The following is a 57,671-nucleotide window of genomic DNA, read 5'->3' on the forward strand; positions in this document are numbered from 1 at the left end:
CTTTATCTTAGAAGATCCAATCCCCTATCAAGAATAATATGGAAACTAAAGAAACGACTCTAGATAAAATAAGAAACCGCCCGAGATTTAAAATGTACACCCATCTCACGAAAGAATCTTATGCTGAAAATCTAAAAAAATATTTAATCGAACACAAAGACGAGTTCAATGGCAACGTAAACACTGAAGTCGCAACAATTTCGGTAAAAACTTCAGATGATAATTACTGGAAACCATGTTTAGCTTTACGAACTGAGCTTGATGAAGAAATTACGGTTGTAAGAGGAGTTTTCGGTCCGAGTTCGGCAGTTTGGACGTTTTTTATGTTTCTCTATTTTCTTTTCTCAATTTGTTGGATGACTTTTTTCACGATGTATTATGTTGAAAATCAAATCAACAGTCATGAATTTCCTTGGGCTTTGAATGCTTCTTTTCTAATGTTAATTTTTATTGCAGCAACGTATGCAGCAGCAAGATTTGGGCAAAGTAAAGCAAAGGATGAAATGCAAAAACTCCGCAAATTTGCGGAGGAATCTACTTTAAAATTCGAAAAAACTCTTTAATTTTCAGAAACTTCAGTTTCCTGAATTGCGGCTTGTGAAGCTTTTGCTGATTTAATAGAATCGGTAACTTTTTCACGATTGGTTTGTTCGAATATCATTTTTTCAACATTAGGCTGAATTAATTTCGTCATTTCTTCTACCGAAATATTGTTTGCATTGGGATCGTTCAAAAGATTTCTCCAAGGTTTTCTTTTCCCCCATCCATAATCTCCGAAAACCATTACGGGTGTTCCTTTTGCTTTGGTTGTTGCTCCACCTGGATTTAAAACCCAAGTATCGGCGTAATTATATAACCAGATTGCATCTTTCATCAATAATCTTAAACAAGAATGCGATGCAGGATAACCGGGAAGGTCATATTGATGCCATCCAATTCCGTGAGTGTTGTGAATATTGAAGTTATAAGGAAGTTTCCATTCGCTTTTTACTGTTGAAATTGCCAATTTCTTTTTCCAGTTGGCAAACATTAAACCTCGGTCTGTCTGAGCTGCTTTTTTACCCATACTTGTAGGTCCCCATTTTACCAAAGCTCCGTTTGAATACACCCCGTAAGCCTGAATCGGGTATGAAAATACAACAAATTTCTTTACATCGCTCAACACATCAAGCTGTAAAGGAAAAGGCGAATACGACATCAAAGTTGTGTCGATTTTTGCAGGAACAACCAATGTATCAGAATTCCATTTGCTTTTGGAATCTAACCGGTTTAATGCTAAAATCGCATAACGTTCTCTCTCATTGTATTTTTTACTAAAAATTGCATACAGCGAATCTCTCATTTTTTTGTCTTTCGGAATTGCAAAAGCATTATAGAAACCATTTTCCTGCATCATTGGGGGTGCAGACTCTTCCACAGGTTTTACTTTTATAGAATCCGGATCTGCAGTATTTTTTGCAATCTCACCGGCCGTTTGACTTTGTTGAGCTTCATCGTTTTTTGAGACCTCATCTTTTTTACATGAAGTTAGAATTAAAGCGAAAAATAAGGTGTAAAGAATTGATTTTTTCAAAGTTCGGTTTTTCATAAATAAATGGCTCATTTGAGTTTGATATAAACTTACAAATATCAGACCTAAATTTAAAATTTACAGGAATTTTAATTCTATAAGTCTTGATTAAATCTACACAAAATATCTTTTATCTTAAAAAGATAAATTAAATCTATTCATCAGCTTCCTTGGAACCAATCCAAACCAAATTTCCGTTTTTATATTGATAAGAATCTCTCCACCATCTTGCTCCGCCTCTGCATTCGCTGGAAATTATTTTTTTAGCTTTATCTAATTTTAAATCGCAAAAACATTCACACTTTGATTTGCTGAAATCGGGTTCTTTCAATTCTTTAAATTTTTTAGTTTTAGAATCAAAAAGAAAAACCGTAAACGTTCTGTAAACTCCCATTCCTGCATCAGGAATTGAGAACGAAATATCATCAAAACCATCAAAATTATAATCCCCAATAGTTGCTTGTCTTGAGAAATTTGGGCTGTCAACATCAGGCAATTCTACATTGGTAATTTGTTTTTCAGGATAAATGAATTTCAGATGATTATCATAGAAAATATTGTAATCAATCATCACATCATGAATTAAAAATTGAGAGATCCCATCAAATTTTTCAGATTTATCTTCTTCAAATTTAAAAGTGCGATTGTCTTTTTTACGAATATATTTTACCTCAAACAAATCTCTCAGACCTTCTGTAAGATAATACGTTCCGTTGATTTTTCCGTCAATAATTTCATCCCAAACATAAGAAGTAAAATCAGGTTGAACGTCTTCCTTCCCACTTTTATCGACACGGTAAGTTTTTATTTTTAAAGGAATAATGCTTTTCTTGTTTTTATACTGTACAAAAGCACCTTTTCCTTTGGTTACGTAATAGATTTTTAAGCTAAATGGTTTAGGTTCATCAATAGATTTTAAGGTAAATGGTTGAGCATTAATTTTTAAAGTGAAAAATAACGTGAGAAGAAATAATATTTTAAAAGCTTTCATTTCTGACTAATTTTTTATTGAATTGATAATAATAAAATCCCCAGATTGAAAACCAAGGTAAACAAGAAATCATTGAAATCAATATAGTCTCCTTATCAAAAATACCTTCTGAAACTGCCAGAAAAAAGGTAATGGAAAAGAGAAAAGGAAATAAAAACCAACACAAAAATATTAGATTTTGAAAAATTTTATTTAAACTCAACAAAGCGGAAAACGAAATCAAGCTTAAGAAAAGAATACACATAATGATTAATCCATAAGCTAAACCGCTCATATCACATTTTCGATATTCATCAGTGGGATTTTTTACTGATTGCATATATAAATGCAGAAATATAATCGAAATGAAGGTTGAAAACAGCCAGGTTTTAAAAATAGACAAGAAAATAAATCTTTTCATATTGTGTGATTTGAATGATTTAAAAATAATGATTTTCTGCAATATGAGCTTCTGATATTTGTTGATTGTAATTTTAATCACAAAGTTCGCTAAGTTTTTTTTAACTATTAACTGTTTTTTAAGCTACACAAAGCCGCTAAAGCTTATAGAAGTTCGCAGAGTTTTTAGCTAATTATTAGAGAGGATTTAAATATATAATTATAGACATAAAAACAAAAAACCTTCCGTTTCGGGAAGATTTCTTGAGATTTGAAAATATAAGTTTAAAATAGGTTTAAATTCTAAGGATTTTGGTCATAACCAGCAATCTGAATCTGAGATAAAGGAACTTGGTATAAATAATCGTTGGTTGTAATTGTAAAGTTATAGTTTAAAGCCGCTGCAGCCTGATTGATGACAGCAACTCCTGTATTCCAACGTACTAAATCATGCCAATAAATACCTTCTCCTGCAAACTCTACTCTTCTTTCTTTACGAAGTGCCGTCGTGAAATCTGCTGCAGAAATTGATGCAGGAACGGCAGAAAGACCTGCTCTCTGACGAATTCTATTCAAATAAGGAACAGCTGTACTTGTACTTCCCTGAGTATTTAAAACTTCAGCATACATCAAAAGAACATCTTCATAACGGATAATCGGGAAATTAATTGGCCAATCATAACGGTTGGTAATAACTTTTCCAGGCTCACGGAATTTAATAAAATAATTTGCATTATCTACCAATCCATTCTGAGCGATAAACTGAGTTTTAACAGTTACTGCTTTTCTTAAATCTCCAGGTTCGTACGCATTTACTAATGATTGAGAAACCCCCAATTCACCTGAACTGTACAAACTACTTTGCGCATTATATAAAGGATCTGTAGTTCCAAAATTCGGTGAAACATAACTTGGCAAATAAGAACCTTGTGACAAACCTCCGCTTATATGTTGGATTTCGAAGATGTGATACTTATTATCATTGGCACTTTTAAACAAATCTGCATAATTTGGTGACCAGGTAACAAACTGACCTTCCCCCTGAATGACAGCAAATAAATGATCTTTTGCTTTCGCTACATAAGAGCTGTTATTTAAAGGATAACCTGATCCTGTAAGATAAATTCTACCTAACATTGCATGAGCTGCAGACTTGGTAATTCTTCCTTTATTTGCTGCATCATGTATATTTTTCAATCCTGCTACGGAAGCCTCAAGTTCTGAAGTAACGAAATTATAAAGTGTTGCTAAATCTGTTCTTGGTATTGCAGCCGCTTCTGTAGGACTCACCGGTTTTTCGATTAAAGGAACTTTCCCGAAAGAACGCATTAATTCAAAATAAGCATAAGCTCTTAAGAAACGGGTTTCAGAACGGTATTGTTCTTTAGTTGCTTCGCTTGCAAAAGGAACATTATCAATTCTCGCTAAAATATTATTGGCATACGTGATCATTTGATAGGCATCTTCCCACAGAATTTCCATTTCTTCCGTTGTAGAATTATCCTGAAAACGGTTGATTGCGTAATAATCTCTGTTTCCGTTTTGTGAAAGTGCGGTATAATTATTAGAACGAACTTCCGATGCCAATAAGTAAAAATTTACATCATAACCCCCTCTCGAAGAAGAATTAATCATCGCTGAATACACTCCCGATAAAGCCTGCTGAATCTGTAATTCTGTAGTGTAAAAAGAAGTTTGCGTAATATTATTTTCAGGTTCAAGCATCAAATCTTCTCGGCTACAATTTATTGTTCCCAATGTTAATGCTCCAAAAATTAATACTTTCCCTAAATTTCTCATATTAAATTGTAATCTGTATTTATTTATTGTCGTTGTTTTCATTGTTAAAATTTTAGAAATTAAAGTTTAAGCCCATCATATAGACTTTTGCATTAGGATATGCTCCGTAATCGGTACCGTCTGATTGTACAGATTCTGGGTTGTAACCACCGTAATAATTATCTTTTCTCCAAACATTTTCTAAACTCACATAGAGTCTAAGGTTAGAAACTTTTAATTTGCTTACCAATTCTTGTGGGAAATTATATCCTAAAGTCACATTTTTAAGCTGAATATAACTGGCATCATATAACCATCTTGTATCTAAAAGACCGCCTGTAGTACCATCTAACCTTGGAGTTTTACCGTCTCCCGGATCTTCATCAGAACGCCAACGGTTTGCCCAATTCCCCATTACGTTGGTTGTGGTTCCCATTCCCGGACGATCGATTGCACGACCTAATAAAGCGTAGCTATAACCTCCTTTCTGACCTTGAAAAAATACAGAAAGATCAAATCCTTTATATGAAAATGTGTTGGTGAATCCCCAATAATAATCCGGAGTTGGACTTCCAATGATGTGACGGTCATTGTCATCAATTTTACCATCTCCGTTAGAATCTCTATACTTTACGTCTCCAGCAATTGCACCTGTTGTTTTTGCAACACCTGCATTGTTGATATCTGCTGTTGAAAGAATTCCTATCGCTTCATACAGATAAAAAGAGTTCAGCTCTTCACCTACCTGTATAATATTCGTTAAATTGCTGAAACCTGTATAAATAGGCTTGTTGTTATTCCCTAATTTCAATACCTTATTGTTATTGAATGCAATGTTAGCTGAGGTATTCCATTTGAATTGCCCTGTTAAGTTTTTGGTGCTTAATTCAAATTCTAAACCTTTATTTTCCACAGAACCAACATTTCTCCACGCTGTTGTATAACCTGTTGCTGAAGCGATAGGCTCCTGAAGAAGAAGGTCGTTTGTTTTTTTGATATAATAATCTGCTGAGAAATCAATTCTGTTGAATAGTCCCAATTCAAAACCAAAATCTGAAGACTGTGTTTTCTCCCATGTCAATTCATCACTTTTAATACTATTCGGTACTAAACCATTCGATAAAGCACCTCCGAAAGAGTAGTTTCCTCCTGCCAAAGTTCCAAAATGTCTGTATTCACCAATAGCATTATTTCCGTTTTCTCCCCAACTGTATCTCAGTTTTAGGTTACTCAACCAAGATCTATCCTTTAAAAAATTTTCTTTATCTATTTTCCATGCTCCACCAAATGCTGCGAAATCTCCATAAAGATTATTCCATGAAAATCTGGAAGAACCATCTCTACGAATACTTGCAAATAGCATATATTTCTTTTGATAGTCATAGTTTACACGACCAAATAATGAAGTCAGCATCCATTCTGAAGCAGTATATTCCGAATTTAATACAGAAGCCGATTGCGTAAAGTTGAAAGTTTTCAAATCATCATTCGCAAAACCTTTGTTACGGTTGTATTGCCCGGTCGTTCTGTAATTTTCAGCACTATATCCTGCAAGAGCGGTAATTGTGTGAGATCCGAAAGTCTTTTTATAATTTAATAAAGCTTCTCCTAAATATCTGTTGTAATTTACCGTTCTACGGCTTGCAATACTTACCTGTCCCGGAATATTTGAAACTAAATTAAAAGTTGGTGTATAACCGTTATTAATGTTAAAATTATTGGTCGCCGCTCCTGAGATTTTAAAGTTCAAATCTGGTAAAATGTCGTAAGACATATACATACTGGATAACATTCTAAACTCGTTGGTATTATTCGTAGTATTTTCTAAAGTACCAATCGGGCTTACTGTAGAACCTGCCCATCTGTATCGAATATTGTTCCAGAAGTTGGTGTAAAGTCCCGCTCCTAATTCTGCTACAGGAACCATAGAAAGCATTTTGTGTGCTTCATTGTCTTTTCCGTCAACTGCTGCACCGTAGCTTTGTGAGTAACTTGGTCTCAGTGCAATTCCAGCTTTCCATTTACTGGAGATATTAACGTCAACTACTGCACTTAAATTAAATCTGTTGAAACCGGTATTCAAAGCCATACCTTCCTGATCAAAATACGCTGCAGAAATCGCATATTTTACATTACTGCTTCCTCCTCTTACTGATAATTGGTAGTTTTGAATTGCAGCTGGACGATAAAATGCATCCTGCCAATCAATATATGCCACCTGATTGGTTCCCCATCTTGGGTCAAGCATAGTATTGATATTTGCCAGATTATAATCAGTCGTATTTGGTAAATTATAATAATTTGCTCTTACTGTATAACTATCAGAAGCAGAATTACCGGGAGCTAAAGCCACCCATCTTTTATTGATAGCTTCAGTCGCATAATCAATCCATTCAGAACTGCTCATAATGTCCAGTTTTTTCTCAATGGTCTGTACTCCATAATATTGAGAAAATGTAAATGAAGGTTTTCCTGTATTCCCTTTTTTTGTGGTAACAATCACAATCCCATTAGAACCTCTTGATCCGTACATCGCTGTAGATGCCGCATCTTTTAGTACTTCAATCGATTGCACATCATCAGGAGAAATGTTTGCCATGTCATCGGCAACTATTCCGTCTATGACATAAAGAGGTGAATTACTAGCAGAAATAGAAGCAGTACCACGAACTCTGATTTCTAAAGGTTCTCCCGGTTTTCCTGTTGTAGAACGTGTTTTAACCCCAGCAATTTGTCCCGTTAAAGCTTGATCTACTCTCGCAATAGGACGATCTTTGAAGCTTTCTGCACTTACTCTACCTACAGAACCGGTAACTTCACCTTTTTTTTGAGTACCATAGGCAATAATGACTACTTCCTCAATCTCTTTCGTTTTATTTTTAGATTGTACTGTATCTTTTACTGTACCCGTGTTTTGTTTTTCTTGTGCAAAGATAAAACTTGTGGTACTTAGCAAAATACCCAGAGTCACTATAGATTTCTTCATTCTCTGATTGGTGATTATTAATTATTTGACATTTACTTATATATACTTTCTCTTAAAATTAAAACACAAGAAAAGTTAAATCTGAACAGACATGATATTTCTCATATTTCTATTTCATAAAAGTATACTTATCGGAAATTTCTGCTATCCTGTGGTTACCTGCCAATGTTTCGTTATGAATAATTATTTATTAATTTAATCATAACACCAATGAATTTGAAGTAAGTTTTATGAAAATGTATCATCAAACACCTTGGAGTATTAACAAATTGAAATAAAAGGTGTTTTTATCGCATTTAAAATTTTTAATCAAAATTTTCCGTAATTGATTAAAAGCATGAAATGAGCAGGTTGATATTTGTATATTTGAAAAACTATTAACCTGAATTAACGCTGATTATGAAAATTCTCAAGCAATTCTTTTTTTTTATCTTTATTATCAGTTATGTCTTAAGTAGCGGACAAGAAAAAGCTTATCCAAAAATCGATACTGCCCTTTCCCGTATCTATTTCCAATCGATAAACACATTTGATTTTAATAACGGGATTAGAGAAAGTACAAAACTAATTAACGAGTCTAAAAAACTTAATTATAAAAAAGGAATTGCAAAAGGAAGTTTAAATATTGGTAATTTTCTGGTTAATTTAAACCGCTACAAAGAAGCGCTTATTTATCTTGAAATCGCCGAAAAAAATAATCTTGAAACCGAAGATTTTCTTACAAGATCTGAAATTTATACAGAGTATGGGAAAGTTTACGGAATGCTGAACCTTCATCAACGCGCAATCGATTACTTTAACAAAGCTATTAATGAAAATAAAAAAGTAAAAGATTCTCATTTTAAAGTACTCAATCTACAAATTGCATATGCGTGTAAAGCTGAAAGTTCAAGACTGATTTCACAATACGATTCCACGTATATCTATTTCAAAAAAGCGTATGCACTCGATCCTGATCCTATAACAGGAGCTAATATCGCTGACTATTTTATAAACTATAAAAAAGAGCACATAGATTCTGCTGAATATTATCTTAAAGCTGCTGAAGTAAATTATCAACAAAAAAAATACGATCCTTTTCAAAAACTCGCTTATTTATTGGTCTATGGAGATTATTATTTTCAAAAAGAAGAATATAATAAATCTTTAGAAAAATATCTGGAAACCGAAAAGATGTCTGCCCAATTAAAAAGACCAGATGTACGAGTTGAGGCTTATGCATCCATTTCCAAGATCTACTTAAAATTAAATAATCCACAAAAATCTGCTGTGTATTTGAAAATGCAAGCAGATCTTTCAGACAGTCTAAAAACCATAAACAATATTGCATTAGATTTATCGGTTGAGAAGCTTATTAAAGAAAAGGAGCACGAAAAGCTGAAAGAAACAGAGACACTCAGTAAGAAAAATAGTTATATACTTGGAGCTGTGATTCTCATAACCATACTTATTATCATATGGGGATACCTTTTTTATATAAGAAAAAAACGGGAAAAAGAAGTTTTAATCAATGATCAGAGAGAACTAATTCAAAAAAAGGAAACAGAGAATAAAAATCTTGAATTTAAAGTAAACGATGCTTTTGAAGAAGTAATGCAACTGGCGAAAAAAAACAGTCCACATTTTCTCGCAAGGTTCAAAGAAGTATATCCCGAGTTTTGTCAAAAAATCATTGCATTACAACCGGATCTTTTAAACTCTGAATTGACTTTTTGTGCTTATTTAAAGCTTAATTTCACCACAAAAGAAATAGCAACATATACTTTTGTAACCGAAAAGGCAGTGCAGGGAAGAAAAAGCAGGATTAGAAAAAAATTCAATATTTCTTCTGATGAAGACCTCTACATGTGGTTTAAAAAGATAGACTCGTAACTGATTTTTTAATAATTAAATTATTGGTTTTGAAAAGAATAGCATTTTTATTTTTCACCTTATTTGTTTTCAATTGTGCATATTCTCAACAAAAAAGTTCCGAGAATGCAAATAATTTGCTTAGACTTTCCGAGCTGAATAGATACCAAAACGGGATAAAATCTTTGGAATATGCCAAAAAAGCATACGATATTTCAAAAGAATTAAAGAATGATGAGCTTATCGCCAAAAGCAGCATCAGCATCGCATATCAGCTTTTTGTACTTGAAGATTATAAAAAAAGTTTATCCCAAATCTCTGATCTTGAGAAGACTATATCTGTAGATAATGAAATTCTTAAAAGTAAAATTGTAGAAATCAAATATGTTAATTATAACATATTGGGTCTGGAAGATTTAGCAATAAAATCGCTGGACGAATATATAGACATTTTGGAAAAAGTACCTTCAGATTCTGCAAAGCAGGAACTCGTAAAAGGATATTTTTATTACGCTTACAGACTTCAGGATAATGATTTAAAAAAAGCTAACAATTACATTAATAAAGCTTTGCAAATCGGCAAAACTCTGAAACTTAACGAGACATTAAATACTTATATGATAAAGGCTTCCATCTGTATGGGGCTCAATCAGATGGATTCTGCCCAGATTTATATTTCGAAAGCATTTGAAGAAACCAAACTTAAAGAACATATTACTTATAAGTATGCTGCGTATGAGCTTCAGGGAGATTATTATTTTAAGATGAAAGACTACGAAAAAGCCGTCGTTGCCTTTCAAAATACTTTAGCAGAAATCGATTCGATGAAAATTGATGACTTCTTTTGCCAGACAAATACTACAGCCAAACTTGCAGATATTTATGCAATATTGCGCGATAAGGCTAAGGAAAAAGAATTTAGGGAAAAATATCAGAAATACAATGATCATTTAAAGGAAAGAAAAAACGAAGGCCTTAAGCAAACCATCGACAATATTCTAAATGAACAGGAAGAGAAAAATGAAACTTTAAACACCAAAAACAAATGGATTGTTTTTCTGGTGCTATTATCAATTACTATAGCAATATACTTCTATTTTAAAATTAAAAAAACAAAAAGAAGAAAGAAAATCATCTTACAGCAAAATCAGGTTTTACTTACAGAAAAATCAGAGCTGGAAAAAGAAAAAGATCATCTGAATAAAAAAGCTGATGAAAATAAACTTGCAGAATTGATAGAGCTTGCCAAAAAAAACAGTCCCGAATTCACGGTTCTTTTTGAAGAAATCTATCCCAATTTTATAAAGAATATAAAAGCCATCAATCCCAAAATAAGTAATTCCGAGTTACACTTTGTTGGTTTAGCTTTTCTGAATTTCACTACAAAGGAAATTGCAGATTTTACTTTTGTTACTGTTTCTGCAGTGCAACTCAGAAAATATAGGATCCGAAAAAAATATATGATTCCGTCTGATGAAGATTTTAATGTATGGATGCGTAATTTGAATACATTGCAAGACAATTTTTGATACCTGTTATCATTGATAACAAATTCTTATTTCTATACTTTATCATAACTCTACCTCCTCTTTTATTGGTATAAATAGGTTATTATTTAGTAATTTCTTAATTATTAAAGTCAAATCTTCAAAACAGCAACAAAACACCTATATAAATTTTAAACACTAAAAATCAACTACTTACACACTATGTAGTATCTGTGTAGGGTCACTTTTTTTTGCATATAGTTTATTTATCGATTCATTTGTAGCAGAAAATTCAGAATAGAATATCAGACTCTTTACAGTCATATTCTGTTGATTCTAAAAGCATACACAATGAAAAAAAAAGTACTCATCAATTTCCTTCAGGTTGCTGTTGTTTTCGGTGGACTTTACTTCTATTTAAAGAACAAACAAAAGAAGTCCACTGACAACAGTCAACAAAAAGATGCTGAAAAACCAGAAATCCTTCATATTATCAATGATGATCTTGAAGAAGTTTTTCAGCTCGCAAAAATTAATGATCCCTTTTTTCTCGCAAAATTCAAAAAGATCTATCCGGAATTTTGCAACAAGATTATCTCTCTTTATCCGGACATCCTTAATTCTGAGCTTATTTTTTGTGCCTACATCAAGCTTAATTTTTCAACAAAAGAAATTGCCAATTATACATTCGTCACCAAAAAAGCTGTTCAGGTAAGGAAAAGCAGACTACGAAAAAAGTTTAATATTCCTTCGGGAGAAGACCTGTATATCTGGTTCAAAAAACTATAATATAAATTGTAAATCACGAATCAAACAAAGCACAAACATATAAAAATCAAACAATTAACAAAACATAGTATCTATATAGGGTCTGTTATTTTCTCCATCAATTCTATTATTTATTCATTTGCCAAAGATTTTCTAAAGTGACAATACCGCATCACATTTTTAAAATTCTCTATTTAAAATTATTTAAACCGATAAACATATCAACTTTTATTCTTCATCACATTTCATCTACTCAAGTAGAAATTTAAACCAAAACAATGAGCAGAAATTCAATAACAACAATCTTTCAAAATACCCAACTCTTTTGTAGGGTAAAGATTCTGTTTGCTTTGTTTTTTCTGCAGGGTTTTCATTCAATTTATGGTCAGATGAGTTTACAGGGAAGCGTTGTTGTTATTGATAAAGAATTACGAGATAAGACAATAAATTATCTGTCCATCACTTCAGGAACATATATTTATAATATTACTGAAAGCAAGAATAAAAAAGAAAGCAAAACTATTTTAACTACTTGTGAAAAACCTCAAAAAACCAAATCCTCTAAGGAAATAGCAGTCATAAAAAAAGAACATCCTAAAGCTACCCCGCTAAAACATTACATAGGTAACAACTCCGAAGTTTTTTTGAATCTTCCTATTTCAAAAAACTTTGTTTGCGCCGGAAACAATTATCATATAAAAAAAGATGCTACTTTAAAGAAACCAGAACTTTCTGAAATTTTTCACTTTTCTGAAGACATCAAATTAACACTCATATATCATTTAAAGACACAATACAATCATTCTAACCGAAGTAGAATAAGACCTCCTCCATCATTTATATAATTTTTTGAAAGCCTTATTTAAAGGCAAAACACATAATGAAAAATTAATTTTCAAAACACATTAAAATTGAAAACGATGAAACGTAAAAATATTGTATTTTTAAAAGTATTACCTATACTTTTATTGATCCTTACAACATGGATAAATACTGCAAAAGCACAGGGTGTAGATGCTGTATTCTTCTTAGATAACTCAAGCTCCATTGATGATACAGAATGGATCGCTATGAGTAATTCTACTAAAGCTCTAATTGATAAAGTTTTAGAATGCAATCCCAATAACCGAATTGCTGTAACGCATTTTGCGGGAATTTATACAACTCCAAATCCAATAACAGATGCCAGAATATTTATAGAAAATAATTTTACTGATGATTCTAATTTAGCTAAAAGTTTTGTGAGAAGAGGTGGGCTTGCCACTCAAGGAGCAACTCATTATGCCACATTAGGCAATAACACTTGGTTACCGGAAAATACCGCACTATTACAAAATTCTTTAGGAAGCTCAGCAGCTAGCTCACAAATTGTGAGTACACAAAAAAAGCTAAGCCTTGATCCTAACAATAAGCTTGTTATATTTATTTTTACAGATGGAACAGCCGGTGGAAATGGGTTAACATCTGCTCTACTTGGATTTAGCAACTATAATACAATGAAAAGTTCTTTGGGAGCAACATTTGTTGTAATCCATGCACCCACAGGAGTTAGTACCTCATTTGACACAGCTGCCCGAGCTGCTGCAGCTGCTATCGCTTCGGTTGGAGGTGATTATAATGGAACTGTACAAGCTAATGCAGGTGACCCGCAAGGAAGTGGTGTAAAACCTAGAAAAGCCGTGATGAGCGATACTTTTGATATATCGTCAATCAATATAGAAACATTAGCTGGTAATATTTGTAAGTCTTGTGCTCCAGTAGTTGCAATTTCTGCTATTACTCCACCAACACAGAATGTATGTCTTAATGGAGTTGCCCAACCTTTAGTTTCCACTGCAACAGGAACTGGTACACTTACTTATCAATGGTACAGCAATACAACAAACAGTACAACCGGAGGAACACTTATTTCGGGAGCTACTTCAGCTACTTATAATCCGCCAACTTCTGCAGCAGGGACACGATACTATTATGTTGTAGTGTCAGATTCTTATTGTGAAGGGAAAGCTACATCGGCGATTGTTTCAGTTACTGTAAGCAATATAGCAGCTGGTCCAGTACCATCATTTAATAACACATCAGCATATTCAAATACTTCTTCGTTTTACCAAATTCCTTGTGGAAGTACTTCTGCAAACTTATCTTCTTTAGCAGTCTCCAATCCACAAGTAGGAACTGTAATTACTTGGCATTCCAGTCCTGTAGCTACTTCTGCTAATATTATAACTCCTGCTAATGCATTGCCGGGAACGAATAAATATTATGCAGCATTTTACAATTCAACAGGTAACTGTTATTCACCAACAAAGATGGTAACAGTAGTTGCGCCAATCTGTGCGGTAAACGATGATTATACTTCTACACCTATTATTGCAGGTGTAGGAGGTACGCTGCCATCTATTTTCGGAAATGACACTTATAACGGCACCGTAATATCTACTATGCCTGCTAATTCTGTAGACTTTTTCTATGAAATGTGGACAACTGCAAATGCAACAGTAGACGGAAATGGAAATTTAGTTATTCCAGCCACAACCCCACCCGGAACATATACTTATTATTATAAAATTTGTGATAAAGATTCTGATGTGGCAACGGAAACAAATTGCACAATAGCGGAAGTAAAATTCAAAGTAGAAGCAGTTTTCGGATGTGATAATAAGGTATATCTGTCACAGAACAATATACTCTATACCATAAATACTTCAAGTAATCCATTTACTTACCCAACAGTGGGATCTGCAGCTGTTAATCACAATGCAATGGGTCTTAACCCTGTAGATGGTAAAATATATGCGATGCAGGTTTTAACCTCCAATGTGCTGCTACAAATCAATACCGATGGTTCTTCTACCAGTTTGGGAGCAGTTACCAATTTGCCTGTTGCCACATATAATGCAGGAGAAATAGATAATGCAGGAAATTATTATGTGAAGTCAAATGCAGGTAATAATCAGCTATATAAGATCAATCTTACAACAAAAACAGCTACGCTTATCACGCTTTCAACAAGTGTAAATGTTTCAGATCTGAGTTTCAGTATTGCAACAGGGCTTCTTTACGGAGTGAATAGTGCAAATGGACAACTTACTACTATTGATCCTTCTACAGGCGCAGTTACCGGAGTGGGTATTACTCCCGGAAGTTTACAGTTTGGTGCAATGTATACCTCAAGTACGGGCGAAGTTTTCGGAGTTAATAACGCCGGTGGTTTTTATCAATTTAACCTTACCACTGGTGCAAGAGTTAAAATTTCTGATGCTCCTGCAAGTACAAGTAATGACGGAGCACATTGCGTAACAATGCCTATTACATTCAGTGCAGACTTGCAGGTTACCAAGTCAGACAACACCACTACTTACATTCCGGGAGCAGCTACTGTTTATACCATAACAGTCCGCAATAATGGTCCCTTTGGAGTTTTAAACGCTTCAATTTCAGATCCTGTACCTGCAGGAATTCCTGCAGCTAATGTAAGTTATACTGCAGTAGCCTCTACAGGTTCTACGACTAATGTTTCAGGAACACAGACAGGTGCTATTAACGATCTTGTTGGTATTCCTATGGGAGGAACAGTTATCTACACTGTAACAGTAAACGTTCCGATGAGCTTTACAGGAAATCTTGTCAATACGGTAACGGTGACTCCACCTACCAATATTTCAGATTCAAACATGGCAAATAATACGGCTACCGATACAGATACACACGGTTCGTGCTTTAAACCGGGAATTACTACGGGTACAGCTTTAGACACCAAACATGGTATTAGTGCATTAAACAGAGCTGGAAGTGATGCAGCAGGCAACTGGCCGATGGTAAGAAAAGGAGCATGGACAGCGCTGGAAGCAAAGACCAAAGGTTTTGTTGTTAACAGACTTACTACAGCAGAGATTGCAAGCATTCCTACCTCAAACCTTATAGAAGGTATGATGGTTTATAATAAAGATCTTAACTGTCTGCAGGTAAATACCACAGGTACAGCGACAGGATGGTCTTGCCTTTCTACCCCAACCTGCCCTTCAAACTAAATAATTTTTAATCGATTTATTATGAAATATATATTCACAGTAATCTTGGCTATGGCATCCTCACTGGCATTCTCTCAGATTGCCATCGGAAAATCAAATGTTAGCAACACATCGGTCTCTCTGGAGTTTGGAGATAATGCCAATAAAGGGATTATTTTACCCTGGGTAACTTCACAGGGGGACGTAACAGGAGCTGTAAACGGAACCATTATTTATGACGTTGCAGATAAAAAAGTAAAATACCTGAAAGGAGGAACCTGGTTTGATCTTACCAGAGATAATACCGGTGCTGTAAACACAAGCATTCAGGACAACCTTCAGGAAAGTAATTCTGCCAAAGCTGCTATCGGCAGTGATGGTGCTGCCGATACTACGCCTGGAATATTGGTTCTTACAGATACAGACAAAGCAATGGTGCTTCCAAGAGTGGCAAGCCCCCATCTGAATATTATTAGCCCTGCAGCCGGAATGATGGTATATGATACTTTTAACCATTTGGTTGCAGTGTATAACGGAACAGTGTGGTCTTTTTGGAGATAATAACTTGTGATTTGTGTTTTTACAGAATGCGGAAGAAATTCTACTTCCGCTTCTGTATTTCAAAACCAGCGTTCAAAAAAAACATTTATACTTTATTCATATTAACAGTTGGTATGCAGAAAGCGGAAAACAATTTCCGCTCCTGTTACCGATAATTAAAAAAAACAAAAAATTAATTATGCCAATCAAGTACAATTTAATTGAAAGAGGCGAGCCCGGCGTAAGCGGAGGCGGAATAAAAAAATGGTATGCCGTAGCCGTCAATGACGGAGAACTGAGCGTAGACGATCTCTCTAAACAGATTGAAAAATTCTCAGCATTATCTGAAGCGGATATCAGAGGTGTAATCATCGCCCTCGAAAACGTAATTACAGACAGCATTGCCAACGGAAAAATCATCAGAATGGATAAACTGGGAAGCTTCTACCCCAGCCTGAGCAGTAGCGGTGCAGTTACTAAAGATGAGTTCAACACAAGCTTCATCAAAGGTGCCCATGTAAACTACCGCCCCGGAAAACGCATCGATGATACATTAAAAACTGTAACATTTAAAAAAGCAGATTGATAACAAAAATGATGCGCATGACTCCCTCAACTCTTGCGCATCATTTACCCAACTCTTGCGCATCTTTTCCCAAACTCATGCGCATGAGTAAAAAAAACGTCCTCAGGTCTTTTTATTATAAAAAGACAGATTCTAGAAACAACAAATGAAAATTAAGCCCCCGAAAGGGCAAATGATGAAAATCATCTTTACAGAAAGCGGGGTTTACACAAGGCCCCGCAACTGTAAATTTAAAATTCCCTCTTAATGGTTCTCCCCCTCTGAATACCATTATTACCAAATCACTTTATTACAGAAAAACATTTTATCAGACATCGTATCTGAGCAGTAATTTATCATAAATAATTTAATACAATATGTGATGAACTTCAAACAAATTCATATAGGAAGCTTAATACAACAAAGAGTTAGAGAATGTGAGCTAGACTTTTCTCGTATTTGTAATTTTTTAAAGTGTAATGAAAATGATATTCGTAAGATGTATAATAGTGAAAGCTTGGATACTAAAATACTTTTAAGCTGGAGTAAACTACTCGAATATGATTTTTTTAGGATTTACAGTCAGCATTTAATATTATTTTCAGCGCAACAAAAAAATACAATCAAGAAAACCAAAACTGTACAAACAAGCCTACCGTCATTCAGGAAAAACGTTTATACCAAAGAAATTATTGATTTTATTTTAAATAATCTAAACTCAGGTAAAATGACATCAGTAGAAATTATTGAAACCTATAACATCCCTAAAACTACCCTTTATAAATGGGTGAATAAATACAATTCTCAAACTTAACAAACAGATTTGGAAATTATGATTAATAAACCTAACTATAAAAAAATATTTGAAGATATTATTTTGGAAAAATGTCCGGAAAGACAATCAGAATTAAGTTGTTATTTAAATAAAGACAACTTTTCAATTCTGGAGATTATTGATCTTAACAAAAAGATTTTTGGATCGACTGACAAAGAGATACTAGATTTTAATCAGCGACATAAATCTTACGATAGCGAAACTATTTTAAAAATATTAGCTTATCAAGAAGATCAAAAGTTAAGTAACCTTCAGCTTGCCAATCATTTTAAACTAAGCAGAAATACAGTGAGCAAATGGAAAAGGCTGTACATGAAAAGCAATTAATACTATTCTATTACTTTTTTTAAAGAGTTGCCAATTATGGCAGCTCTTTTTATTTTAATGATTACCTATCTAAAATGAAAACAGAATCTTCAATGAAGATTCTGTTTTTCTATTAATATATGTAATGATGGTGTCTATCTTACTTTCATCTTTACTCTAAATTGTTTTCTAAAAATTGTAGAGAACAGGGTTCATTTCCCTAGATAATTTGAACCCTGATATTCTACAAGAAAACTGAATGATGAAAATTTATTTATATATGATTTGGTGTCTTGTTTAACTATGTCAAATATATAATCAGAAAATTTCATCAGCAAGCTTTTGTGGGAACCATTTATAAATAATGACGTAAAAATTCGCAAAAAGCATCTGCATAACAAAACCATACGCACCTTATTATCAGAATATTACAACTAATAAAACAAATCATTATTAATAAAACAGAAATAATTAAGTAAAGTCAATTTAAATCGTAAAACAAGCTCATTACAGATTAAAATCATCATATCACGTCTTAGAAATTGACAATTAAAGAAGAAAATAAAGGTCAATTTTACAAAAACATATCGAAATTTTGATTTTTAGCTGTCTTAAAGTATGTCAAATAAAAAATAAATTAAGTGTAATGAATGTTGAAATTCGAAAAACCTTTTTAGTATTAATACAGTCCGAAAAAAGGTAGAATAAACTAAAACCTAAATTATTCCAACAATTTGTACAGAAATAGAAGCTGAATGTAAAATATAAATGTAATACATATAAAAAAATCCTGTCTCGTGATGAAACAGGATTTGCGATCCGGACGGGACTCGAACCCGCGACCTCCGCCGTGACAGGGCGGCATTCTAACCAGCTGAACTACCGGATCAATTTTCTTTTAAAGTTAAAATTGTAAAAACTTTTTGCGATCCGGACGGGACTCGAACCCGCGACCTCCGCCGTGACAGGGCGGCATTCTAACCAGCTGAACTACCGGATCAATTTTCTTTTAAAGTTAAAATTGTAAAAACTTTTTGCGATCCGGACGGGACTCGAACCCGCGACCTCCGCCGTGACAGGGCGGCATTCTAACCAGCTGAACTACCGGATCAATTTTCTTTTAAAGTTAAAATTGTAAAAACTTTTTGCGATCCGGACGGGACTCGAACCCGCGACCTCCGCCGTGACAGGGCGGCATTCTAACCAGCTGAACTACCGGATCTTTTTCACAAGTTTCAGAAGAATCTTCCATTATTGTGGTTGCAAAAATACAACTTTTTTCATTACCTGCAAACTTTACGTATGAATTTTATTCAAATTAAATATAAATTACAGATTATCAATTGCATTAATTTAAATAAATCTCTTCAGTTTTGATAAACGTAGAACTAACAATTACATTAAAATATTATTTACAGGCTGTAATGCAGGCGGAAGATCGGTTTCACCAAGCATTTCCCTAAGATCAATCTCAATATTTCTGGTAATTTGTGTAATCGGAACATCATTCGGGTTTCCTTCAAAAGGATTTTCTGTACTTTCACCGATTTGCTCCAAAACAAGGAAAACCCAGCCCAATAAAACACTAAATGGAATAGCCAGCCAAATAATATTCTCCCCAAACTTTTCAATCATCTTTGAAAACTCTCCTAAAAAACCTAAAGGCAACAAGAAACACAACATATTGGTAAAATACAAATTGATGCTTGTAAACTGTCTCGGATAAGGAAAATTCTTTATTCTTTCACATTTTCCTTGTTGGTCGTACAAATCTTTGAGTTGATTTTCTAGAGTCACGTAATTGTAATCTGAAATTAAACCTTCTTCATTAAGTTTTCTTAAATGTTCAGATTGAGTCGCCAAAATCTGCGTTGCCCGGTTTTTAGTTGATAAAATATAATTAAACTCTTTTTCAGACAAAAAAGGTTTAAGCTCATCAGAGATGTTACTTTCCCACTCCGGAACTTTGTAATACTGCAAATATTCTCGATAATAGCTTCTGGTTTTAACGTTTTCCCAGCTTTTTATTTCTCTCAATTGAAACCTCATTGCAGTTAACCATGCAAAATGACGGTAAATAATTTCTTTGTGAAGCTTAGATTCTTCAGTTTTATCATTTGTTCTTATAAAATCTTTCACCATTATTCCAAAAGCGCGACTGCTGTTGATAATGGCTCCATAAATTTGCCTCGCTTCCCAGGTTCGATTGTAGGTTTGTGTATTTTTAAATCCGGAAATGAAAGCAGTTGCTGTTCCCAACAAAGCCACCGGAACCCACGGAATCGCAAGCCAGGTCCATCCTAAAAAATAAAAAAGAAGCGTAGGAATAATACTTAAAATCAACATTTTGTAGATTTTAGCACGTGTCCAGGGAATAAAATGTTTTAATTTATAATGGGAATTTGTATTCATAGTTTAGCTAAAATTAATGTCCTGCTCCGGTAATTTTTAATTCATTTAAATCTAATTGCAATTCAGCTTTACGAATTTCTTCATCGGAAAACAGTTTTTCTTTTCTCATTCTGAATAATTCTTTCCTTTGAATCGAATAAATATCCAATAAAACGTGATGGTATTTTTCAATTTCCTGATGCTCCGTTTCATCACATTCTAAAGATTCGAGACGTTTATTGCCCAAATTAATATCAGATTCCAAATTAGATTTATAGAAACTAATCAACTCATTATCATTTAAATCAGACGAATATTTTTCATTAACTAATTGTAATGCCGTATTATCTAAAATCAATTGAATTCCAGTCTGTTGCTCTTCTTCAGGAACCAAATCATCAATTTCTTTAAGTTTAATTAATTTAATGATGAAAGGTAAAGTCAATCCCTGGAAAACCAACGTAATGAAAATGACAACAAAAGTTATAAAAATAATGAGATTACGCTCCGGAAAAACGGTTCCCTTATCGTCTAAATAAAGCGGAATAGAAAGTGCCGTTGCCAAAGAAACAACTCCTCTCATTCCTGCCCAACTGATTACCAAAGGACCTTTCCAACCCGGAGAAGGATCTTGTCTGGCTTTTGCACTAAACCATCTCGGAATATGTGCAATAGGAAAAACCCACAAAAATCTCAGTACAATAACAATTAAACTTACAATTGCTCCATATTTTATGCCTTGCCAAACAGAATATTTCCCTAAAGCTGCAACAATCTCAGGAAGTTCCAATCCGATTAATACGAAAACAAGTGCATTCATCACGAAAATCAGGGTCGTCCAAACTCCAAGCATATTTAATCTTGTATTTCCCGTTTGGAAAATCTCATGAGAACGCCAGGAAATAAACAGTCCGCCCGTAACAACTGCCATTACGCCCGAAAAATGAAACTGCTCTGCCGCAAGAAATAAAATATAGGGAGTCATTACTGTGAGAGCCGCATCAATTGCCGGAGTTGTGGGTAAAAACCGATGAATAAAATATACAATATGCGCTCCTACAAGCCCGACTACAATTCCCATTCCTGCAACCAAGAAAAACTGTCCCGTTGCTTCCTGCATTGAAAAAGCTCCTGTGATTACGGCTAATAAAGCAAATTTAAATACAATTAATGAAGACGCATCGTTAACCAAACTCTCTCCTTCCAAAATGGTCATTAATCTTTTCGGAACACCCATTCCTTTCAAAACAGTCGCTGCTGCAACTGCATCAGGTGGAGAAACAATTCCGCCTAAAAGAAATCCTAAAGCAATAGTAAATCCCGGGATAAATGATGAGGTAAAATACGCAACAATGGTCGAGGTGAAAAACACCAAACCAAATGCTAGTAAAGCGATTGGACGTTTCCATTTCCAAAAATCTGTCCATGAAGTGTACCATGCTGCTTCATACAATAATGGTGGTAAAAATATTAGAAATATGATTTCCGGATCTAAGCTCATGTGAGGAACACCAGGAACAAAACTGATTCCCAATCCTGCAATAACGAGAAAAATGGGATAAGCAATTTTGATTCGCTGAGCCAACATAACCAACAAGAAAACGGAAAATAAAAGTCCTAAAATAAGGAGTAAAGAATGATGCATGTATTTTTTTTCTATTTGTGAAAACTTCGAACGAATATATTATTTAAAATATTAATTTTCAAATATGTTCATACTTTTTTTAACCATAATTTCTATTAATTAAAATTAAACTATGTGGTATCCTTTTAAAAATTTACAGACAAGGATGTAGTTCCTGTAAAACTATTTGCTTCCAAGTTTTTATTTCGATTGAGAAAAACAGCGTCTTTATTATTGAGATTTCTAATTTCCGTTCGCCAAAGCAGGTTGGGAAGAATCTGATAATCAAAATTCAGAGAGTAATCGAGCATCTGAAATCCATTTTCAGTTCCGGTTGTTATTTTTGCCTCATTTTTGTCGTGATAATACTCTCCCCGAGCAGCAATGCTGACTTTTTCATTCGGAGAATATTTTGCAATAAAAACCGGAGTGTACCAAATATTGTAAGCATCACTTCCTTTAAATTTTTGTTCTGCTCCCAAATCAAAACCTGCTCTCACCGCCCAATGATTATTAATTTTATAAATTCCGTATAAATTGTGAAAGTAGCGCATTTGTCGAATACTGTCAGGTTTATCATTTCCGATAAATGAGCTGCTGTTAATTGTCAGTTTTTCATTTGGAATATAGGTCAATTGATGTCCAAAAGACGGCGCACTATTACCATCAACTTGTTGGATTCGCTGCCATCCGTTAATAATCAAACCGCTCATTAACCATTTTCCATTGTCTGTGGTGTATGAAATTTTAGCTCCGGTTTCGAAATAGGGCGAATTTTCTGCGGCAATACTTCTTGTCAAATTCCAGTTGTCCTTTACGACAGCACTTTCAAAACCTATATGAGAAGGGAAAATTCCGGCATCAATCCAGATATTTTTATTTTTTGAAATTTTAAATCCGATGTTGGCTTCATAAATATTTTTCAAAACACCTTGCTCTTCAGAGTAATTGGCATTCATGTAAGTTCCTGTTGCTAAAGCGAGATTGGCACGCAGATTTTCGGTTTCATAATTGGCTTTAATGAAAGCTAAATTGATATTAACCTCGTTATTCCGGTGATGGCTATAAATAAAACCCGGACGTGAATTACTTTCCGGGTTGTTGGAATCATATTGATAATAAACTTCTGCAAATCCACTTATTTTAAGTGAATGTTCTTTAGATTCCTGTGCAGAAAATCTCATTAGACTAAGCAATATGGGTAATAATAAAACTTTTCGGATTATCATTTTAATCATCAATTTTATCATTGAATTATAGTGTAACTCTCAAAAATGGTCCGAAGTTTCGTTTTTCTCTTTTCGTTGCACCATAATAATCATAATTTACTGCCGCTCCGATCGTAAACTGTTTATATGAAACTCCTAATCTTCCAAAATATTGACTTCTGGAATGTACATCATTTTTAAAATCATAAATATAAAGTGCCTGAAATCTCGTGTATAATCTCCACTTATGATCTTTGGAAATTTCAGGGAAATATTCAGCGACCAAAACATTATTTGTATTGGTATTTTTATTAATACTGATTGCCGGATTAAAAATTACAGACCAAGAAGGTTTTCTCCACCCAAACTGAAATCCTACACTCGGAATCCATCCCAATCCGGCAACATTTGCGGCAGATGGCCCAACTCCAATATGTTTTCCTAATTTGTAACTGACAATATTTACTGACGTAAAGTCATTATCACGTGCATTTTCGTTCTTATATTCCGTAGCATAATTGGTTACAGAGATAAATCTAAGCTTTCCTTTAGTTTCCGGAATATCTCTTGAAATAATTGCCTGGAAATAAAATCTGTCAGAACCCGGTACAAATTCAATTGGTATTGCAGGTTGCGGAGCTGCCATTGACGTTGGTAAAGTTTTCACCTGTTCTATTTCTTTCTCTTTTTGCTCTTGTGCATGCAATACACCAAAAAGCATTGAAAAAATAAGTATAGTTTTTTTCATTTGTTGTTGATTTTTTTAATGAGGGTTTGAAAATTATTAAACCAAATATTTATACAATCTTTTGGTTAAAAATGGCATTACGACAAAACTCACAATGGCAACCAGTGTCGCTACATTTAGAAAAATAATTAACAATGGCGGTGTTCCGAGAAATTTACCCAAAGGCATTAAAACATATTGCGCAAGCGTACTGATTAAAGTAAAAATCACACATACAGCCAAAACATACACCTTCAGTCGGTTCGGATGCTTTTGTTCTGCTGGACTACTTTCCTGATAAACTCCGAATTCTTCGAAAAGTGGAGCGTTATTAATATCCGCTAAGTTATCAGTTGCCCATAACATTTGCTCTTTTCGGAAAGTATTGTTTTCCCAAACCGAAAGGTTTTCTTTGGTATCAAATTGAAGAATGGTTAAAAATTCCTTTTCGGCAACCCTGCGATTGGTTTCAACAATTTCGGTTTTAATATAACCCGGCATTTCGGAGGCTTTCATTGCCATTTTCTGCATCCAGTCAAGTGTTGCATCTTCTTTATCGCTGAAAGGTTTGATTCTTATTACGTTAGTTATCATAGTTTAATTTTAATTGAATTATTTAAGAGCTAAACAAGCTTAAAGATTTACCAATATCTTTCCCTGCATAAGGTGGAAAAACATCCAGTTCCAAATCAGGATTGCCGACCAACATTGCTTTTGTATTGCTTAATGCATCAAAACCTGCTTTACCATAATATTTTCCCATTCCTGCAAAACCAACCCCGCCAAACGGAAGACTATCTATCCAGCAATGCAGATTGGTTTGGTTAATACAACCGCCTCCAAATGAAACTGAGTTAAGGAAATAATCAATATTATCTTGATTTTTACTGAAAATATAGGCTGCCAAAGATTTTGGCTTTCTTTTGATAATATTGGCAACTTCTTTTAAATCCGAATAAACCATAACAGGCAACACTGGTCCAAAAATTTCCTGCTGTAAAGCCGGATCATCCCAAGTACTCGGATATAAAACGGTTGGTTCCACATATCTCGCTGAAACATCATACCTTCCTCCAATCACAACTTTTTCAGGAATGATGTAAGACGCAACCCTTTCTGCATCATGTTCACTAATCATTCTAGCCAAATCCGGACTTTCCTGAGGATTCTCGCCATACATTTTTCGGATGGATGCTTTTAATTTTTCAATAAATATTTCAGCAATACTTTCGTGTACGTACACATATCCCGGAGCAATGCACCATTGACCGGAAATTGCATTGTGTCCCCACGCAATTCTGTCAACAGCAATATCGAGATTGGCTGTTTCATCTACAATTGTTGGGTTTTGCCCGCCTAATTCAAGGATAATCGGAGTAAGATTTTCTGCCGCTGCACGCATCACAACTTTTCCTACATTTGAACTTCCGGTAAAGAAAATAAAATCAAAAGGAAGCTTCAGAAGCTCTGTAATCTCTTCTCTTCCACCTGTTACAATATTTACAGCTTCAGGTTCGAAATATTTTGGAATCAATTCCTGAAAAAGCTCTGCAACAGTCGGTGTTGTATTAGCTGGTTTCAGAATCACAGGATTTCCTGCTGCCAAAGCCGCAATTGCAGGATCAAGCAACAATAGAACGGGAGCATTGAAAGGTCCGATAACCAAAGTTGAACCAAACGGTTCTTTATAAATTACACCTCTGTTTCCGGTTTCTTCTAAGCCTTTAGGAATGTCAACCTGTTCAGGTTTCATCAATTGTTTCAGGTTTTCTTTGTAATATTTAATTACACCAAGCGGAACGGTAATTTCAAATAACTGTTCAAATGGAGGTTTACGAAAATCTTTGTAGAGAGCCTGACAAAATGCGTCTTGATTTTCTGTTAGGAACTTTTCCATGCGATTAAGCTGATCTATTCGCCACTCGTAAGTTTTGGTGGCATCGGTATAAAAAAACTCTTTCTGAGTGTCTAATAAAGTTTGAAGTTTATTCATAATCTGAAGTTTTTCAATTAGTGAATATGGGAGTAAATGGTTAATTGAACTGTTTTTAATTTTGTTTTCCTTTGAAAAATGCAAACGCATAATTGAGCTGAATGGCGATAATTACAGCTATCGCTAAATAAGAATTAACAAAACAAAGTAAAGCTCCAAAGAAATAAAGTGACTGCGAAACAATAATGCGCCTTTTGATAGCTCCAGAAACTTCTTGTTCAACTTCTTTGTCTACAAAACCGTGCTTTGTTGCGTAATTCCAGCTGATATAAAGCATTAATCCTAATAAAAATATATTAAGCCAATAGATTGCAATTCCAAAATTATGGTCAATATAATCTCCCAAAAAGGCAGTTGTAAACGGAAGGAGCGATACAAAAAGAAGAAACAGAAGATTAATCCAAATCAGATTCCTGTCGCTTTTCTTGATATGTTCAAACTGAGAAGACTGTCCCATCCAGAAAATTCCGGCTGTCATAAAACTGAGGAAATAAACTAAAAATTTGGGCATCAACTTTAAAAAAGTCATTGCTAATTCTTTATCATCACCTTCAATTTCCGGAAACTTTATTTCTAAAACCAAAAGCGTCATGGCAACTCCAAAAACGGCGTCACTAATGGCTATTATATGACCAATATCGTGACCGGCGATTTTATTGTAACTGTTTTTCATAATGCAAAATCATTAGAATGTATTCAATTGATTATCTGAATGAAAGCGTAGAATCTTTTCAAAATAGCAGATATTTATTTATGATTTTAAGGGTACACAAAGGCACTTCACTTTTTTATAAAAGCAAAATATCTTAAAAAGATTTGTAATTCAGAAAAAGAGAATTGAGTTAAGAAATAAAAAAATTAATGAGCCTGACCAATATCCAAACGGTCAAATTTACCGTCAGCATTTTGATGAAACTTGAAAAAAACTTTAAAAGTTCCCCATTTTCCTGCTTTGAAGTTTCCTGTAATATCATTTCCATTATTTTCAACAGAATCTATAGTAAGGAATTTTTCTTCACCACAAGCTTCTTTTACAAAAACATGAAAGCCCTTTGGATTGCCATCATCAGTCATTGTGGGATTATCTGTAAAGTATGATAAAAATGTTTTGCTGTCGCCATTTTGCCAAGCTGTCATTGCAGCATTTACTGTTGGGTTTGTAACTTTTGATAAATCCATAGTTTTTTGTGTTTTTTTAGTTGTTGAGTTTTTATTACCAGATATTTTATCTGTATTATTATTCTGAGCACAAGCTGTCACAGAACAAAAAAGTACTATTGTACATAAGTTTAGAAATAATATTTTCTTCATCATTTGTGTTTTTATTTTTAAGCACTTTTCAAAGGATGCTGAAGATAGATGATTAGCAGATTGAGCAACAGAAAAGGAATTTCGATGGCAACACCTTTTAAATCTTTATCTAAAAGATGAAAACATATAATTAGCAAAATGCCTGCTGCCATTAAGAAATTTCCCCAAACAAAAGTTTTAGGAAAAAGAATTAATATCGCAGCAAGAATAGTGACTGCTCCATTAATCATTAAACCTGTTTTGCCAAATCCCCACTTTCCGAACATTTCCATCATTTCAGGTTTTCCGGAAAACATTGCATATCCTTGTTTGAATCCCATAAAAACGGAAACCAAAATCAGAACAGTGTTTATTATTTTAAGTATCATAGTGTTTTTTTAAGTTTTAGTAATGAAAGCTGAATACATTGTTCCGCCAAAAACAGATTTTCTCTCACCTATCTTTTCAATTTTTGAATAGCCTAATTGCTTAAACAAAGATTTTAATTCATCAAAAGTGATCGGAAAAGGTTCCCATTGATTGGGAATTGAATTATCATATTCTATAATGATCCATTTTTCATTTCCTTTCTCAAAGTATTCTTCAAGTTTTCGAATCAACTTTGTTTTATCTTTTACAAAATGTAAAGCATTTGCTAAAAGAATTCCATCTAAAGGTGAAATATTTAAATCTTCATTTTCAAAATCAGTCTGAATATAATCAATCATTATTTCATGATGCTTTTCAGAAAGATTTTGTCTTTGCCTGTCTATTGCAAATATTTTACTTTTATTTTCTAATTTTTCAGCCAAAGCATAAGTAAAAGTTCCGTTTCCGCAACCTAAATCTGCCCATATTTCAGGTTTAATTAAGGATAATTTTGGTAATAATAATTTAGCTTCGTTGATTTCCATAAAATAAAAGTTGGGAATTGAAGCTTTTTCAATTCCCAACTTTGAAAGAGCTTATGAATACTCTATTACCTCGTCGTGTATCCGCCGTTAGCAAAGATAGTCTGACCTGTAATCCACCATCCTTCAGTTACTAAAAACTCTACCAATGGTGCAATATCTTTAATATCCGTAAGACCTCCCAATGCTGCTGCAGATTTGTGATAAGCTACTGCATCTTCAGCTTCCTGTCCGTAGAAAAATGGAGTATCCATTGGTCCAGGCGCAACTGCTGTTACAGAAATCCCTCTTGCTCCGAATTCTTTAGACGCAGCTCTTGTGAAATGCTCTACTGGAGCTTTCATACCTGCATAAGTAGAATAAAGACCTGTATAAGCTGCAAGAAGCGAAGTAACAATTGTACAGATTTTACCGTTATCAGCTACTTTTTTACCAGCTTCCTGTAAGAAGAAATAAGCAACTTTAGAGTTGATATCAGACATTGTATCATACTCTTTTTCTGTAGTTTCAGTAAATGGTTTTTTCAATACCATCCCAACTGTATTGATTGCAATATCAATAGTTCCGAATTTGCTGATTGTCTCATCAAAGAATTTCGTGATGTTTTCAACCTTCGTAAGGTCTGCCTGAAATAAGAAAGCTTCTGCTCCTAAAGCCTGAACATCTGCTAAAGTTTTTTCACTTTGTTCTCTTGAACTTTCGCTGTTATAATGGATGGCAAGCTTTGCTCCTTTCGCTGCGAAATCTTTACTTAAAAGTCCGCCTAAATTTTTACCTCCTCCGGCAATTAAAACTACCTTACCTTTCACATCGTGTTTTGACATAATAATTTTTTTTAATTAGTTAACAATACAAATATGAAAATTTGTAAGTGTTTAATTATGGTGAACTTTTCGGATGTTGGAAGAAATTCGGAATTTATTTTATAATTAAATCCATTATTATGGAATTTAAACAACAATAATTCAATTAGATAAAATTAAAATCCGTAAAAATAAAAGATAAATTCAGAATGATAAGAAAATTCAATAATTAAGAGTATTATGTTAAACCGGAATATTTTTTATAAATACAATAAAGAAAAAAGATGATTTTCTAAAATAAAAAAAGAGCGAGATTCAATAAACTTTGATGAATTTCTAATTTATGACTAAATAAGTCTTCAGGAGTTTAAGTTGTGATATTTAATGACAATCTAAATCTTCTCAATACTCTCATAAAAAAAATATAGATATATACTAAATACATAAAAAATCCTGTCTCAAATGAAACAGGATTTGCGATCCGGACGGGACTCGAACCCGCGACCTCCGCCGTGACAGGGCGGCATTCTAACCAGCTGAACTACCGGATCTTTTTCACAAGTTCCAGAAGAATCTTCCGTTATTGTGGTTGCAAAAATACAACTTTTTTCTAATTCTGCAAATCTTTAGAGACAAAAAATGCTTCCCAAAACGGAAAGCATTCATTATCAAAGTGATTTTTTTATAAGTGTGCGCTTAATTTCTCAGCGATTACCTCTTTTGGAGTTACACCAACCAATTTATCTACTACTTCACCGTTCTTGAAAATAAGAACTGTAGGGATATTTCTGATTCCGTATTGCATAGAAATCTCCTGATTGTTGTCTACATCTACTTTTCCTACTACAGCTTTTCCTTCAAAATCTGTTGCAACTTCTTCGATGATTGGTCCCAAAGTTCTACAAGGTCCGCACCATACTGCCCAAAAGTCAACCAATACTGGTTTGTCTGATTTTAAAACCGTTTCCTGAAACGAGCTATCTGTAATTTCTAAAGCCATTTTTTTATCTTTTAATTATTAATATTCTTCTTTGTTTTCGTAATTCAAAATTACCACTTTAAAATGAAAAGCCTATCTATGCTCAACATTTGTATTTTCTATAACGAAGTCTTTAGAAATTTCTTTTAAAGCATCAACAAAAGCATCAATCTCATTTTTATTCGTTTTGTGACTGAATGATACTCTTAAAGGTGTTCCGTTATCCATTTCATCTTCAGATAAAACCATCATCATTACCATTGAAGGTTTTGAAGCTCCTGATGAACACGCACTTCCTTGTGAAACTGCAATTCCTTTCATATCCAACTGCAACCCGATTAGAGGATTTTTGTATGGAAGCAAAAGACTTACCACCGTATATAAACTGTTTTCAGCTTCGGAACTTCTTCCGTTAAATTTCACTCCCGGAATTTCTGCAGCTACTCTATCAATCGTATATTGTTTGATGTCCTGCATATGTTGAGTATAAGCTTCCATATTATTTAATGATAGCTCTAAAGCTTTACCTAAACCTGCAATACCTGCAACATTTTCAGTTCCTGCCCTCAAACTTCTTTCTTGAGGACCTCCTGTAATGATACCTTTTAAACCACTTGATTTTCTGATAAATGCGAAACCAATTCCTTTCGGACCGTGAAATTTATGAGCACTGCAAGAAGCAAAATCTACAGGAATATCTGAAAAATCAAGATTCATGTGTGCCATTGTCTGAACAGTATCAGAATGGAAAAGCGCATTGTTTTCTTTGCAAATCTGTGCAATTTTTTTAATGTCAACTATATTTCCGATCTCGTTATTAGCATGCATTAAGCTTACTAAAGTTTTTTTATCGGAACCTTTAAGTAATTCTTCTAATTTATTTAAATTGATATCTCCTTTTTCGTTGGGACGAATGTAAGCAACTTCAACACCTTTTCTGTTTTTCATATCCAAAATACTCTCAGAAACACATTTATGTTCCATCGGTGAACTGATAATTCTCTCAACGCCAAGATGCTCAACGCTGGATTTAATGATCATGTTGTTGGATTCTGTGCCGCAAGATGTGAAAATAATCTCAGCCGGAGTTACATGTAGATAATCTGCAACCTGCCTTCTTACATTTTCTATCAAAATCTTAGCTTCCTGTCCGAAACTGTGAGTTGAAGAAGGGTTTCCGAAATTCATTTTCATCGTGTCTATCATAGCATCGATTACTTCTTCTGAAAGTGGTGTTGTAGCAGCGTTATCTAAATATATTTTATTCATTTTTTATTTTGTCGGATTTAATTGTATTGACGTAAATTTGTAACTGGAAGGAACTGAAAATATAAACCAAGGATTAGAAAGCACCTGAATCTCCATCCCACCCGACTCGTACATCGGAACTTCTACATACAATACATTATCTTTTACTGAAATGCTTTTAATTTCATTTACTTTATGATCTCCTGAATTGAATCTTCCTAAATTATATAAAACGACTTTTTTATCATTCGGAAAAACAGGAATATCCATTACAGGCTCCATACCGCTTGAAGCAAAGTTTTCTGTGATCTCCTTTTTCAGCTGCTCCTGATCTTTTATTATTTTAAAACCTTCTTTCTCGGTTCCGCCGTTTGACTCAGAAGCGAGAATTTCACTTTTATTCTGCATATTATCAGATTTTTTTGCAGTTGTGCTTGCGCAACTCATGATGACTGCAAAACACAAAATCAGCAGTTTATTCATATTATTTTTATTAATCCCTCAAAATTAATGAAAAAATTGGTAATGACCTTCATTTGCCCATTTAAGCATTGGTTTATCTCCTGAAGTATCTCCGAACGCTATGATTTTATCGTACTTATCGTTTGAAATTTCTTTTTTAATACGTTCTAATTTCTCTTTTCCATTGCAATTTTTGCCGATAAAGTTGCCTGTAAAAACCCCATTTTTGAACTCAGCTTTAGTAGAGACCAGATTCATTTGTAATTTTTCGGCAAAAGGTTTAGCCCAAATATCAAGTGAAGCTGTTACCATTAGACTCTGCGTATTTTCTCTGTCAATATTTTTAATGAAATCTAAAGCATTTTCTCTCACAATTTTAGGGTAATTTTCTTCAAAAAATTGTTTAGATTTTTCTTCAATTTTAGACTGAAGCTGACCTTTTAAAACAGATCCAATAAAGCTTTTCTTTACTTTTTCAGTTTCAGCTAATTTTAATTTTAAAAGAATAAAAAGAGGAATATGTTTCAAAAACTGCACCCGGAATTTTGAAGGATTGTAAAATTTAAGATACATAAACATCGTATCTTTATAGGTAATAGTTCCATCAAAATCAAAACAATACAATTTTTTCATTCTAATTTTTAATTTTTTTAACACAAAGTTCGCAAAGTTATTTTAAAATCATTATGATTTTAAGTTCGCCAAGGCGTTTCACTCAGTAATGAACACAACAGTTTTTAAAGCTTTAATTTTTTAAAGATAAACTCAGGAATATTTCTGATGATTAACATTATAACGCCCCAAATCGGTAAAACGTATGCAATATTCTTTTGTTTTTTGAATGCTTTATAAATACAGTCTGCTGCTTGTTTGGGAGTTGCTGTCAATTTTGGGTTTAACGGTAAACCTTCTGTCATTTTTGTTGCCATAAAACCAGGTTTTACGGTCAAAACATGAACTTTCTTTTCAAAAAGATAGTTTCTAAGTCCGCTTAAATAAGCAGTAAATGCAGCTTTTGCACTTCCGTAAATAAAATTACTTTGTCTTCCACGATCTCCTGCAACCGATGAAAGTCCAATAATTGTTCCTGATCTTTTACCTTCAAATTTCTGAGCAAAATAATTGATGACAGGAACTAATTTTGAGTAATTAATATCTATAATTCGTTCTGTATTTTTATTATCATACAAACCTTCTTCAGTACCATCTCCCAAATAACCTGTTGCACAGAACAACAAATTTGAATTGATGTGATCGAAACTAAAATAATTAATTTCTTTTGTCAAATCAAGTTCTATAATTTCAGATTGCTGAAGAAATTTCACGTCAATATGCTGTGCAAAACGTTCTGTTGCTTCTCTGTTTGATGTAAAAAGATAAATTCTTTCATATTTTTCGCCTTCCTGTAAAGCTTTTTCCACAAAAGCCTGCGCTACTTCAGATGTACTTCCGAGAACTATCATTTACTTATTATTTAAGATTCTTTTGTGCTGTAACGACACAAATTTTGAACTTTCTACATTTTTCAGGTAATCCGTCAACGAAGATTTGCTCATACTGTCTTTCGTAAGGTAAATTCTCCCTCCAAAATCTTGCACAATTTGGTCTAATTGTGAAACTAACTTTTTCAATTTTGAATTGACTTTAAAATCGAGCGCCAAAGTATAACCTTCAACAGGGAAAGAATTATAAGCTTCCGGATTATCTTTCCCGAAAAGTTTCAGAACAGCAAGGAAAGAACCGTTTCCACTGTTTGCAATGGCTTCAAGAATTTTTTTCATTCCTTCCTTACCGTTTTCTTTCGGAATCACCATTTGATATTGAATAAAACCAGATTTTCCATAGATTCTATTCCATTCATTAATAGCATCAAGCGGATAAAAATAGGTTTCGTAATCGATGATATTTTTAAGCTCTTTTTTAGCCTGTTTTTTATAGTATAAAAAGTTGAAAATCTTTACAGTCAAAGCATTTAAAACAAATCCCGGGAAGTAAAAAGGAACTGTAGGAGAAAATTTCTTTTTTAACCGTAAAGGATTTTTAGAAAATTTCTGTGGAAGCTCGTGTGAAAAAGCGTGTTCACCTCTCATCAAAATACTTCTTCCAATATCTTTTCCTTTTTGAAGACAATCAATCCATGCAACAGTGTAAGTCCAGCTTTCGCTTTCATCAAAAAGTCTGAATATTTCGTCTAAATTTTCAGCTTTAATACTTTCCTGACGAATATATGCAGTTTCAATATTTTTTAGCTTAAATCTTGCCGAAAGAATAATTCCAGTTAAACCCATTCCTCCAATTGTTGCAAAGAACTTTTCGGAATTTTCTTCTTTTGAGCAAGTTATGATTTCACCATTTTCCGTCATCAATTTAAAATCAATAACATACTCTGAAAAGCATCCTTCAGAATGATGGTTTTTCCCATGAACATCGGATGCAATTGCACCACCGACAGAAACAAATTTAGTTCCCGGAGTGACATATAAAAAATATCCTTGCGGGACTGAAATTTCTAAAACTTCCGACAGAAGAACTCCGGATTCACATTCAATAATTCCGTTTAACCGGTCGAAACTGATGAATTTATTTAATTTTTTAGTTGAAAAAATACTTTCACCTAAAGACGCGTCGCCATAACATCTTCCGTTTCCTCTTGCAATAACTTCGTTATGATTCTGTACAAATTCTTTTATTTTCCTGTAGCTGTCTTCCGACTTCATTTCTTTTTCCACAATAGGAAAATTGCCCCAGTTTGTAACTTTTTGCGTGAAATTTGGCTTCATGATTTACAGTAAATTAAATTGATGAATACTTTCTTTAAAGTAAATTAAGATTAAAAACGAAACGACCCACAAAAGCAATGTAATCTGAATATAACGATCTCTGTATAAGATCTTTGTGGGAGATTCTGTTCTATTGTACACCAATGTCTGTTGTAAATACCTTAAAAATGCAAAAACTACAAAAATTACCGTATAAAATATACTTGAATGCGATTTAAGCTGAACTTCCGGAGAAAGTGTAAACATTAAATAACAAAGAATTGCCAAAGTGATGGAAATTGAAAGTGCAATATCTGCAAACTGTACATTGTAACCGTCTAAAGATTTTCTTGTTTTTCCAGAAATTTGTGCGTTGATTAATTCTCCTCTACGTTTTCCGATGGCTAAAACCAATGCTAAAACGAAAGTCAGTAAAGTTGCCCATTGAGAAATAAAAATCCCTGTAATGTAACCTCCGGCTTGAACTCGAAGCACGAAACCTATTGCAATAATGAAAATATCAATGATTGGAACGTGCTTTAATTTAAATGTATAAGCCAAATTCATCAGAAAATAAATCACAATGATTGAGGCGAATTTCCAAATTGGAGTATTTAAATAAAATTGAGCAAAGAGAGTCAGTAAAATATTGACAATTACCAATCCGATTAAAATTCCGACCGCAGTCGGTTTTGAAATAGCGCCACTTGCTAATGGACGTCTTCTTTTTTCAGGGTGTTTTCTATCGGCTTCAATATCATTATAATCATTTAGAATATAAACAACGCCCGCTGCCAAAGAAAATATTATGAATGCGAAAATACTTTTAGTAAGTAAATCTAAATTTTTAATATTACCTGAGAAAAAAAGCGGAACGAAAACAAAAAGATTCTTAACCCATTGTTCTACACGAAGCAGTTTTAAATATTTCTTCATTTATGTGGTTTCGATTGCAAAAATAGTGATTTTCAGACAAAAAACTCAGGTATAAAAATACAAAAAAACCGCTAAAAGCGGTTTTATGAAATAATATTTATATGTTAAATGATTATTGACCCTGTTGAGCATCATTAATCATTTTCTCATTTGCTGTAATTGCAAACTCTACTCTTCTGTTTTTAGCTCTACCAGCGTCTGTATCATTTGTTGCAACCGGCATAGATTCTCCTTCTCCTAAAGCGAATAATCTGCTTGAAGCAATTCCTTTAGAAACTAAGTAAGATTTTACAGAATTTGCTCTTCTTTCAGATAACTTTTGGTTATAATCATCTGCTCCTTTGCTGTCTGTATGCCCATAAACATTAATGTTTGTATCTGGATTGTTAACCAAAACCTGAGTTAATTTATCAAGATTCGTTTTTGCTAAAGCAGTAAGATCTGATGAGTCAAATGCGAAAGTTACAATACTTTCATTCATTGTAATTTTAATACCGTCACCTACTCTTTCAACTTCTGCTCCTGGTAAAGTTTCTTTAATATCTTTAGCCTGTTTATCCATTTTATTACCGATCACGTTACCTGCAACACCACCGATAATTCCACCTAAAACAGCTCCTAAAGCAGCATTTTTACCTTTTCCAACATTGTTTCCTAATACACCACCAATTACAGCTCCTGAAGCTACTCCTACCGCAGTACCTCTCTGTTGGTGATTTGAATTCTGCACTGCTTCACAGCTTGTTAATAATAAAGCTGATGATAAAAAGAATGCACTTATATATGTTTTATTAAATTTCATCTTAAAATATTTATAGTTAATTATCTAGTATAGTCCATTCCTGTTCTTTCGAAGTTGTAAACTACTTTTACTGAACTTCCGTCGAATGGTACATTTTGTTCTAAAGAAAACTGATCTGTTGTTTCGTTGGTTACTGTTAAAGTATAACCTGCTGTATTTTGTTTAGCTTTTGTACCGTCTGCAATTTTTTTGAAAGTGAAAGTATCACCTTTGATATCAACTTTTATTGCCTGAATTAATTTTGGACAAGAACCGCCACCATTTAATGTATAAGATCCTGAATAATTATTTGGAATAAATCTCCAGTGACTTCCTATGAAACACTGTGCATCCGCACCTTCGTCAAAAGGTTTGATTTTGTATTGCTTATCATAGTTGATGCTTACGATTTGCCAATCACCTTTCATTTTCAGAAATTCTGATCTTACAGCTTGTGCATCTTTTGCTTTCTTAACTGTGGAACAAGACACTGCAAAAAGTGAGGTTCCCACTATACCTGCAAGTAGTAGCTTTTTCATATTGTAGTTTTATTATTTTAACATTAAAGATACCACAAAAAACCATGCCAAATTCTATTTATTTAAAAAAAATAAAGCCTGAAAATTCAGGCTTTATTGTATTAAGATTTCAATCTATCTGATTATTATTTCTTTACAGATTTCTTAGCCGGTCTTGATTTTTTTACAGTTTTTGTTTTTACTGTATTTGATTTTCCGTCATAGAAATTTGCATACGCATATTCTGCCGCTTTTTTCACATCAATTACACCTCCTGCCTGAGATTTTTCGCCAAATTCATTTGCAGAACTCAAATTACTTGTTTTCACTAATGATTCGATGATCTGAGCAGGTTTAAGATTCGGCATATAAGCTAATAAAACTGCCGCTGCTCCCGCTGCAACTGGTGATGCCATAGAAGTTCCCTGAAGATATTCATATTTACCTTTTGTAACGGTAGAATAAATTTGATCACCCGGAGCAAAAACATTCACCATTTTCTTGTTGTAATTTGAGAAATCAGCTCTTAATGCGTCATTTTTGTTGGTACTTGCCCCAACAACCATAACGTTATTTATAAAAGGTGCTTCGTCTGTAATATTTTTAAAGTTTGTGGGATAAGCTAAATGCTCTGCAACATCTTCATTTTCATTTCCTGCAGCTTTCACCAAAAGAACTCCTTTATCCTCGGCATATTTAAATGCATCCCAAACTACATTTTTCCCTGGAGAAACAGGTTTCCCGAAGCTCATATTTAAAACTTTCGCTCCGTTATCCACTGCGTATCTTATTGCGTTTGCAACGTCTTTGTCTCTTTCATCACCGTTTGGAACCGTTCTTACCGTCATGATTTTTGCCACTTTTGAAGCAACACCATATTGTATTTCGCCACCTTGAGGAGATCCTGCAATAATTCCCGAAACGTGAGTTCCGTGAGTTGCATCAGGACCTTCATAATGATTATTTCCGTAGATTTTTTCTGAATAATCATCATAATGATCACCTACAATTTCCGCTCTCGGATCATAATTAATATCATATTGTTTCGCCATTGGACCGAAATGATCTAAAGCTTCCTTCATTTCTTCTTTAAGCTTCAATTCTACTTCAGTCGCTGGTTTTCCTGAATATTCAGGATTATTTATGACAATTGATAAAATTTCAAGCGCTGCAGCTTCTTGCTGAGTAGAAGGTTTTTTATTCTTTACTGTTTCAGTTGTCAAAGGTTTTCCTCCCAAAATCTTTACCATCTCAGGAATCGATTCGTTAATCATTGAATAACGCTGGAAACTTTGTCTTGCATCAACACTTTTCTTTGTAAAAAGTTCTTTCGACTTCATATACATCTCAAATTCCTCCTTCATTTTCGCCTGATTGGCTTTGTTTTGAGTAGAATTAGAACCTTCAAAAATAGGTTTATATTTAGCGACTACTCGAGTTACTTCCATATTGTCGATGTCGATATCGCCATTTTTACCACCAATAAAATTCCAGCCATGAACATCGTCGATATATCCGTTTCCATCATCATCTTTTCCGTTGTTTGGAACTTCATTAGGATTTGACCACATATTTTTAACTAATCCGGGATGATCAACCTGAACACCGCTATCTAAAACTCCTACAACTACTGTTTTAGGTTTTAAACCTTTAGATTTTAAAAATTTATAAGCATTTTCTGTATTTACACCATACACTTTTGAAGTAGCAAAATCTTTATGATACCAAGTCATTAAATCTTTATCTTCTTTCGATTCAGTTTTTGGCGTCTCTTGAGCTGAAGAATAAGTAAAACCTGCTAAAAAAACTGCTGCTAACAATACCTTTTTCATATGTATAATTTATTTATAAATGCTTTTTATCAACCTGTTCGTAAACTATTTTTCAACGATGAGTTAATATTATTTACATTTAATATTTTTAATATAAGTAAGAGATTCCGGGCCTTTGTTACAGATAAGATCAATTATGGATAAATCTTCCAAAAAACCAAACTTGTCTGAGAAGGTTTGATAATATTCTTCAATCTCGTATTCTAAAGGCTTTTTTGGTGAAAATTTCTCTCTGAAATTTACCTCTTCCGGATTTTTAAAATATTCTTTATTCAAAGAGTATGCCTTTTCTGTTTTTAAAACATTTTGAACGATTTCTATACTTTTCAAATTGAAATCCAGCAGAAATTTTTCTTTCTTTTCAAAAATTTTCTCCAATTTATCTTCATAGTATTCAAAATATGGTGAACCTTGATATACTGTTTTAATAGACTTCCAGTGAATTTTTTGCCAGTCTTCACGATAAGACATTTCGGTATCTTTAAATTCACGATTTCCATTATGAACAATCGGAATAATTAATGAAAGTTTACCATTGGCTCCATAGATATTTGTACGATTTCTAAAGGTTTGCTTAGGGAAGCTTTCAAACTGTTCGAAAATCACTTCGTTTTCAGTATTCAAAAATTCTGAAAACCAAGAAATAGGTGGTAAATAAAATACCGGTAATAATATATTTTGCATAGCCCTTTATAGAAAAATGAAGTACTTTTTCAAATACTTCATTTTATTTATTTTTTTATTATTGATTAAATCTCGTCTTCTTTTTTCTTCTTTCCGAATAATTTCACAAAATATTCCCAGCCAAAGAAAAGAACAAGTATCATCGCTGCAACCCACCAATAAGAAGTTTTGTTCGCTTCTCCTGTGTTTGTAGCTTTAAACATTCTGTCCCAACGAATTTTGAACGGAGCCTGATAAGAAGAACCCGAGTCCTTAAACGCTCCTTGTAAACTCATCCAGGTGAACATTGGTCTTCCGACAATATTTTCTTCTGGAACAAAACCAAAGAATCTTGCATCCAGAGAAGCATCTCTGTTGTCTCCCACCATCATATAATAATCCTGCTGAATGGTATATTGATTTGCTTCTTTTCCGTTAACGAAAATTTTCCCGTTTTTATTTTCTAATTTATTATTTTCATATTTAGAAATAATCCACTGATATTCTGGTAAAGTTTTCTCATTAAGAGCAACAACATCTCCTTTTTTAGGAATTTTAAGCGGACCATATTGATCTTGATTCCATCCGCTGTTGATTGGGAAAATAGATTGTGTTGTATCAATTTTTGTTCTTGCTTCATCTCTGTAAGAAACTGCAGATTCTCCTTTAGGCTGAATATCTTCCTTCATATCAATCACTTGAGGAAGTTTTTTGATTTCTGCAGCCGTTTTATCGGTTAATCCCTGGAAAGCATAAACAAATCCGTTCCCATTGGGAATTTCTTGTACTGGTAAAAATCCAAAAGTATTATATAAACTTGGAATATCAAGCTGACTTCCAGTATTTACGATATATCTGTGCTGAACTTCCTGATCTCCTAAAACTGTTTCCGGTTTTCCGTTTACGAAAAGTCTTCCGTTTCTCATCTCAAAAGTGTCACCAGCAACAGCAACCAATCTCTTTACATAAGGATCTTTTCTGTCAATTGCAGTGTGTACAGAATCTTGTGGATAATTGAAAACAACAATTTCGTTTTTCTGAGGCTTGCTGAATTGGAAAATTCTTTCGTAAGGTAATTTTATTCCATCAACATAAGACTTAGGATCGTCTTTAGGATTTCCAGGTTTTCCTGTATCCATAATAGTTCCCTGTAAAAAAGGAATTGCAACAGGACGCATTGGTAATCTGTAACCGTAGCTCCATTTGTTTACAAAAAGGAAATCTCCAACCAATAAAGTTCTTTCCATTGATCCGGTAGGAATTCCGAAAGGCTGTGTTACAAAAACGTGAATGATTGTAGCAAAAACTACCGCAAAAGTAATCGATCCCATAAAGGTATCTTTCTTTTTCGCATTTTTTTCTTCTTCTGTAAGATACAAGTCGTTTTCGTCTTCAATCTCAGTATCTTTAGAATAATTGATTGTCGCCATATAAATAAACGGCAAAATCACAGTCAGTAACTGATCTTTGAAAAGCGTTTTTCCGAATTTTTTCACCAAATACAAATGAAAAACACTCATCATAATAGGACCTACAATCGGTAAATATGATAAAAGCGCCCACCATTTCGGGTGTTTCGTTTCTTTAAGTATAATGAAATAATTGTAGAAAGGTATAAATGCGAATAACGGACTATACCCCAATTTCTTGAACAGCTTCCAAGTGGAAATCCCCATCAATACTGATAAAATGAGAACATAAACTGTGTACGTTAAAAAATAATTCATAAATTTTTGTGCCTAATCTATACTATAAATGATTAATGATGAGCGATAAATGATAATAGATTCACTATTGACAATTCATCATTCACTCGTATTAGTTTGCAATGTAGGGATTTTGTTACAAATCTAGAGTCCTAAAACGTCTTTCATTGTAAAGTTCCCTTTTTTATCTTTAATCCATTCTGCCGCAACTACAGCTCCCAAAGCAAAGCCGTTTCTGTTGTATGCAGTGTGTTTTATCTCAATCTCGTCGACTTCACTTCTGTAATAAACAGAATGCGTTCCGGGAACTTCATCTTCACGAATAGCAAAAATACCCAGCTGTTTTTGCTGAGTTTCTTCTAACTTCCATGCATCGAATTTATCATTGTTTTTAATAATTCCTTCAGCGAGAGAGATTGCGGTTCCGCTTGGTGCATCAAGCTTATGAATGTGATGAATCTCTTCTAACTGGCAAGAATATTCGTTCACACTTTTCATTAAATCAGCTAACTTTTCGTTTAAAGCAAAAAATAAATTTACGCCTAAACTAAAGTTTGAGCCATATAAAAATGCAGTTTCATTCTGAACTGCAATATTTTCAATTTCGGGTTTTCTTTCAAGCCAGCCTGTTGTTCCGCTGATTACAGGAATTTTATTTTCTAGACATGCTTTAATATTATCAAAAGCTACTTCAGGAAGAGAAAATTCGATAACAACATCAGGATTATTAAGATTTTCAGCAGTCGGAGTTTCTTTTAAACGGGCAACCACTTCATGACCTCTTTTTAAGGCAATTTCATCAATAATCTTCCCCATTCTCCCATATCCAACTAATGCTATTTTCATATGTAGATTTTATTTTTTATTTATAATATGGAATCCTTTAATTTTCATCGATTTTTACGTTTACAAATCAAGAAGGATTTCATATATAAATAGTTATTTCTCTTAATTATAATTTTAAAATTTAAAACTTAAAGCCAATCCGGTTTTTGGTGGACTTACATTGTAATCATCATAAATTACAGCCGGAGCAAATGTCAAGTCTGGATCTTTACGACCTTCATATAAATGTGCATCTACAACTGCATCTACAATTCCTAAAATGTAAATTAAACCTGTAATAGCAATTGCATAATCACGCTGTCTTTTCATTCTGTCTTGTGCATTTCCCAAAGCTGTTGCATCCAAAGTAGGATTTCGTTTTAGAAAATCATTGGGTGCGCCGTTCAATTTTGCAATGTAATATTCACGGTATTTTTCATATTGGTTTTGATTCCAGACAGCAATACCTGCTCCGGTTCCTACTGCTCCTAAAACAATTGGCACTTTCCAATATTTCTTGTTGTAAACCTGTCCTAAACCCGGTAAAACAGCAGAATATAAACCTGCTTTTGTAGGATTGAGTTTTTTAACCCTTAATTTTGCAGGAGCATTTGCTTTTTCAATTTCCTTTATCACTTCCGCTGAAGCTTGTGGTTTTGCAGCAGGAATACTGTCTGTAGCGTAATGCTCAAGTCTTACAGTATCTCTCGGGTTAGTTTGTGAAAAAGCCAATCCCGATAATAAAAGGAAAAAAGTGAAAAGTAAGTTTTTCATTTATTTAATATGAGATAAAATATATTCCAGCTCATCTTCATTTTTAAAATCTAAAACAATTTTCCCTTTTTTGCCGGTTCCAGTTGTTTTAATTTCAACTTTTACATCAAGAATATCTGCAATCGTTTTCTGTGCTCTTTTATAATTATTTGAAAGCTCAGCTTTTGCTCTTTTTGCAGCAGGAGATTTTGGATTTTTCAAAGCATTTGCAGCTTGTTCAGACTGACGAACATTCAGTTTTTCTTTGATAATTAAGTCAAATAAAATTTGCTGATGCTCTTCATTTTCAAGACTGATGATTGCTCTACCGTGTCCTGCAGAAATCTCCCCGCTTCTGATTGCGTTTTGAATATCCGGACTCAACCTCAACAATCTGATTGAGTTGGTAATTGTACTTCTGTCTTTCCCGATTCTTTGGCTCAAATTTTCCTGAGTAAGACCGATTTCTTCTAAAAGTCTGTGATACGTTAATGCAATCTCGATGGCATCAAGATCTTCACGCTGAATATTTTCCACAAGAGCCATTTCAAGAAGCTCCTGATCATTTACTAAACGAATGTATGCCGGAATTGAAGACAAACCAGCAATTTTACTTGCCCTGAAACGTCTTTCCCCAGAAATAATTTCAAACTTTTCGCCGTCTTTTCTTAGTGTAATAGGTTGAATTACACCCAAATTCGTAATCGACTGCGCTAATTCGTTTAATGCTTTTTCGTCAAAATAAGTTCTTGGCTGTGTAGGATTCGGGTAAATATCTTCCATGGAAACCTCCATGATATTCCCAACAAATTTATCTGCTCCTTCATCAGTTGCTGTGTTGACTGTAGCTTTGGATTCTGCACTTAGAATTGCTCCCAAACCACGTCCCATTGCTCTTTTTCTGTCCTTCATTTCTGTGTAAATGATTATTGATTAATGATAATTGATTAATTATTAAATACAAAAATCATTTTAATTTTTAACTAAATTTTCGTTCTTCAATAAAACCTCTTCTGCAAGCTGAATGTACTGAATAGCTCCTTTACTTTCAGCATCATAATTTAAGATACTTTCACCGAAACTTGGCGCTTCACTTAATCTTACATTTCTGCTGATAATCGTTTCGAAAACCATTTCCGGGAAATGAGAATTTACTTCTTCCACCACCTGATTTGAAAGTCTTAAACGGCTGTCGTACATTGTTAACAACAAACCTTCGATATCTAAATCTTTATTGTGAATTTTCTGAACGTTTTTTACTGTATTTAAAAGTTTACCAAGACCTTCTAATGCAAAATACTCACACTGAATTGGGATAATTACAGAATCTGCTGCCGTTAAAGCATTAATTGTAATTAAACCTAAACTCGGTGCACAATCGATAATAATATAGTCGTAATCGTCTCTTACTTCTTTCAATGCTTCTTTCAGCATATATTCACGTCTTTCTTTGTCTACCAATTCAATTTCGGCAGCAACCAAATCGATATGAGAAGGTACGATATCTAAATTCGGAGTTGTTGTTTTCTGAATACAGTTTCTTGTGGCAACGCTATGTTCCAAAAGATTATAAGTAGAATACTGCACTTCTTCCACACCCAAACCCGATGTTGCATTTGCCTGTGGATCTGCATCAATGATTAGGATTTTCTTTTCTAAAACACCTAATGCTGCAGCTAAATTTACAGCAGTAGTAGTTTTTCCTACTCCACCTTTCTGATTAGCGATACCTATAATTTTTGCCATTGCTCAAACTTTAAGCTTCAAAAATACACTTTTTTCTCTGCTATTGGAGAATGACTAAAACGAAAATTGAGTTAAAATATTGTTAACAAGCATTTTAGATATAAAAAAAATTATCCACAAAAATAAATCTTTGTGGATAACTGTTGAGATTTGTGTTTAAGATATTTAATTATCAAATTTCATTGAAATTGGAAACTTGAAATAGCTTCTTACAGACTCTCCTTTTTTATTTTTACCCGGAACCCATTTTCCCTTTACAGCTTTAATGGTTCTTACAGCTTCAGCATTAAATGAAGCATCTTTTCCGTTGGTTCTGATATCTGAAATTGTCCCGTCTCTTTCTACAATAAAAGTAACCGTTGTACTTACAACTTCTTGGTTATCAAAAGCAGAAACATCAAATTTATTCATTACTTTATTTCTAAAAGCATCAATCCCGCCTTCGAATTTTGCACCTTCACTTAATTCAGTTCCTCCAACAACAGCATTTGGATCTATTGGAACTACAGGAACAATTCTCGGAGGAACCACTGTTCCAGGTCCTGAAATGATTGTCGTTGGAGCATTAATACTTGGAGCAGATGGTGATACGAAATCATTCTTTACTCCTGCGATTGCATCCTTTGGAATTTCAGTTACAATATTACTTTCATCCGCATCCTTTGTAGGAGTTACAACCTGTGAGTCAAATTGTTTTACGCTTGGAGGAGGAGGTGTGGCTTTTTCAGGAATCGTCACTTTTTCAGGTGGTTTTACAGCCGGCTCATCAATAATAATTGGAGGAGGTAGCTCATAAATCTCTTTAGGCTTCTCTACTGTTTTAAATGCAGAAACTACGGTTGGAATAATAGAAACCGCAGCTAATAAACCGACACCTATAAAAAATGCTTTGGTTAAAATTCTGTCAGATTCTGCTCTTAATACATAAGCACCATAAGCTTTGTTACGGTTTTCGAAAAGGATTTCGTTCAGTCGAAATTCTTGATTTTGTTCTAGGTGTTTCATCACTACAAAAATTAAAATTGTTAATATATTATAGATTATCAGTTTTCAATATGTTTTGAAATAATCTTTGAAACAATATCAAAATATTTGCCAAATTATTAACAAAACATAAAACCTACAGCAAAAACTATGTTAAAGTGTAAAATTTAACTATTTACCGAATAAAAGTTTTGAAGTTGGAATATAATAGAAGCTGTAAATTTAGTTTCAGATTTAATGGAAAAAGAAATTTCAACTTTAGATAATGATAATTCAGAACTACAAAGAAAAAATTGTTAACATTAATTTAAAAATTATATATTTGGATTTAATAATAAACAAAAACATCAATTAATGAAAAAACAAGGTGTATCAAATGCGTTTGTAGCAGCTTCATGGGTTGCGTTGGGCGCAGGAATGGTAGGATTTATTGTAGGTCTTGCAAGAGCTGAAATGCAGCTAAATGAGAAGGGATATTATTTTACTATTCTACTTTACGGACTTTTCGCAGTAGTTTCTTTGCAAAAAGCTGTACGTGACCGATTAGAAAACATTAAAGTTACCGATATCTACTACGGAATCTGCTGGTTTGCGACATTATCATCAATCGTTTTACTAGCAATCGGATTGTGGAATGCTACAATTTTACCGAGTGAGAAAGGTTTTTATGGCTTTGCTTTTTTACTTGCTTTGTTCGGCGCCATCGCAGTTCAGAAGAATACCCGAGACAATATGACTCAGGAATAGAATAACTTAAGCTCACCAAATTTGGTGAGTTTTTTATTTTTGTATATCTTTATTTCACAAAATATTGATATGATAAAACAGCTTTTACTTTTTATTTCAGTTATTTTTTTTCAAATAACAAATGCTCAAAATGAGTTCATTACAGTTTGGCAACCAGGAATCGTATCAACACCTGCTGTAAGTGTAAATGCGCCATTTCAAGCCACCTCTAATCAAATTTGGTTTCCCGGTACAGGACAAAATTATACTATTAAGTGGGAAGAAATTGGCTTTCCTCAACATACCGGTATCATAGAGAATGTAACTTCAACAGGTCAGATTTTGATTGACTTTGGCACTCCTTCCAGAGAAGATGGCGCTAATACTACTTATCGCGTGAAAGTCTCGAACGGAAACGGTGTTTTTCAGCAGATAAAATTTGCAAAATATCAGATTCTTGGAAATGGTGATGCACTTTTACCAATATTAGAGATAAAGGGCAGCGCAGACAAACTTCTTACGATTGAACAATGGGGAAATATTGAATGGATCTCTATGAATTCAGCATTTGCAAATTGTCAGAGAGTAGATATTACGGCTACTGATTCACCAAATCTTAGCCAAGTTACTGATGCTTCACTAATGTTTTACAGAGCTAATTCTTTTTCGGGAGGTAATGCTATGCAAAACTGGGATACATCGACCATTCAAAATTTCAGTTTTATGTTCGCTTTGCAGCATGTTGGACAGATTTATTCTCCTAATCTGATTAATTTCAATCCACCTAACCTTAATAATTGGGATGTTTCTTCAGCAACCAGCCTAAGTTTCATGTTCGCAGGAAGGGGTGCTTTTAATCAAAATATCAACTCCTGGAATGTGGCTAATGTTAAAAATGCGGCGTGGATGTTTACTGCATGCGGCGTCTATAATCAACCTCTCAACAATTGGAATACATCTAATTTCGAAAATATAAACAATATGTTCTCGGCTACATCAGCTTTTAATCAGCCGCTAGATCATTGGGATACCTCTAAAGTAAATAATATGGCTGCAACTTTTTCTGCTACTCAAGCCTTTAATCAGCCTTTGGATATGTGGGATGTAAGCAATGTAAAAAAAATGGGGTCTATGTTCACTCAAGCTGAGTCTTTTAATCAATCTCTTGAGAATTGGAATCTTTCATCACTGGAATTGGCAGGCGGAATTTTCGGTGGAACAGCAATTAGTTGTGAAAACTACAGTAAAACGCTTAAAGGATGGGCGGAAAACCCCAACACTCCGAATAATATATCCGTTTCTAATTTGTACCCTATGAAATATGCAGCCAATGTTACTTCTAAAAGAGATTTTCTAATCAGCAAAGGCTGGACATTTTCCGGAGACGTTTTGGGAAGCTGCACATTAAAAATTAATGAAACAGCTTTTTCAAATCAGATAAACATTTATCCTAATCCTGCATCAGATGTTATTCATATAAAGAATGCAAAAGATGTAAAAAGTTACATAATAACAGATTTCAGCGGAAGAATTATATTGAAAGATTTTTTAGCTAAAGATTTTATTAACATCCAAAATCTTAGTACTGGAAATTATATTTTACAGCTTATAACAAGTAAAAATATTGAGAAATTTAAGTTTATTAAAAAATAATCTTTAAAAATTAAAAATATGCTGAAGAAAATATCTGTATCTATACTTTTGATTTTTTTATGTCAGTTTTTCAAAGCCCAGGAAGAATTTATAACGGTATGGAAACCCTCAACCCCCCAAACCTCTCCTGTAGTGAGTGGAACGCCATCATCCGACACACAGATCTGGCTACCTTTAAGAGGAAATAATTTCACCATTTATTGGGAAGAAATTGGCTATCCGCAACATAACTCCACATTAACAAATGTAACTTCAGCCTATCAAATTTTACTTGATTTTAATGAACCGCAAAATTCCAACGGAGCAACTTACAGGTTAAAAATCACCAATGGAAACGGAAACTTTCATGCCATCAGATTTGCAGACTCAACTTTATTTCCAAACGGAACTGGACTTGTAGGAGATACTGATAAACTTTTAACTATTGAACAATGGGGTACAACAGCTTGGTCTACGATGAAACAAGCTTTCTCAATGTGCAGAAATATGGATATTACTGCAACGGATATCCCCAATTTAGCAAATGTTACTTCGCTTGAAAATACGTTTACCTTTTGTAATAATTTGGCAGCAAATTCAAGTATTATTAATTGGGACATTTCTAATGTAACAAGTCTTAACGGAACTTTCGTAGCGTGTTTTCTTTTCAATCAGCCAATCGGAAGCTGGGATACTACCAACGTAAGCCTAATGTCAACCACTTTTTCAAGTGCAACATCATTTAATCAACCGCTTTCAAACTGGAATACTTCGAAAGTTGAAGATACCGCTTCAATGTTTCTTAATGCTACTGCTTTTAATCAACCTATCGGAAATTGGGATATGTCTAAAAACAAAAACATGGAGTTTATGTTTTATGGAACAAATTTCAACCTACCCTTAGCAAACTGGGACACTTCACAAGTTACCAAAATGTCTTACATGTTCAAAAACACTTCTTTATTCAATCAAAATATACAAAATTGGAATACTAATAATTTAGTGAATGCCGAATTTATGTTTGAAAATGCTACAAGTTTCAACCAAAATCTTGGAAACTGGAATTTACCATTACTTTCCACCGCAATGTTTATGCTTAATAATACAGGGTTAGATTGCATGAATTACAGTAGAACAATAAGAGGATGGTCATTAAACAGTACGACTCCGAACAATATTTATTTAGGAAATGTAAGTCCTTCAACTTATGCTTCAGACATCATAACTGATCGAAATAATCTTTTAGCGAAAGGGTGGATTTTTCAGGGAGACACTCTTGGATCATGTAGTATTTTGAGCACATCTGAAACTAATGCAAAAAACCAACTCACGATTTATCCAAATCCGGCTACAGATTTTATTTACATTAAAAACGAGAATGTTTCAAACAAAACCTATAAAATCATCGATACAAGCGGAAGAATTTTTGATCAAAATACCCTGAAAGAAAATATTGACGTGAGAAATATCATTTCCGGAAACTACATTTTACAAATCATTACAAATGATAAAATCCAATCTTTTAAATTCATCAAAAAATAAAGTATAATGCAGAAAATTTTATTAATATTGGTATTCATGCTACTCTTTCAATACGGAAAAGCACAGAATGAATTTATCACAACATGGAAACCCAGCAACGATTCTGCTCAGAATATATTGGGAGGAGTACCTTCTACCTCTACACAGATTTGGTTTCCGGGAATTGGTAATAATTTTAGTGTGTTTTGGGAAGAAGTAGGATACCCTTTACACAATGGCACATTATCGAATATTACCTCAACCGCAAATTTTTTAATTGATTTTGGAACTCCGCAAAATCCTGTTGCATCAAATGCTACTTATAAAGTAAAAATAAGTAATGGAAGTAGCAACTTTAGCACAGTAAAATTCCCTCATACCATTATAATATTTCCTTTTGACACTCCCCCATTTGTCAGCGAAAATAGTGGTGATACAAAAAAATAATCGATATATCTCAATGGGGAAATATCAAATGGAATACTATGGAATATGCTTTTTATCAATGTTCATATTTAAATGTTTCTGCAACAGATTTACCAGATCTATCTAACGTAAACACAACAGAAGCCATGTTTTTTTTTGACAGGATTAGTCGGCAATACCAGTTTTTCATCATGGAATACGTCTACAATTACCAATATGGCATATATGTTTGGTCATACACCTTTTAACCAACCAATAGGAAACTGGGATATTTCTAATGTAACAGATATTAAATGGATGTTCCACGGATGCAATCAATTTAATCAACCACTCAACAATTGGAATACCTCAAATATCATACGGATGGATCACGCTTTTCATTTTTGCAGTGCATTCAACCAGGATTTGTCAAATTGGAAAACTTCAAAAGTTACCAATTTAGATTTTCTTTTTGGTTCAGCAAATATTTTTAACCAAAACTTGGGCGATTGGGATCTATCTTCAGTAATCAATGGGCTACAAATGCTGAGCGGAACAAACTTAAATTGCAACAATTGGGATAAAACACTTTTTGGCTGGGCTAACAACCCAAATTCACCGTCAAATTTCACCTTGGGAAATGTGGCTACGGCTACTTATTCCCATCCTCTAGCTGTTACAGCAAGATATAAACTCATTACTATTAAAGGATGGACATTTAGTGGTGATATTTATGATCCGACCTGCGAATCTGTTTTATCGACTTCCGAAACCATTCTTAAAAGTAAAATTTCAATCTACCCCAATCCTGCGACAGATTTTATTTATTTAAAAAATCTTGAGCAATCTGCAGATTATATCATTCTCGACTTCAGTGGAAAAATTGTTTTACAGGGAAGTTTAAAAAACAAAGAAATCAACATTAAAAACCTAAGCAGAGGCAATTATATTTTACAAGTAAAAGCTAAAGATTGGATAGAAAATTTCAAATTCATCAAGAAATAAAAACAAAAGCCTCACCAATTGTGAGGCTTCGTTATATGTAAAAGATGATAAATCGATTATTTAATGAAATAAAATTCACAATTCACCACTTACTTTTTTCAACTATCATATTGGTTCGGATGTTTCGCTTTAATATCATCCACAGTTCCTAAAACCTTATCTTTTAAAGTATCCTGATAAACCTGAAGTTTCTCTGCAATTTCTTCGTTTCCGCTTCCTAAAATTTTTGCAGCTAAAATTCCCGCATTCAAAGCACCGTTTAGAGCAACAGTCGCCACGGGAATTCCGCCCGGCATTTGTAAAATTGATAAAACAGAATCCCATCCATCAATAGAATTACTAGATAAAATAGGAACTCCGATTACTGGTAAAGTTGTACAACTTGCAACCATTCCAGGAAGATGTGCTGCTCCACCCGCTCCTGCAACAATTACTTTTAAACCTCTTTCTTTAGCTGTTTTTGCGTAATCAAACATTCTTTCAGGCGTTCTGTGAGCAGAAACCACCGTCAATTCATACGGAATATCCAAAGATTTCAAAAAGTTTGCTGCCAATTCCATAATCGGTAAGTCGCTCTGACTTCCCATGATAATTCCTACCATTTCTTTCAATTTATTAGATTTCAAAGATAATAATTTTAAAAGTGAATTGTGAATCGTCAATTTGCTTCGCAGTTAATTTTTAAATTTAATTTAATACCATAGAATTTACGATTGACTTACGAAGCAAAATTGACCATTCACATCAAGAAAATCTTATCTTTACAATTCCATTTCTCTATACTTTGAAAAATTACAAACTTACTTTAGCCATTTTTACCGTTGCCATTGTTTGGGGAACAACATTTTTAGCAATTCGGGTTGCCGTAGAAACAATTCCTGGTTGGTTTGTTGCGGGAATCCGCCAGTTTTTAGCTGCAATAATTATGTTGATTATATTACTCTACAAAAATGAGTTTAAATGGATTGGTTGGAAAAATCTTGGCTACCAACTTATTTTTTCATCATTAATGCTTATCGTCGCAAACGGAATGACAACCGTCGCAGAAGAAGAAGTAACAAGTAGTTTAGCATCATTAATAAGTGCTTGTTCACCCATTGTTGTTTTTCTCGGAAGTGTAGCTATTGGATTACAGAAGTTTAGTTTGAAGGCTTTATTTGGACTTATTTTATGTTTCAGCGGAGTTCTTTTTATTTTTTGGGATGGTATTGAAGATCTCGCCAATCCCGATTATCGTTTGGGAGTCATTTTCCTTCTGATTGCTATTTTAGGTTGGGCTGCAGGAACTATTTTTACAAAAAAACTCAACATTCAAAGTAAAAACATTACCCTTAATCTTTTTTATCAGTTTATTTTTGCGGGTGTTATTCAGCTTTGTTTTGCTTTTTCATTTTCCGAAAACTATAATTTTGAAAACTGGAGTATAAAAAGTATTTCAGCAATGATTTATTTGGCTGTATTCGGTTCGGTTGCAGCATTTTTTGCATTTCATTATGCCCTGACAAAAATTTCACCGGTTCAAGTCTCTATTTTAGCTTATATCAATACGATTATTTCAATTTTCTTGAGTTGGTTGATTTTAGATGAAAAAATTTCGGCTAAATTTATCGTTGCAGCGGTGTTGATTATTGCAGGAGTTTTTATTATTAATTATAAACCAGAACTTTTTAAAAGGAAAAAGGTTGAGGAAAAGGCTTAAAATAAATAAATTACGACGAATAACATTTTATAAACTATGAAAAAAACACTCATAATCTCCATATCAGTAATCGTTTTAATAATTGTATCATTTACCATTTACTGGAACCTTCCCATCGAAATTACCAGAAAATCTGATATTAAAACAGGAAATGAAATCGTTGAAAACATCGAAAACTACCGTAAAAAGAGCTACAAACTTCCTGAGGTTAATGATTGGCAGACTTTGGAACAACTGGGATTACAAAAAGATCATCCCGAAAAACCAGTTTACACAAAAGATGAAACCGGAAATTATGAATTGGTATTTGACGACGGTTTAGGTGGTCCTTATTTATTATGGAATTCAAAAGAAAAAAAATGGACAATTGATTTGCCTAAAATAGCTCCTTAAATTACAGATCAAATAGACTTTAAGATTCAAATATGAAAAATACTTTATTGTTCATTTTCCTATGTTATTTTGGAATTGCAACATCGCAAACTATTCATGATAAAACATTTCATAATGTAATCATAATTGAAAATGATGATGTAATATCAAATGAGAAAGATTACATGCTTAGATTCCCGATCAAGACAACAAAAGGAACTTTGATAATCTTTAACAACTGTAGCTATCTTCCTGCAAAAACCTTTTTCAAAAAAGAATCATTTTTAGAAAAACAGAATAAAATTATCCTTATAACACCAGATTGGAATTATCTAAAAAGTATAAGAGACTCTGATAGAAAAACCGGATATCATTCTACTCCAGTTAGACAAAATAAGATGTATCAAATTGATCGAGTTAAAAATACGGTTGACAGTATAACAATTATAGAAGAATATTTAGAGAAACCAAATACTTACAATTTTGCAAAATCTTATTCAAAAGATTTTAAACCAATTTATATTGAAGAATGTTCTAATAAAAACGGCTTAGTAAATAATGTGAAAAATTTCGAAAAAGAAAATAACATTTCTGTTACAAGTTTGATAAATCAAAATTCTTCATCGAATAAAAAAAACAATTGTATGGTTTTAACCTTTGATTATAATAATTATGATTATCAACAAAGAGTAAATTTTATAAACTTACTAAGACATTTGAATGATGATAAAAATAAATATTATCCAAAAGTATTTTTACCAATAAAATTATCTGACGGAAATAAAGAGCGATTGTAAAATTCAAATATTTTTTGCTGATAATAAAAAAGACTGCTCAAAAGCAGTCTTTCTCAATATATTTTAAAAGCATTAAGCAATCACTCTCACCATTGCTTTTACCTGAATCAACTTCTCCATCAATTCTTCTCTAGAATCTGCCAAAACATTGATGTGTCCCATTTTTCTTCCGGGTTTGGTTTCTGTTTTTCCATAAAGATGAATGTAGGTTTCTGGTAATTTCAAAACCTCTTCCATTCCTTCATAAATTACCTTTCCTGAGAAACCTTCTGCACCTACCAAATTCAGCATTCCGCTGTAAATAATCGCATCTGTATCCGCTAAAGGTAAATTTTTCACCACACGATACATTTGTTCAAACTGAGAATTAGCGTTTCCTTCCTGACTTTGATGTCCAGAATTATGCAATCTTGGAGCTGTTTCATTTACCCAAACTTTGCCTTCTTTATCTAAGAACAGTTCAATCGCAAACAATCCCGGAGAATTGACTGCCGCAAGAAACTTATCTGTAATTGCATAAATTTGATTTTCAATATCCTCAGTCAAATGAACCGGACAAATATTAAAATCAAGTAAATTTAATTTCGGGTCTGCAACCATTTCCGTTACAGGGAAAGTTTGTGTTTCTCCGTTTTCGTTTTTAGCAACAATTACCGAAAGTTCTTTATCAATATCAACCAATTTTTCAAGAACTGAATCCTGAATCCAAAGGTTTTTCATATCTTCGTTGGTACGAATTACCTGAACTCCTTTTCCATCATAACCTCCAGTATTCATTTTTTGCACGAAAGGAAGTGGCATTTTTATTTCATCTGAGCTTCCGTCCATAATTTCAAATTCAGGACTTGGAATATTATTTTCTTCATAAAATTTCTTCTGAAGAATTTTTTGTTGGATAATTTTAATAATCTGAGAATTCGGAACTACTTTGATGCCCTGATTTTCAAGTTCAGCCAAAGCATCTGCGTTTACATGCTCAATTTCAATCGTCACAACATCTTTGCCCTGACCAAAATTTAAGACGGTTTCAAAATCATTAAAACTTCCTTGTGTAAAATGTGAAATATTGTGACAAGGCGCATCTGAAGCCGGATCTAGAGTGTAAAATTCATCATCGTATTTCAAGGCTTCCTGAATCAGCATTCGTCCCAACTGACCGCCTCCTAAAATTCCTATTTTCATTCTATTAGTAGATTTATTTTTAAAATTTATTTAATCTTATCAATCATAAGATAGCCAAGGAAAGTATAGTTTTCCTGATTTTCCTGCTCTGATTTTTTGATTTTTAGTGAATATTTTCCTTTCATTGATTCTGGTAGAATCTCAGTAACACTGAAGATATCGTCGATATCAACACCATATTTTTCATCAATATGACTTCCGGCTCCTTTAAAACCCATCGTCTGGTAAAACTCTGTAGCTTTTGATTTTTTAACAACTTCACCCAAAGTTTTTCCAACCATCAAATGCTGTTCGTGAAATTCTTTAAAATGCTCTGCTTTGTAACCGCCAAGATTTACAAAAAATAACTTTTCTTCGTTATCGGAAGATTGTTTTAGTTCAACAGAAATTTCATATCCATCTGCAAATTTCACTTCCTGATACGCATCAATATGAATTTTCCCTTTTGCTTCCGGCCAGAAATCTTTTAATACGGGAACAAGATCTTTTAGATTTTCTGCAATTCCGAAAAAGACATCATGCTGCTCAATATTTCTACCTTTCGGAGTCGCTCCGAGAATGATGTAAAACAGTTTTAAAGAAGTTTCCATGGTGCAAAAATACGGCAAAAAATAATCTTGAGTTAATGTTTGCCCGAAAACCGCAATAGTTTTATATTTGTAGCATGTCGGAGATTATTATTCTTTTTCTTGGCGCTATCTCGGCCGGACTTCTAGGTTCACTTACCGGTTTGGGAGGAGGAGTTATCATTATCCCTTTATTAACGCTTGGTTTCGGCGTTCCTATGCATTATGCAATTGGTGCGTCACTAATTTCGGTAATCGGAACTTCTTCCGGAGCAGCCGTAGCTTTTGTGAAAGAAGGTTTTACCAACATGAGAATCGGAATGTTTTTAGAAATTGCCACAACTTCCGGTGCGATTGCAGGAGCTTTGGTTTCAGGAATGCTAAATCCGAATACGATTGGAATTATTTTCGCAAGCATCCTTTTGCTTACTGTTATTTTAAACCTAAAAGGAAAACCCGATCATCAGGAATCTTTAATTAAAGGAAGTCTCGAAGATAAACTCAAATTATACGGAACTTTCCCCGATAAAGGTGTTGTGAAAAGCTACGCTGCGAGAAATACAGTCCCAGGATTTTTCATGATGATGTTTGCAGGTGCAATGTCCGGACTTTTGGGAATCGGTTCAGGTGCTTTGAAAGTTTTGGCAATGGATAATATGATGAGATTGCCTTTTAAAGTTTCTACAACGACCAGTAATTTCATGATTGGTGTAACTGCAGTAGCAAGTTCATTGATTTATTTCCAAAGAGGTGAAATTATTCCTGTAATTGTAGCACCTGTTTTAGTAGGTGTTGTTGTGGGAAGTTTTATAGGATCTAAAACTTTAATGGTTTCAAAAACCAAGAAACTGAAGACATTTTTCGCAATTGTGATTACGATTCTTTCAATTTATATGATGTATAACGGTATTAGCAGCAACTTCAAATGAGAAAAAATTTCACAGATGTTGATCTGAACCGTTCGGTAGGAAATCTTCTTCGCTTAGGCGTTATTTTATCGGTTATCACTTCATTGATTGGTTTTGTAAAACTTTTCTTGGAAGGTTTTGAAATGCCAAAAAAATACAGACTTCTCGACATGGGAACTTCTTCCGAAAAAGTTTGGAGTCATTTTTGGGAAACCCTTTGCAAAGGAGAAGGAATGGCAATCATCCAACTCGGAATTCTGATGTTGATTTTCACACCTTTGATGAGAATCATCTTTGCCTTGATCGGTTATTTGAAAGAGAAAGATTACGTTTATGTGATTATTTCTTCGATTGTTTTAGCAATTATGGCGGTGAGTTTCTTTACGGGTTATGCGCATTGATTATAATTGATAATCGATGATTGATAAATGATTTAAGATTCATAAAACTCCAATGGCAATTGATCAGGATCTTGCGTAAAGAAAAACTCTTTTCCGGTAAATTCATCGATACGAATTTCTTCACAGCTTAAACCTTTTTCAATTAATTCATCTCTTTTTTCATTAACGTTCTCTACGGAGAAAGCCAAATGTCTCAAACCACAAGATTCAGGTCTTGAAGGTCGTTCTGGAGGATTTGGAAATGAAAATAGTTCAATTACATAATGCTCTCCGATTGCTAAATCAAGTTTGTAAGACTGCCGTTCTTCACGATAGACTTCACGGATAATATTTAATTCTAAAACTTCGGTATAGAATTTTTTTGAAACTTCGTAATCTGAGCAAATAATTGCGATGTGATGAATTTTCATGTAGATTTTATTGTTTTTATAGGTCATATGCAATCGCGTCATTTTCATTGATGTTTCAGTCTGCAAATCATGGCGATTTCATTTAACTTATTTTTTACAGTTTTCCTTTCTTCTTGTATCGATTAAATATTGAATTTTCCAGATATTATTTTGTTTTACCAACTGAAAACTATTCGCACCACAATGTGAAAATTTTCCTTTAAAATAAAATTCATACGGTGTAAAAACACTGGCAAGATTTCCATCAATTTGAATGGAAACAAAATTTATTCTTTCGTCTAAATCATTTTTAGAAGAGTTTGATACAGAAGTGAAAAAAATTTTCAGATCATCCGTTTTAATCGTTCCATCTTTTGAAACAGTTTGTAGAATTGCATTTTCTGAAAATGCAGAGCTTAACATTTTAGCATCCGCATTTTTCATTCCTGTAAAGAGATTATTAATGGTTTCTTTTACTAGATTTTCTTCTAAATTCTGACCAAAACATAGACAATGTAGAAATAAAACGAGAACTAAAAACACTTTTTTCATTTGTCGGGGTATTGAAGTTTAAAATTAATGAATTTCAAGCTTGAATTTATATTAATAATTTAATTTAAAAAATATTTTCATGTAGATAAAGACAAAATATCTTAATTTTATCTCTTTATTGAACGTATATGCCGATCATTTACTATATTTTAATTTCTTTATTATTCATTTTCGCTGCTTTACCAAAAATCCCAAGTCAACACTGGATTTTCAGAGTTCCAGATTTTGGTAAAATTCAGGTAACATACATCAGTTTATTCACATTTGTTTTCGGATTTTTTATCAAAGATTCTATTGATTACTTTTGGTAT

General features: G+C 33.5%; 59 protein-coding genes and 5 tRNA genes (2 of these 64 cut by a window edge). 22 read left to right on the forward strand and 42 right to left on the reverse strand.

Annotated elements, in window-relative coordinates; genetic code table 11:
* Positions 1-37: the end of a PDZ domain-containing protein gene (locus OF897_RS15675; protein ID WP_267266619.1), read on the forward strand. It extends 1,289 nt beyond the left edge of the window; only the last 37 of its 1,326 coding nucleotides appear in the window; its start codon lies off the left edge, out of view; its stop codon occupies positions 35-37.
* 1 nt (position 38) lies between these two features.
* Complete coding sequence (locus OF897_RS15680) at positions 39-563, forward strand: hypothetical protein (RefSeq protein ID WP_267266620.1); 525 nt, start codon at positions 39-41, stop codon at positions 561-563.
* Here the strand turns inward: OF897_RS15680 and OF897_RS15685 are convergent.
* The 4 genes from OF897_RS15685 to OF897_RS15700 form a co-directional block, all read right to left on the reverse strand.
* On the reverse strand, positions 560-1,603 hold the full coding sequence (locus OF897_RS15685) for a L,D-transpeptidase (protein WP_267266621.1): 1,044 nt from the start codon (positions 1,601-1,603) through the stop codon (positions 560-562). The genes OF897_RS15680 and OF897_RS15685 overlap by 4 nt on opposite strands.
* Positions 1,604-1,724: 121 nt before the next feature.
* Positions 1,725-2,561: an XAC2610-related protein gene (locus OF897_RS15690; protein ID WP_267266622.1), complete on the reverse strand. Its 837-nt coding sequence runs from the start codon at positions 2,559-2,561 to the stop codon at positions 1,725-1,727.
* Between the two features lie 681 nt (positions 2,562-3,242).
* The gene (locus OF897_RS15695) at positions 3,243-4,781 is read right to left on the reverse strand and encodes a RagB/SusD family nutrient uptake outer membrane protein (protein ID WP_267266623.1); all 1,539 of its coding nucleotides are present in this window, start codon (positions 4,779-4,781) and stop codon (positions 3,243-3,245) included.
* A 10-nt stretch (positions 4,782-4,791) separates the two neighbouring features.
* Positions 4,792-7,704, reverse strand: a complete 2,913-nt coding sequence (locus OF897_RS15700; RefSeq protein ID WP_267266624.1) for a SusC/RagA family TonB-linked outer membrane protein — start codon at positions 7,702-7,704, stop codon at positions 4,792-4,794.
* Positions 7,705-8,103: 399 nt separating this feature from the next.
* Here OF897_RS15700 and OF897_RS15705 point away from each other — a divergent pair, with 399 nt between their 5' ends.
* The 9 genes from OF897_RS15705 (at position 8,104) to OF897_RS15745 (ending at position 18,087) form a co-directional block, all read left to right on the forward strand.
* Positions 8,104-9,576, forward strand: coding sequence for a tetratricopeptide repeat protein (locus OF897_RS15705; RefSeq protein WP_267266625.1), 1,473 nt, complete (start codon positions 8,104-8,106; stop codon positions 9,574-9,576).
* Positions 9,577-9,605: 29 nt separating this feature from the next.
* A complete protein-coding gene (locus OF897_RS15710) occupies positions 9,606-11,084 on the forward strand; it encodes a helix-turn-helix transcriptional regulator (protein ID WP_267266626.1) in 1,479 nt (492 codons plus the stop codon).
* A 309-nt stretch (positions 11,085-11,393) separates the two neighbouring features.
* Positions 11,394-11,831, forward strand: a complete 438-nt coding sequence (locus tag OF897_RS15715; protein WP_267266627.1) for a hypothetical protein — start codon at positions 11,394-11,396, stop codon at positions 11,829-11,831.
* A 368-nt stretch (positions 11,832-12,199) separates the two neighbouring features.
* Complete coding sequence (locus OF897_RS15720) at positions 12,200-12,655, forward strand: hypothetical protein (RefSeq protein WP_267266628.1); 456 nt, start codon at positions 12,200-12,202, stop codon at positions 12,653-12,655.
* A 75-nt stretch (positions 12,656-12,730) separates the two neighbouring features.
* A complete protein-coding gene (locus OF897_RS15725) occupies positions 12,731-15,841 on the forward strand; it encodes a DUF6923 family protein (protein WP_267266629.1) in 3,111 nt (1,036 codons plus the stop codon).
* 21 nt (positions 15,842-15,862) lie between these two features.
* Entirely contained in the window at positions 15,863-16,381 is a 519-nt protein-coding gene (locus OF897_RS15730) for a hypothetical protein (RefSeq protein ID WP_267266630.1), read from the forward strand.
* 178 nt (positions 16,382-16,559) lie between these two features.
* Positions 16,560-16,946, forward strand: coding sequence for an HU family DNA-binding protein (locus tag OF897_RS15735; protein WP_267266631.1), 387 nt, complete (start codon positions 16,560-16,562; stop codon positions 16,944-16,946).
* Between the two features lie 361 nt (positions 16,947-17,307).
* Entirely contained in the window at positions 17,308-17,739 is a 432-nt protein-coding gene (locus OF897_RS15740) for a transposase (protein ID WP_267266632.1), read from the forward strand.
* An 18-nt stretch (positions 17,740-17,757) separates the two neighbouring features.
* Complete coding sequence (locus OF897_RS15745) at positions 17,758-18,087, forward strand: helix-turn-helix domain-containing protein (RefSeq protein ID WP_267266633.1); 330 nt, start codon at positions 17,758-17,760, stop codon at positions 18,085-18,087.
* A 794-nt stretch (positions 18,088-18,881) separates the two neighbouring features.
* On the opposite strand, the gene OF897_RS15750 is transcribed toward OF897_RS15745, so the two are convergent.
* The 33 genes from OF897_RS15750 to OF897_RS15910 form a co-directional block, all read right to left on the reverse strand.
* Positions 18,882-18,955, reverse strand: a tRNA-Asp gene (locus OF897_RS15750).
* Positions 18,956-18,992: 37 nt separating this feature from the next.
* Positions 18,993-19,066 (reverse strand) — tRNA-Asp (locus OF897_RS15755).
* Positions 19,067-19,103: 37 nt separating this feature from the next.
* Positions 19,104-19,177, reverse strand: a tRNA-Asp gene (locus OF897_RS15760).
* Positions 19,178-19,214: 37 nt separating this feature from the next.
* Positions 19,215-19,288: transfer RNA gene (locus OF897_RS15765), tRNA-Asp, on the reverse strand.
* Between the two features lie 173 nt (positions 19,289-19,461).
* Entirely contained in the window at positions 19,462-20,478 is a 1,017-nt protein-coding gene (locus tag OF897_RS15770) for a bestrophin family protein (RefSeq protein ID WP_267266634.1), read from the reverse strand.
* Between the two features lie 13 nt (positions 20,479-20,491).
* A complete protein-coding gene (locus OF897_RS15775) occupies positions 20,492-22,102 on the reverse strand; it encodes a Na+/H+ antiporter (RefSeq protein WP_267266635.1) in 1,611 nt (536 codons plus the stop codon).
* 125 nt (positions 22,103-22,227) lie between these two features.
* On the reverse strand, positions 22,228-23,310 hold the full coding sequence (locus OF897_RS15780; RefSeq protein ID WP_267266636.1) for a porin: 1,083 nt from the start codon (positions 23,308-23,310) through the stop codon (positions 22,228-22,230).
* Positions 23,311-23,335: 25 nt separating this feature from the next.
* Positions 23,336-24,037: a hypothetical protein gene (locus OF897_RS15785; protein WP_267266637.1), complete on the reverse strand. Its 702-nt coding sequence runs from the start codon at positions 24,035-24,037 to the stop codon at positions 23,336-23,338.
* 36 nt (positions 24,038-24,073) lie between these two features.
* Positions 24,074-24,610 (reverse strand): hypothetical protein, encoded by a 537-nt coding sequence (locus tag OF897_RS15790; RefSeq protein WP_267266638.1) that lies wholly within the window; start codon positions 24,608-24,610, stop codon positions 24,074-24,076.
* A gap of 22 nt (positions 24,611-24,632) precedes the next feature.
* On the reverse strand, positions 24,633-26,009 hold the full coding sequence (locus tag OF897_RS15795) for an aldehyde dehydrogenase family protein (RefSeq protein ID WP_267266639.1): 1,377 nt from the start codon (positions 26,007-26,009) through the stop codon (positions 24,633-24,635).
* Positions 26,010-26,064: 55 nt separating this feature from the next.
* Positions 26,065-26,682: a TMEM175 family protein gene (locus OF897_RS15800; RefSeq protein ID WP_267266640.1), complete on the reverse strand. Its 618-nt coding sequence runs from the start codon at positions 26,680-26,682 to the stop codon at positions 26,065-26,067.
* A 185-nt stretch (positions 26,683-26,867) separates the two neighbouring features.
* Positions 26,868-27,320 carry a hypothetical protein gene (locus OF897_RS15805; protein ID WP_267266641.1) on the reverse strand — a complete coding sequence of 151 codons (453 nt, stop codon included), beginning with the start codon at positions 27,318-27,320 and terminating at the stop codon, positions 26,868-26,870.
* Between the two features lie 17 nt (positions 27,321-27,337).
* Entirely contained in the window at positions 27,338-27,688 is a 351-nt protein-coding gene (locus OF897_RS15810) for a DoxX family protein (RefSeq protein WP_267266642.1), read from the reverse strand.
* Positions 27,689-27,697: 9 nt separating this feature from the next.
* Positions 27,698-28,213, reverse strand: coding sequence for a class I SAM-dependent methyltransferase (locus OF897_RS15815; protein ID WP_267266643.1), 516 nt, complete (start codon positions 28,211-28,213; stop codon positions 27,698-27,700).
* 65 nt (positions 28,214-28,278) lie between these two features.
* Positions 28,279-29,034, reverse strand: a complete 756-nt coding sequence (locus OF897_RS15820) for an SDR family oxidoreductase (protein ID WP_267266644.1) — start codon at positions 29,032-29,034, stop codon at positions 28,279-28,281.
* Between the two features lie 456 nt (positions 29,035-29,490).
* Positions 29,491-29,564 (reverse strand) — tRNA-Asp (locus OF897_RS15825).
* Between the two features lie 131 nt (positions 29,565-29,695).
* Complete coding sequence (trxA, locus tag OF897_RS15830) at positions 29,696-30,013, reverse strand: thioredoxin (RefSeq protein WP_034682284.1); 318 nt, start codon at positions 30,011-30,013, stop codon at positions 29,696-29,698.
* Between the two features lie 72 nt (positions 30,014-30,085).
* Positions 30,086-31,261, reverse strand: a complete 1,176-nt coding sequence (locus OF897_RS15835; protein WP_267266645.1) for a cysteine desulfurase family protein — start codon at positions 31,259-31,261, stop codon at positions 30,086-30,088.
* Positions 31,262-31,264: 3 nt separating this feature from the next.
* Positions 31,265-31,723 (reverse strand): hypothetical protein, encoded by a 459-nt coding sequence (locus OF897_RS15840; protein WP_267266646.1) that lies wholly within the window; start codon positions 31,721-31,723, stop codon positions 31,265-31,267.
* Between the two features lie 24 nt (positions 31,724-31,747).
* Positions 31,748-32,335 carry an HAD-IB family hydrolase gene (locus tag OF897_RS15845; protein ID WP_267266647.1) on the reverse strand — a complete coding sequence of 196 codons (588 nt, stop codon included), beginning with the start codon at positions 32,333-32,335 and terminating at the stop codon, positions 31,748-31,750.
* A 104-nt stretch (positions 32,336-32,439) separates the two neighbouring features.
* Complete coding sequence (locus OF897_RS15850; RefSeq protein ID WP_267266648.1) at positions 32,440-33,165, reverse strand: SDR family NAD(P)-dependent oxidoreductase; 726 nt, start codon at positions 33,163-33,165, stop codon at positions 32,440-32,442.
* A complete protein-coding gene (locus tag OF897_RS15855) occupies positions 33,166-34,482 on the reverse strand; it encodes an FAD-binding oxidoreductase (protein ID WP_267266649.1) in 1,317 nt (438 codons plus the stop codon).
* A 3-nt stretch (positions 34,483-34,485) separates the two neighbouring features.
* Positions 34,486-35,397: a decaprenyl-phosphate phosphoribosyltransferase gene (locus OF897_RS15860; RefSeq protein WP_267266650.1), complete on the reverse strand. Its 912-nt coding sequence runs from the start codon at positions 35,395-35,397 to the stop codon at positions 34,486-34,488.
* A gap of 112 nt (positions 35,398-35,509) precedes the next feature.
* Positions 35,510-36,199, reverse strand: coding sequence for an OmpA family protein (locus tag OF897_RS15865; protein ID WP_267266651.1), 690 nt, complete (start codon positions 36,197-36,199; stop codon positions 35,510-35,512).
* Between the two features lie 20 nt (positions 36,200-36,219).
* Positions 36,220-36,717 (reverse strand): lipocalin family protein, encoded by a 498-nt coding sequence (locus OF897_RS15870; protein WP_267266652.1) that lies wholly within the window; start codon positions 36,715-36,717, stop codon positions 36,220-36,222.
* Between the two features lie 125 nt (positions 36,718-36,842).
* Entirely contained in the window at positions 36,843-38,528 is a 1,686-nt protein-coding gene (locus tag OF897_RS15875) for a S8 family serine peptidase (protein ID WP_267266653.1), read from the reverse strand.
* Positions 38,529-38,597: 69 nt separating this feature from the next.
* On the reverse strand, positions 38,598-39,212 hold the full coding sequence (locus tag OF897_RS15880) for a WbqC family protein (protein WP_267266654.1): 615 nt from the start codon (positions 39,210-39,212) through the stop codon (positions 38,598-38,600).
* A 65-nt stretch (positions 39,213-39,277) separates the two neighbouring features.
* Complete coding sequence (lepB, locus tag OF897_RS15885) at positions 39,278-40,918, reverse strand: signal peptidase I (RefSeq protein WP_267266655.1); 1,641 nt, start codon at positions 40,916-40,918, stop codon at positions 39,278-39,280.
* 123 nt (positions 40,919-41,041) lie between these two features.
* A complete protein-coding gene (dapB, locus tag OF897_RS15890) occupies positions 41,042-41,743 on the reverse strand; it encodes a 4-hydroxy-tetrahydrodipicolinate reductase (protein WP_267266656.1) in 702 nt (233 codons plus the stop codon).
* A gap of 114 nt (positions 41,744-41,857) precedes the next feature.
* Complete coding sequence (locus OF897_RS15895) at positions 41,858-42,496, reverse strand: DUF5683 domain-containing protein (protein WP_267266657.1); 639 nt, start codon at positions 42,494-42,496, stop codon at positions 41,858-41,860.
* Entirely contained in the window at positions 42,497-43,387 is an 891-nt protein-coding gene (locus OF897_RS15900; RefSeq protein WP_267266658.1) for a ParB/RepB/Spo0J family partition protein, read from the reverse strand.
* Between the two features lie 60 nt (positions 43,388-43,447).
* A complete protein-coding gene (locus OF897_RS15905) occupies positions 43,448-44,221 on the reverse strand; it encodes a ParA family protein (RefSeq protein WP_267266659.1) in 774 nt (257 codons plus the stop codon).
* Between the two features lie 165 nt (positions 44,222-44,386).
* Complete coding sequence (locus OF897_RS15910; protein ID WP_267266660.1) at positions 44,387-45,226, reverse strand: energy transducer TonB; 840 nt, start codon at positions 45,224-45,226, stop codon at positions 44,387-44,389.
* Between the two features lie 333 nt (positions 45,227-45,559).
* On the opposite strand from OF897_RS15910, the gene yiaA reads away from it, so the two are divergent.
* The 5 genes from yiaA (at position 45,560) to OF897_RS15935 (ending at position 50,494) form a co-directional block, all read left to right on the forward strand.
* Entirely contained in the window at positions 45,560-45,952 is a 393-nt protein-coding gene (gene yiaA, locus OF897_RS15915; protein WP_267266661.1) for an inner membrane protein YiaA, read from the forward strand.
* A 69-nt stretch (positions 45,953-46,021) separates the two neighbouring features.
* Positions 46,022-47,584: a BspA family leucine-rich repeat surface protein gene (locus OF897_RS15920; protein ID WP_267266662.1), complete on the forward strand. Its 1,563-nt coding sequence runs from the start codon at positions 46,022-46,024 to the stop codon at positions 47,582-47,584.
* An 18-nt stretch (positions 47,585-47,602) separates the two neighbouring features.
* On the forward strand, positions 47,603-49,105 hold the full coding sequence (locus tag OF897_RS15925; RefSeq protein WP_267266663.1) for a BspA family leucine-rich repeat surface protein: 1,503 nt from the start codon (positions 47,603-47,605) through the stop codon (positions 49,103-49,105).
* Between the two features lie 6 nt (positions 49,106-49,111).
* Positions 49,112-49,531: a hypothetical protein gene (locus tag OF897_RS15930; RefSeq protein WP_267266664.1), complete on the forward strand. Its 420-nt coding sequence runs from the start codon at positions 49,112-49,114 to the stop codon at positions 49,529-49,531.
* Positions 49,532-49,666: 135 nt separating this feature from the next.
* A complete protein-coding gene (locus OF897_RS15935; protein ID WP_267266665.1) occupies positions 49,667-50,494 on the forward strand; it encodes a BspA family leucine-rich repeat surface protein in 828 nt (275 codons plus the stop codon).
* Positions 50,495-50,592: 98 nt separating this feature from the next.
* Here OF897_RS15935 and purE read toward each other — a convergent pair whose 3' ends face one another.
* Complete coding sequence (gene purE / locus OF897_RS15940; RefSeq protein ID WP_267266717.1) at positions 50,593-51,096, reverse strand: 5-(carboxyamino)imidazole ribonucleotide mutase; 504 nt, start codon at positions 51,094-51,096, stop codon at positions 50,593-50,595.
* A gap of 182 nt (positions 51,097-51,278) precedes the next feature.
* Here purE and OF897_RS15945 point away from each other — a divergent pair, with 182 nt between their 5' ends.
* The 3 genes from OF897_RS15945 to OF897_RS15955 are packed head-to-tail and all read left to right on the forward strand — an operon-like array spanning position 51,279 to position 53,362.
* On the forward strand, positions 51,279-52,193 hold the full coding sequence (locus tag OF897_RS15945; protein WP_267266666.1) for a DMT family transporter: 915 nt from the start codon (positions 51,279-51,281) through the stop codon (positions 52,191-52,193).
* Positions 52,194-52,229: 36 nt separating this feature from the next.
* Positions 52,230-52,586, forward strand: a complete 357-nt coding sequence (locus OF897_RS15950; protein WP_267266667.1) for a hypothetical protein — start codon at positions 52,230-52,232, stop codon at positions 52,584-52,586.
* 32 nt (positions 52,587-52,618) lie between these two features.
* Positions 52,619-53,362, forward strand: a complete 744-nt coding sequence (locus tag OF897_RS15955) for a hypothetical protein (protein WP_267266668.1) — start codon at positions 52,619-52,621, stop codon at positions 53,360-53,362.
* A 72-nt stretch (positions 53,363-53,434) separates the two neighbouring features.
* Here OF897_RS15955 and OF897_RS15960 read toward each other — a convergent pair whose 3' ends face one another.
* Positions 53,435-54,544, reverse strand: a complete 1,110-nt coding sequence (locus tag OF897_RS15960) for a 5-(carboxyamino)imidazole ribonucleotide synthase (RefSeq protein ID WP_267266669.1) — start codon at positions 54,542-54,544, stop codon at positions 53,435-53,437.
* A 26-nt stretch (positions 54,545-54,570) separates the two neighbouring features.
* Complete coding sequence (locus tag OF897_RS15965) at positions 54,571-55,134, reverse strand: DUF1543 domain-containing protein (RefSeq protein ID WP_267266670.1); 564 nt, start codon at positions 55,132-55,134, stop codon at positions 54,571-54,573.
* A 74-nt stretch (positions 55,135-55,208) separates the two neighbouring features.
* On the opposite strand from OF897_RS15965, the gene OF897_RS15970 reads away from it, so the two are divergent.
* Both OF897_RS15970 and OF897_RS15975 read left to right on the forward strand, forming a co-directional pair.
* The gene (locus OF897_RS15970; RefSeq protein WP_267266671.1) at positions 55,209-56,039 is read left to right on the forward strand and encodes a sulfite exporter TauE/SafE family protein; all 831 of its coding nucleotides are present in this window, start codon (positions 55,209-55,211) and stop codon (positions 56,037-56,039) included.
* Positions 56,036-56,419 (forward strand): DUF1634 domain-containing protein, encoded by a 384-nt coding sequence (locus tag OF897_RS15975; protein WP_267266672.1) that lies wholly within the window; start codon positions 56,036-56,038, stop codon positions 56,417-56,419. Before OF897_RS15970 ends, OF897_RS15975 begins: the two co-directional genes overlap by 4 nt.
* Before the next feature lie 32 nt (positions 56,420-56,451).
* Here OF897_RS15975 and gloA2 read toward each other — a convergent pair whose 3' ends face one another.
* Together gloA2 and OF897_RS15985 are read right to left on the reverse strand one after the other, a co-directional pair.
* Positions 56,452-56,829, reverse strand: a complete 378-nt coding sequence (gloA2, locus tag OF897_RS15980; RefSeq protein ID WP_267266718.1) for an SMU1112c/YaeR family gloxylase I-like metalloprotein — start codon at positions 56,827-56,829, stop codon at positions 56,452-56,454.
* An 87-nt stretch (positions 56,830-56,916) separates the two neighbouring features.
* Positions 56,917-57,360 (reverse strand): nuclear transport factor 2 family protein, encoded by a 444-nt coding sequence (locus tag OF897_RS15985; protein ID WP_267266673.1) that lies wholly within the window; start codon positions 57,358-57,360, stop codon positions 56,917-56,919.
* A gap of 128 nt (positions 57,361-57,488) precedes the next feature.
* On the opposite strand from OF897_RS15985, the gene OF897_RS15990 reads away from it, so the two are divergent.
* A protein-coding gene (locus OF897_RS15990) for an endonuclease/exonuclease/phosphatase family protein (protein ID WP_267266674.1) crosses the window boundary here: on the forward strand, positions 57,489-57,671 show its beginning. Its footprint extends 903 nt past the window's final position; 183 of the gene's 1,086 nt are visible here — the first part of the coding sequence; its start codon is at positions 57,489-57,491; its stop codon lies off the right edge, out of view.

It is taken from the genome of Chryseobacterium formosum (assembly GCF_026460885.1).
GTDB classification, from domain to species: Bacteria; Bacteroidota; Bacteroidia; order Flavobacteriales; family Weeksellaceae; genus Chryseobacterium; species Chryseobacterium formosus.

Excerpts from the sequence above, each read along its gene's own strand:
- OF897_RS15680 (WP_267266620.1), top strand. The coding sequence starts at position 39 with ATGGAAACTAAAGAAACGACTCTAGATAAAATAAGAAACCGCCCGAGA.
- OF897_RS15685 (WP_267266621.1), bottom strand. The coding sequence starts at position 1,603 with ATGAGCCATTTATTTATGAAAAACCGAACTTTGAAAAAATCAATTCTT.
- OF897_RS15690 (WP_267266622.1), bottom strand. The coding sequence starts at position 2,561 with ATGAAAGCTTTTAAAATATTATTTCTTCTCACGTTATTTTTCACTTTA.
- OF897_RS15695 (WP_267266623.1), bottom strand. The coding sequence starts at position 4,781 with ATGAAAACAACGACAATAAATAAATACAGATTACAATTTAATATGAGA.
- OF897_RS15700 (WP_267266624.1), bottom strand. The coding sequence starts at position 7,704 with ATGAAGAAATCTATAGTGACTCTGGGTATTTTGCTAAGTACCACAAGT.
- OF897_RS15705 (WP_267266625.1), top strand. The coding sequence starts at position 8,104 with ATGAAAATTCTCAAGCAATTCTTTTTTTTTATCTTTATTATCAGTTAT.
- OF897_RS15715 (WP_267266627.1), top strand. The coding sequence starts at position 11,394 with ATGAAAAAAAAAGTACTCATCAATTTCCTTCAGGTTGCTGTTGTTTTC.
- OF897_RS15720 (WP_267266628.1), top strand. The coding sequence starts at position 12,200 with ATGAGTTTACAGGGAAGCGTTGTTGTTATTGATAAAGAATTACGAGAT.
- OF897_RS15725 (WP_267266629.1), top strand. The coding sequence starts at position 12,731 with ATGAAACGTAAAAATATTGTATTTTTAAAAGTATTACCTATACTTTTA.
- OF897_RS15730 (WP_267266630.1), top strand. The coding sequence starts at position 15,863 with ATGAAATATATATTCACAGTAATCTTGGCTATGGCATCCTCACTGGCA.
- OF897_RS15735 (WP_267266631.1), top strand. The coding sequence starts at position 16,560 with ATGCCAATCAAGTACAATTTAATTGAAAGAGGCGAGCCCGGCGTAAGC.
- OF897_RS15740 (WP_267266632.1), top strand. The coding sequence starts at position 17,308 with ATGAACTTCAAACAAATTCATATAGGAAGCTTAATACAACAAAGAGTT.
- OF897_RS15745 (WP_267266633.1), top strand. The coding sequence starts at position 17,758 with ATGATTAATAAACCTAACTATAAAAAAATATTTGAAGATATTATTTTG.
- OF897_RS15770 (WP_267266634.1), bottom strand. The coding sequence starts at position 20,478 with ATGAATACAAATTCCCATTATAAATTAAAACATTTTATTCCCTGGACA.
- OF897_RS15775 (WP_267266635.1), bottom strand. The coding sequence starts at position 22,102 with ATGCATCATTCTTTACTCCTTATTTTAGGACTTTTATTTTCCGTTTTC.
- OF897_RS15780 (WP_267266636.1), bottom strand. The coding sequence starts at position 23,310 with ATGATAATCCGAAAAGTTTTATTATTACCCATATTGCTTAGTCTAATG.
- OF897_RS15785 (WP_267266637.1), bottom strand. The coding sequence starts at position 24,037 with ATGAAAAAAACTATACTTATTTTTTCAATGCTTTTTGGTGTATTGCAT.
- OF897_RS15790 (WP_267266638.1), bottom strand. The coding sequence starts at position 24,610 with ATGATAACTAACGTAATAAGAATCAAACCTTTCAGCGATAAAGAAGAT.
- OF897_RS15795 (WP_267266639.1), bottom strand. The coding sequence starts at position 26,009 with ATGAATAAACTTCAAACTTTATTAGACACTCAGAAAGAGTTTTTTTAT.
- OF897_RS15800 (WP_267266640.1), bottom strand. The coding sequence starts at position 26,682 with ATGAAAAACAGTTACAATAAAATCGCCGGTCACGATATTGGTCATATA.
- OF897_RS15805 (WP_267266641.1), bottom strand. The coding sequence starts at position 27,320 with ATGAAGAAAATATTATTTCTAAACTTATGTACAATAGTACTTTTTTGT.
- OF897_RS15810 (WP_267266642.1), bottom strand. The coding sequence starts at position 27,688 with ATGATACTTAAAATAATAAACACTGTTCTGATTTTGGTTTCCGTTTTT.
- OF897_RS15815 (WP_267266643.1), bottom strand. The coding sequence starts at position 28,213 with ATGGAAATCAACGAAGCTAAATTATTATTACCAAAATTATCCTTAATT.
- OF897_RS15820 (WP_267266644.1), bottom strand. The coding sequence starts at position 29,034 with ATGTCAAAACACGATGTGAAAGGTAAGGTAGTTTTAATTGCCGGAGGA.
- trxA (WP_034682284.1), bottom strand. The coding sequence starts at position 30,013 with ATGGCTTTAGAAATTACAGATAGCTCGTTTCAGGAAACGGTTTTAAAA.
- OF897_RS15835 (WP_267266645.1), bottom strand. The coding sequence starts at position 31,261 with ATGAATAAAATATATTTAGATAACGCTGCTACAACACCACTTTCAGAA.
- OF897_RS15840 (WP_267266646.1), bottom strand. The coding sequence starts at position 31,723 with ATGAATAAACTGCTGATTTTGTGTTTTGCAGTCATCATGAGTTGCGCA.
- OF897_RS15845 (WP_267266647.1), bottom strand. The coding sequence starts at position 32,335 with ATGAAAAAATTGTATTGTTTTGATTTTGATGGAACTATTACCTATAAA.
- OF897_RS15850 (WP_267266648.1), bottom strand. The coding sequence starts at position 33,165 with ATGATAGTTCTCGGAAGTACATCTGAAGTAGCGCAGGCTTTTGTGGAA.
- OF897_RS15855 (WP_267266649.1), bottom strand. The coding sequence starts at position 34,482 with ATGAAGCCAAATTTCACGCAAAAAGTTACAAACTGGGGCAATTTTCCT.
- OF897_RS15860 (WP_267266650.1), bottom strand. The coding sequence starts at position 35,397 with ATGAAGAAATATTTAAAACTGCTTCGTGTAGAACAATGGGTTAAGAAT.
- OF897_RS15865 (WP_267266651.1), bottom strand. The coding sequence starts at position 36,199 with ATGAAATTTAATAAAACATATATAAGTGCATTCTTTTTATCATCAGCT.
- OF897_RS15870 (WP_267266652.1), bottom strand. The coding sequence starts at position 36,717 with ATGAAAAAGCTACTACTTGCAGGTATAGTGGGAACCTCACTTTTTGCA.
- OF897_RS15875 (WP_267266653.1), bottom strand. The coding sequence starts at position 38,528 with ATGAAAAAGGTATTGTTAGCAGCAGTTTTTTTAGCAGGTTTTACTTAT.
- OF897_RS15880 (WP_267266654.1), bottom strand. The coding sequence starts at position 39,212 with ATGCAAAATATATTATTACCGGTATTTTATTTACCACCTATTTCTTGG.
- lepB (WP_267266655.1), bottom strand. The coding sequence starts at position 40,918 with ATGAATTATTTTTTAACGTACACAGTTTATGTTCTCATTTTATCAGTA.
- dapB (WP_267266656.1), bottom strand. The coding sequence starts at position 41,743 with ATGAAAATAGCATTAGTTGGATATGGGAGAATGGGGAAGATTATTGAT.
- OF897_RS15895 (WP_267266657.1), bottom strand. The coding sequence starts at position 42,496 with ATGAAAAACTTACTTTTCACTTTTTTCCTTTTATTATCGGGATTGGCT.
- OF897_RS15900 (WP_267266658.1), bottom strand. The coding sequence starts at position 43,387 with ATGAAGGACAGAAAAAGAGCAATGGGACGTGGTTTGGGAGCAATTCTA.
- OF897_RS15905 (WP_267266659.1), bottom strand. The coding sequence starts at position 44,221 with ATGGCAAAAATTATAGGTATCGCTAATCAGAAAGGTGGAGTAGGAAAA.
- OF897_RS15910 (WP_267266660.1), bottom strand. The coding sequence starts at position 45,226 with ATGAAACACCTAGAACAAAATCAAGAATTTCGACTGAACGAAATCCTT.
- yiaA (WP_267266661.1), top strand. The coding sequence starts at position 45,560 with ATGAAAAAACAAGGTGTATCAAATGCGTTTGTAGCAGCTTCATGGGTT.
- OF897_RS15920 (WP_267266662.1), top strand. The coding sequence starts at position 46,022 with ATGATAAAACAGCTTTTACTTTTTATTTCAGTTATTTTTTTTCAAATA.
- OF897_RS15925 (WP_267266663.1), top strand. The coding sequence starts at position 47,603 with ATGCTGAAGAAAATATCTGTATCTATACTTTTGATTTTTTTATGTCAG.
- OF897_RS15930 (WP_267266664.1), top strand. The coding sequence starts at position 49,112 with ATGCAGAAAATTTTATTAATATTGGTATTCATGCTACTCTTTCAATAC.
- purE (WP_267266717.1), bottom strand. The coding sequence starts at position 51,096 with ATGGTAGGAATTATCATGGGAAGTCAGAGCGACTTACCGATTATGGAA.
- OF897_RS15950 (WP_267266667.1), top strand. The coding sequence starts at position 52,230 with ATGAAAAAAACACTCATAATCTCCATATCAGTAATCGTTTTAATAATT.
- OF897_RS15955 (WP_267266668.1), top strand. The coding sequence starts at position 52,619 with ATGAAAAATACTTTATTGTTCATTTTCCTATGTTATTTTGGAATTGCA.
- OF897_RS15960 (WP_267266669.1), bottom strand. The coding sequence starts at position 54,544 with ATGAAAATAGGAATTTTAGGAGGCGGTCAGTTGGGACGAATGCTGATT.
- OF897_RS15965 (WP_267266670.1), bottom strand. The coding sequence starts at position 55,134 with ATGGAAACTTCTTTAAAACTGTTTTACATCATTCTCGGAGCGACTCCG.
- OF897_RS15970 (WP_267266671.1), top strand. The coding sequence starts at position 55,209 with ATGTCGGAGATTATTATTCTTTTTCTTGGCGCTATCTCGGCCGGACTT.
- OF897_RS15975 (WP_267266672.1), top strand. The coding sequence starts at position 56,036 with ATGAGAAAAAATTTCACAGATGTTGATCTGAACCGTTCGGTAGGAAAT.
- gloA2 (WP_267266718.1), bottom strand. The coding sequence starts at position 56,829 with ATGAAAATTCATCACATCGCAATTATTTGCTCAGATTACGAAGTTTCA.
- OF897_RS15985 (WP_267266673.1), bottom strand. The coding sequence starts at position 57,360 with ATGAAAAAAGTGTTTTTAGTTCTCGTTTTATTTCTACATTGTCTATGT.